Raw genomic sequence first — 56,068 nt, forward strand, 5'->3', positions numbered from 1 at the left:
CCTCCATCAATGCACACCACTACGACGGGGCGTTCAGGTTGACGGTAGGATTTTCCATTGATGGAGATAGTGCTGTTCATGATGACTCCTTTTGAATAATTCGAATGAGGCGTTTAGCGCCGTTTTTTGAGTAGCGCTACGCGCGCGTGGGACGAGAGTTTTTCCACCGTCAGAACCAGCAGGAACACCAGCAGAATGATGGTGGCGGCTTGGTCGAAGCGGAACATTTCCATGGCCGTAGCGAGTTCCGCACCAATGCCGCCGGCGCCTACCAGGCCCAGTACGACGGAGGCACGCACGGATTTTTCAAGGGCGAACAGGCTGGTATTGATAAGGCTCGGCATTGCCATCGGCAGGGCAGCGCAGACCACTATCGAAGCGCGCGGCGCGCCGATGGCGGTCAATGCTTCGGGCGCCCCGTCATCAACCTCCTCAATGGCCTCGGCAAAAAAGCGCGCGCAAAAGCCCACAGTGTCCATTACCAGTGTCAGCGTGCCGGCAAAGGTGCCCAGGCCCACGGAAGCAACGAAAAACAGTGCCCATGCCAAATCCGGAACGGTTCGGATAAAGCTCACCACGCTGCGAACGAAGGAGCGCACCAACGGATGCGGGGTGTAATTGCGCGCCATCAGCACCGCCAGGGGCAGGCTTATCAGTACGCCAAGTACAGTACCGACCAACGCCATCTGGAAGGTGACCAACACTGCCACCAGCATTGGGCTTACGCGGTCGGTGGCGGGGGGCACCATTTCTCCGGCAATCTTCGCCATGTTCGGCAAGCCGCTGAGCAGTTGCGGCAACGACAGGCCAGCTGCCGAGACTGACCAACAGAACAAGGCGATAAAACCCGCGAACAGCAAGGCTGAAAACAGTGAGGGGCGCTCGAAACGAGCGGGCAGGCTGGCCTTGGTTTTCTCACTCATACATGCCTCGCAATTGCTGAACGCTCAACTGCTGGCTCACCGCATCCAGATGCAGCTTGCTGTCGCGCAGTCCTAGTACGCGGTCGGCGTAGTGCAAGGCGTGGTCCAGGTGATGGGTGACGAAGACCAAAGTCAGGTTCTGGCTGCGCACTAACTCCGAGAACACCTGCATGACGTCCTCTCCCGCTTGTGGGTCTAGGCTGGCGACAGGCTCGTCGGCAAAGATCATTTTCGATTTTTGCATCAGTACGCGAGCAATGGCCACTCGTTGTGACTGCCCGCCCGACAGTTCGCCGGCATAGCGGCCACTCAAGTGCCCGAGATGAACTTGCTCCAGGCAATGCATGGCGTAGTCACGGTGTTCGCGCGTGGCGATGGAGTGGAACCACAAACGCGGCGTCCGCGAGTAGGCCATTGCGCCGTGCAACACATTTGTCAACACCGAAAGGCGGCTGACCAGATTGTGTTTTTGAAACACAAAGCCCACCTGCGAGCGCGCTTTGGCTAGCGGCCTCAGGCCCAGGCCAGTGACGCTCTGCCCAGCGAATTCGACGCTGCCGCTGTCTGGTTCTACAAGCCGCATGCAGCACCGTAACAGGGTGCTTTTGCCAGCGCCGTTTCCGCCCACAATGGCGACCCGCTGACCCCGGGGGACTTCAAAGGAAACATTGGACCACACGGGTGTGGCAGCGCCTTCAAACTGCTTGCTCAGGCCACATACCCGCAATGCGGTGTTCAAAATGTTCGGATGTGCCGAGGCATTCATGTCACTCACCTATGAAGTCAGAAAATTCCGGATACCCCGCAGTGCTAAACATCGAGCGCACCACGTTGTAGTCCTTGTCGGCGATAGAGGAGAGAAAGCGCATGCCCTGATAACGTTTCACTTGCTCGGGACCTTGGCTGATGCTGTTGATCAACGCTGCCGAGTTATCCACGATCGCCTTGCGTAGACTCGCAATCGTTTCGGCGGGGACATGTTCACCCGCCATCAGCAGATCGCTCGGCAAATCACCGCTGCGCGCCAGTACCCGGAAGGCATTACTTTGGTCTTGCGGCTCCTGCGCAATAAAGGTTTCGTAGTCCGAGCGCCCCATGCCCATGGCGTTCAGGTCGCCCCCTTTAAGCCCCTCCCACGCTAAGCGCAAATTGGTGCTAGTAACACTGACGTCTTTGAGCGGATCGAGGTTGGCATCGGCGAGTAACTGCATGGGGCCGAGGTAGCGCGAGGTCGAGCCGACCGGCCCCATGCCAAGGCGCTGCCCCTTGAGTTCTTGCAGAGAAAACAGCGGGCTATCGGCTCTAACCACGATCATTGAGTAGTAATTAGGTCGATATAAGCCCGCTACCACTGTGGCATTCGCACGCTTGTGCATCACCACGTACTCCGCCGGACCCGCCAGAATAAAATCTACTTTTTTAAAGCGAAGAGCTTCTAGGGCGGCAGTGCGATTGGTAACAGGCAAAAAATCAATGCTCAAGCCACTCGCACGCTCCAACTCGGCTTTAAACGGACCAAATTCGCGCTGTAGTTCTTCAAGCCCGACAAGGTCAGTGACGGCGAGCTTGACGGACTCTGCCTGCGCGACCAGAGAAGTGCCGGTAAGAGCAAGCGCCATTACGCCGGTGTACAGAAGCTTTCGAAACATGGTCGGACGTCCTTAAAAGTTTGCGGGGGGGTAGGGGCATCTTAGGTGCCATTTATTGCATATTGTTGACAATATGCAAATCTATTGGAGGTTTGGTAGGCTCTGCCACCTATCTCTAAGCTGGACGTTTTTGATGAGTTCTCTCGAAGCCATAGCCCTGCTGCGTACCCAGTCGCTTACGACGTTGGCGCATGAACGCCTTGAGCAGCGTATTGCCACCGGCGAACTAGCGCCTGGCGATCCGTTACGCGAAGCGGCAATTGCCAATGACTTGGGGATTTCCAGGGGACCGGTGCGCGAGGCATTTCGCATGCTGGAAGAGCGAGGCTTGGTGATTTTCGAGAAGAATTGCGGGGTTCGTGTGCGCCAGCTTGACTTGAGCCAGGCCGTCCAGATCTATCAGGTACGGATTTCGCTCGAAAGTCTGATTGGCGAATTGGTCACTCAAAATCTAACGCCGCAGGCTTCCACTAACATCAGCCGAGTGCTCGATAGCATGGCTGACGCTGTCCAACGAGAGGATATATCGGCCTACATTATCCTGAACTTCGAGTTTCACGATCTGCTCGCCCGGTTCACGACCAATGAAGCGCTATACGACACTTACCGTCGTTTGGTCGTGCAACTCAAGCTGTTCAGAAGCTACTCGTTGCGACACACACCGCGCTCCATACATATCTCGCTAGGCGAGCACCAGGCAATCTTCAAGGCGATAGTGGATTCAGACCCAGTATTGGCCGGTGCGCGCCTGCGCCAGCACTCGATTGACAGCCTGGAACGGCTGCACGCTTCTGTAGCGCGTTGAATTGCCCATTCAATTGATCAAATGAGGCAAGAGTCAATCGGTGTCATTCGACTTGCTGGGTGCGCTTTCATGACCGCGTGCTCAATTAACGGGGAGCGATTCAAGTTACCGCTTTCGATCCTGGCCAGGTTGCCTTTGCAATACGCATGAAATTATTGCCGTAGATCGCTTGGATATCCGCTTCTGAATAACCCAAGCGCGTTAATTGTTGTGCAACCTCACCCAGTGTCTCTGGCTGCAACTGAACATGTCCGTTCATTTGGCCATAGTGCTCAATCGGCCACCAGTCTTCCTCTTTTTCACCTTCTGGCAAATCTTTATGCTCAGGGTACAACTCGGTATCCAGGCCTATGCCAATATGGCTCGTCCCGATGCGCTCTGCCAGATAGTCGATTTGTCGAATGTAAGCGTCTATAGAAGCGGATGGGTCGCCCAAGAATATGCCTAAACCTGTCAGCCCGATCACCCCACCTTGAGCCGCACACGCGAATATTTGTTCGTCGTCGATTGTTCGCGGGTGATCAAAAACCGCTTTAACGTTGGTGTGAGAAAAAATCGCAGGGAGCTGTGAAATTTCCATAATTTCAAGACTGGCGCTTTTGCTGGCGTGCGAACAGTCAATGATAATTCCCGCTGTATTAATACCCTGTACGATCTTGCGTCCCAGGGGGGTCAATCCGGTACCTGGTCCATGGCAGCCGCCAGCGCAACTGTTGTCGCGGTTGTAGGCAAGCAACATTTGGCGAACCCCTAAGCTTGCGAACAGTGCCACCATCGCAGGATCCTGTAGCAGCATGTTTGAACCTTCGAGGTCAAAGGAGACCGCGAGCTTTCTATACTTGTGCGCCTGGTAGATATCGTCGGCGGTGGCCACCAGGACAAAGTCTTCCGGGTGATCAGCCAGCCAGCTTCTAAACCCCGCAATCGTTCGGATCACCGTTTCAAACGGGGTCATGTCCATGCCAACGTTGATCGACACATGATGGAAGCCGGCTGCTCGATACCTGTTCAGGCGGGACATATCCTGTCCGGGAACCAATGGCAAGCACGCATGGGCCTCCCATTGAATCACCGGGGTCTTGCTGACTCCTGATGGGTCAAGCTTCATCATTTAAACCCCGTCTAATCGCTTCGCTATCTATTAGTGCGCTAATGATGCCACGGCGCTTTTCGCAATCTGAGCATCCTGCACGCCTAAGCCTGTAAGGTCTGCAATGGTAATCTGCGTGTCGTCCTGTCGTCCGATGGCGTGACCGCTCAATACGCTGCCGAGTGCTACAAGGCTGCCTTTGTCGATCAGGCCGGATTTGAAGGCTCCTGAAATCTCACCGAATTGGCAGCATTGCTCTATTGAGTCCACGACAATCACATCGGCACGTGCAACCAGGCGCACATCCAGCTCTTGCTTGCCAAAACTGTCTGCGCCAATAGCAGTGATGTGTGTCCCAGGGTTGACCCATTCATTCGCGATGATGGCTTCGCGAGAGGGTGTAGCCGTGATGATTAGGTTGGAGTTGGTCGCAACGTCCTTTGCATCTTGGGTAGCAACGACATCAAAGCCTAAAGCGTCGGCAAATTCACAGTATTGTTCCAAGCCTTGCCGGTTACGCCCGTAAACCGTCAAGCGTCGACATGCCGTGACGGGCATCAGGTGTTCCAGTTGCATGCGTGCCTGGTCGCCGGTACCCACCACACCGATGCCTCTCACCTGTGAGGGCGCCATGGCCCTCGCCACGATTTGCCCCGCCAGCGCTGTACGCATTGAGGTCAGCCAGCCGCCATCCCGAAGCAAAGCGACGGGTTGCCCCGTCAAGGCCGAGAAAATCAGCGTCAACCCATCGTTACTGGAAAAACCCTTCGCAGGATTGTCGTAGAAACCTGCCGAGACCCTGACTGAAAACACCTCGTCTCCCAGCATCCAAGCCGACTTCACGCAGCAGTCACCGTTGCTGGCCGGGAACTGAAAGCTTTGAACCTGAGGTAGCTGCACCCGTCCGTTAGCATGGGCAATGAATCCTTCTGCAATCAGCGCAGCAGCGTCCCTCGGGCACAAGGCACTCATGATTTGCGCTTGGGTGTAGATATTCATCGATTGCTCCATCGGCTATTGAAAGACGGGCGTTGTGCTTACCCGGCTGACTGGCGGTTACTCGCCGCCGTTAGACGGGATATGGCGCTACAATCGGGCGCTTCAGTAAAGGCGGGCATAACCATAGCACAAAAATACAATTAGCATCCTGAAGACGTTTTGTATTTTTTCGAGGCATATTTTTACCGTGAATAAACATCTGGATAATTACATCAGCAGCGCCCAGGCGATTGCGAAGCTCCTGGATCCGCACGCCGAGGTCATTATTCATGACCTGGCCTCCGGAAAGATTGCACATATCTTCAATGTGTTCTCTCAGCGGCGGGTCGGCGACAGTTCATTGACGGATATCAACGATGGGGCATCATTCGAGGGAGATGTTGCGGGCCCTTATAGAAAGGTGAATTTTGATCGCCGACAGCTAAGGTCGGTTACAGCGGTGCTCCGAGATCCTGACGGAATTCAGATCGGGCTCTTATGCGTAAATTTTGACATCACTGTCATGAGCGGGATGGCAGAAATCGCTGCATCATTTTTAGGTTTTGAAAATACAGTTGAGAAGCCTCCGGCATTGTTTGCCACCGATTTCCAAGAGTCAGCGCACGCGATCATGGATGAATTTTTGAGGGCTCGCAGGGTGACGTTGGGGTCGCTTACTTCAGAAGAAATGGTGGCACTGATTGGTGAAATGGATAAAGGCGGAGTCTTCGCGCTGCGCAATGCAACCAACTACATCTGCGAGCTGTTATCTCTATCACGGGCTACCGTATACAAATATTTAAGGCGCTCCAGAGCAGCCGCTGCTGATTAGTACGAGTTCGCAATGCGCGTATTACCAAGCTCGCTCAGCGTTTTGACAGCTGCGTCTTTCAAGGCGCTGTTGAATGAGCGTGGTTCTGGATGCGCCAACACTATGAGGGTGTTCATCACTGCACCTTCTGCTTGCGATTTTCGGGTCTCGGATAACTTCTTTCCTCCTGAGTCTGTGCGCCCGCCTTGCTGAGATTCACTACCAACAGGCCAACAATAGTGAGGCTTGCACCCAGCAGAAATCCGACACTCGTCTGTTCTCCAAGCCATAGTGGCCACCATAGCCAAGCTGGTTGCGCTTCGCGCAACGCGCCATGCCTGGCGCACCAATAAAAAAGCCGGGCTGCCCCGGCTTTTATCAAATGCGAAGCGCTGCGCTATTAGCTGAGTTTTCGACCTAATGCTTTGAAAAATAGCTCTGACTGAAGACGCTCGCTATCAACCTGCATGGCGACTTTTTCACATATATCCTCGCTGACCGTCGCTAAATCGAGTCTTGTAGAGCGTGCGAGTACCTCAGCGCTGCAAGCCCTTTCTAAAAAATATAAATCGTCATATGCGTAATCAATTCGATTATTACATACTACAACGCCGTGATTTCCTAAGAATACTATGTCTGCTCCGGCCATTGCATTCGCAATGCGCTCTCCCTCTGAATGATCTAAAGCAAATCCGTTGTATTTTCTATCCATAACTATTCTATTATGGAATCGCATAGCATTTTGAGAAAGAGTGGTATCCAAACCACAGTTTACGGTTAAGGTAAGTGCGGATGCGTAAGGCATGTGCGAATGAAGCACACATGACTTTTTAGTAATCCTATGAATAGCTGCATGTATGAACATCGCCGTTGGTTCGATTTCATGATGCCCCGCAATTTTATTCCCGTCGCCGTCAACGATAACGATGTCATCCGCTTGAATCTCTTCCCACATCAAACCCCTGGGATTCAATAGAAACAGGTTAGGCCGATGAGGCAGTGCAATACTAAAGTGATTACAAACCCCTTCGCCGAAGCCATGATATGCCGCGGCACGAAGAGCGAGCGCTAGATCCCCCCTAAGTTGAACCACGCTACTCTCCAAAAAAATCTCTTTTCCAAGGTCTGTAGCATTTCTCATAATGCATCTCCGTTATATATTGTTGAACGACTTCCCAATGGCGCACGTAAAATGATGATCAGTTTACTGGTCCCACCATACCTATCGCCGCACTAAGATCTGAAATGGCGGTCGCCTAGCGATTTATGGGGTCTCGCGACCCCATCATTCCTGACATCCGATTCTTACAATCTACAGGGCGGCTCCACGCTGTAATTTTCGGTTACACTACAAACCAGTTTGCGTTTAGTGAAGACTTTTTAGCTCGCTGCGTTAAGTCTTTTTTTCGGGAACGGCCGAGAACTGATTTTTTTTCCCACCGCGTACTAGATAGCAGACGGCCAAGGCAAAGATAGTGATCCCACATTGGAGGAGGCTGATCTGCAGAACCGGGTCCAATGCCATGCTTACCAGGACCGCTACAATGGCCGCGATAACAATCATAGGCACCCACGGATGTCCCCATACAGCAAACTTAAGAGTCCCCTGCGACACCCATTTACTGCGCAACTTCAGCTGAGACAGACAGATCATCAGATAGACGAAGAGGAACACAGTACCGGAAGAGTTGATGAGGAACTGAAAAACCGTATCGGGCCAGAGTGCCGCAATGATGACACATCCATATCCCACCAACGTTGACGCAATGACGCCACGGACCGGAACACCCTTACGGTTAAGGGTAGCCATTGAGCGAGGAGCTTCATCGTTCGATGCCAAGATGAACAAGACACGAGAAGCCGTATAAAGACCAGCATTTAAAACTGAAAGCACAGCCACCAAAATTACCGCGGTGAGTATAGTGCCAGCTCCAGGGATGCCAATATGCTCAAGCGTAGTTACGAAAGGAGATTTACCCACTGTGATGTCGGTCCAGGGCTGCGCCACAACAATGAGGAATACAGCTAAAACATAGAAAATCATGATGCGGAAGATTACGGCGTTAGCGACTTTTCGAATATTGCGCGAAGGATTGTCTGATTCTGCTGCGGCAATAGTAGCAACTTCCATGCCAGTCATAGAAAAGATAACTACTACCACTCCTGCAAATAATGATCCAACGCCGTGAGGTAGAAAACCACCATGTTGTGTCAAATTACTTAAGCTGACGGTCGAGTTCGACTTGTCACCGAATATGAAATAAATTACAACGCCTATGAATACCAGGATAGCTACAACTTTAATGCCTGCAAACCAGTACTCAGCTTCCCCAAAGGAGCGAACAGACAGTAAGTTGAGCAAGGTCATCCCGATCATCAAGCCCAGAGCGATAACCCACACTGGAATATCAGGCAGCCACGCATTGATGATCTGGCCACCCACCACGGCCTCGAAACCAACAACAATTACCCAGAAGTACCAATACAACCAACCAGTCATGTAGGCAGCTGGACGGCCGAACGCCAAGCGGGCGTATTCTACAAAAGATCCTGTTGTAGGATGCGCTGCCGCCATTTCGCCGAGCATCCGCATCACCAATGCCACGATGATTCCTGTCAAGGCATAGGTAATGAAAGCACCAGGGCCGGTGGAAGCAATTACCGTACTCGATCCCACAAACAGACCGGCACCAAGAGCGCTCCCAAGAGCTAGCATGCTTACATGTCTAGTTTTAAGTACTCCCTTCAAGTGTGAGGGCTTATTTATAATTTCCATGGTCGTCTCCATTATATTGTTGTTTAGCGGAGGCAGTTCAAGGGGGGCAGCGAATAAGACTAGCCCCTTTAACAAGAGCCTTTTAGTTATTGCGCATGGCCCAATATCTATTTTTTTTGTATCTACTCCCTGTCTTAGAAAATTGCGTTGTGCAATAGGGGACATATAGAGGACTTTACGCGTCACAGCCCAGAGGCTGGAGTAACAGCACTGATTATGGGTGCCAAGATTGACACTTCTCTTCCGACGGCCTAGAGCCTCGTTTAGACGCTCTATAAACGCGAGCTTAGGAACGAGCCCAACCAAGCTGCTCAAACAGACTGCGAACCGAATCCAGCTTCGGGAAAACGGCGTCAGGTTGATAATCTGGAATGGGCTTACGCTTCGTGCCTCGGTCTATCCAAATACAGTGGAAGCCCATATCTCGCGCCGCTACCAGATCAAGATGGGGACTGGCGCAGATGTGAAGGACTTGGGAGCGCTCCACACCAAGCTGCTCGTGCGTGTAATCGAAAAGGCGCGGATTGGGCTTATACGCTTGAGCCTGCTGAGCGGTGATAACCCTATCAATGAGCCCTTCTAGCTGTGCGACATTTCCGGCGATGATGTCGTCGTCGGTGTTGGAGACAATGCACAGTTTGAAGCCCTGCTCCTTAAACCATCTGAGCGTCGGCACTACCTCTGCAAAAGGTGGCATGCGCCCGATTCGCTCGACAAACGCATTGGCCTCTCCTCCCTCGTAGCTGACTTCTAAATCCCTCAGGGTGCTGCGAAGTGATTCCTCGGCCACCTGCCGGAAACGCAAGAAGCATGGCTGCTGTTCCAAGCCGTGTTCGTATTCATCGTATATGCGCAGAAATTCCTCCTCACGCTGAGTAATCCCTTTTTGGCGGAGGAGCTCGCGGACGTAATCCAGCAGTCCCTCGTCCCACTGGATCAGGGTGCCGTAGCAATCGAAGGTGAGCCACTCGGGTTTTGCAAAACCTTGAAGAGACATAAAAATAGCATCCTAGACGGTTGGTAACGGTTCATCATCAATGAGCTTTTAAAGATTTGGAAATTAAATTATTCTCTAAAAATAATTTAAAAATCGGATTAATAGCCATGATCGATCTCGCCCTTTTGCAAACTTTCGTCTCTGTCGTTGATTCGGGAGGGTTCACCCGTGCAGGTGATCGAGTGAATCGCACTCAATCGACTGTCAGTCAGCAGATCAAGAAGCTGGAGGATCAGGTCGGCCGTGCGCTACTCGTTCGCCAACGGGCTTGTAGGTCGATCCAACTCACCGAAGACGGCGAGCGTCTGCTGGGCTACGCGCGGCGATTGGTAGGGCTCGCTCGGGAAGTTGGAGACATGATGAGTTGCGCTGAGAGTCGCGGCGTGGTCAGCCTTGGCGTCCCGGAGGATTTCCCGATTGATCAGCTAATCAGCCTCATCACCGGCTTCAATGAGCGGTTTCCGGGCATTAGGCTCGACATATCGAATGGTTTAAGCATCAACCTGATCTCCCAGATGGAACGCCGCGAGCTAGACTTGGCCATGGTGAAGCGCAACATGGGGGAAGGGGAAGCAGTTGCTACATGGTCGGAGAATTTAAGCTGGGTCGCTGGCGCTAACCTGCTATTGGAGCAGGAAGTCATTCCGCTAGTGGTGTATGCACCAGGATGCCTGTACAGAGAACGGGCCATCCGAGCCCTTGAGCTTGCCGGCAAGCGGTGGCGAATCGCGTTCGCATCTCCAAGCTTGACGAGCATTCAGGCCGCGGTCTCCGCCAATATTGGCCTAAGCCTGTTGCCTGGCAATGCGATACGTTCGGACCATAGGATTGTCTCTGCAGAATTGGGCCTTGGCGCCCCGCCTCCGACAGAGCTGGCATTGATAGGGGCCGGCAGAGTACTGACCAACGCTCAGAAAATCGTCGCTGATTTTCTAATTGAGCAGGTCCTGCGATCTTGAGGCAGTTACGCTACTGGACATCTACAAAGCGGTGGGGGGGAGACCTCGCTTTTCGCCATTTGCAATGAGCATTACAACCAAGGCCGTATGATCGAGCAAGTGATCAATCTTGCGGTCGAAGATGCTTTACGGGATGCATGATCGGTGCTGGTCGAGCGATTTCGCACGACAGCCTAGGTAGCTTAATCGGTTGTTCAATATACGTCGTGCTACTGGGCCATGACGGCTCCCTTTCATAGTGAGGCAAGCCGTGTAGGCTGAGTAGAGAGGGTATCCCTAGCATTGCTGAAATCGCTACGGTGCTATGGTTTCTCTCCCGTCAGAGCTAGATTTTGGACTTAGGATGCCCTGAGAAATGGGATGCAGCCTGTTCAAAACTTTGTTCTGCACGTAGATTCCATTGCACACCAGAGCGGGCTTCAATCCCAGGTTTCAGCTGCTGGTTGTCGTCACTGCGCGCTGCTAAGTGAAATCTGAGCTAGGAAGCCACTGCCGAAAGTTAGGATTTCAATCTACGACGCGTACTTTTCTGCCCTGGAAACCGAAGCCGACTTTTTCAACAGAATCGGCCAAGAACGGCCAATCTGTCCTATAAATAAATCCGTCCCCTTTTCGCACTGAGCGGTTCGTATGTGTAACGAAAATGCGAGAAAAATTTTGAGTGGTGCTTGTGGGTCTGCCGCTTCATTCGCTCTTTGGGCATAGGGCAAACGGCGTTGTAAAAATAGATTTCATCCTATGTCGCATCTTGTAGTTTACTTTTCCTCACCATCGTCAAGAGGAACAGCGTCATTCCCAGTCGGATCGTCGGCACGTGCCCTAGCCAAGCATGCTGCGAACGTCCGAATTAAGGGGCAGCCTTATCAAACGGTCGATGCCCGCCGAGGAACATGGTGATGCCGCCGATGAGGGCCGCGAGAGAGCAATACCCGATGACGGCATATATTCCGAGCCCATTGACCAGGAGCCCACCGATGACTGCGCCAACAGCGATGGCCCCCTGGGTTGTAGTCACCAGCAAAGCACCCGCACTCTCTGCATGATCGGCACCTGACTGCGTCGTCCAAATCTGCGTACCGACAGGCAAAGCCCCAAAGGCGATGCCCCAAAGCCCGACAGCAATAAAAACGATAGGGGTTAATGATCCATAAGGAAGAAATGTAAAAGTAGAAAGTGACAACAGTATCGATGACAGAAAAATAGACATTCTGACGCTACGTTCCGCGATAAATCCTCCCGCAAAGTTGCCTAGCAGCCCTCCAATACCAAACACCAGCAGCACCAGAGAAAGCTCTTTAATTTCCAGCCGCGGCACTTGCTCCAGGTATAACCGCAAGTAAGTAAACCCGGCAAAATGCCCAGAGAAGACAAACAATACGGTGATGAATCCAATCTGGATGTCGCGTCGACGTAGGAGCACCCCAAAAGTTCTGAAGCCTGCGGATGGTTGGGGGTCCATGGAAGGCATTGCAAATAGTTGAATGACGAGCGCAAGAAGGCCCAGACATGTCACCAGTAGGAAAGCGGCTCGCCAACCCCATAGGTCTCCTAAATAGGCACCCAATGATGGCGCGCAAACCGTTGCGGCGGCAATGCCACCAAATACAAGAGCGGTCGCTCTGGGAAGCAGGTGGGGGGGGACCAGTCGCATGACCAATGCGGCAGCCAAGGCCCATGTGCCCCCAAGCGAGATTCCCATTCCCACTCTGGCTAACAACAGCACTCCTACATTGGGAGCCACTGCTGCCAGCAGGTTTGCTAGCACGATCAGCAGCGTTAGGCCCCAAACAACAAAGCGTCGGTTGAGTCTGGCCGTCATTAGGACGATCAGCGGAGCCGCCAACGCGGCGACGAGAGCAGTGACAGTCACCGTCTGTCCCGCCACACCGGCGGAAATTCCCAAGTCACGGGCGATGGGTGTCAAAAGACTCGCGGGTAGAAATTCAGATGTCACCATACTGAAGACACCCAGGGCCAACGAGCCAACAGCAGCCCAAGCAGGAGAAGCGCTCGTGTCTTCACTTTCTGATGGCGCTCGCGCGGGGCCGGCGGAGTTATCTGAACAGTGCGACATGATTAAGTCCTGGATGAGTAGTGGCTGATCACGACGGTGGTCCAACGTCAGTTACTCGGCAGAACTATACTTATGGAACGTAATGAGAGAAATGCGCTATAAATCGATCGTAGCGTTCTATAAAAAGAACGCAAAGCTGCGAGTTTGTGTTGTGGATGATCTCAACGATTACTTTTACTTCACCCAGGTGGTGGCGCACGGCGGGTATGCTGCCGCTGGCCGCGCCTTGCAGATCCCAAAGTCAAAGTTGAGCCGCCGCGTTGCTCGGCTGGAAGAGCGATTTGGCGTACGCCTCATTGAGCGCACGTCGCACCGGTTTCAAGTTACTGAACTAGGCAAGGCATTCTACGATCGCTGTCGGATCATGCTGCTGGAAGCAGAAAATGCGAAGGGGATCGTCTGCAAGGCGAAATCTGTACCAGAAGGCGTCGTTCGCCTGAGCTGCCCCACCGGCCTACTGGATGTCTCCATAGGTGCTTTGCTACCCGAGTTCCTCGCGCGGTATCCGCTGGTACGACTTCATGTGCTCGCGACCAATCGTCGTGTCGACCTGGTTGAAGAGCACGTTCATGTGGCGATACGTTCGCGCAGCCGCCTAGAAGACGAGACAGAGACTGGCCTGAAAATCCGGATGCTAGGAAAGACCCGGCAAATCATCGTAGCCAGCCCATCATTGGCTGCCAAACTGGGTGTGAAGCGCGATATCAAATCGCTTGAGCAGGCGCCAACCATTGCTATGGCGGATCCGCTGGTAGCATGGGTATCGCATAAGGTCTGGAAATTTACCGGTCCTGGGAATACCGCGTTTTCTTTAGAGCATGAGCCGAGGCTGATATGTCGCAGCGTTCCGGCACTACTCGCCGCTGCACGCAGCGGCATCGGCGTTGCTGTGTTGCTGGAACAGCTGTGTGAATCGGACCTTAGGTCAGGAGAGCTGGTCCAACTTTTGCCAGACTGGCAGGTGTCCGAAGAGATTATCTACTTAGCTTTCACTGCGTCACGAGGTCTTCTTCCTGCCGTGAGGTCGCTCATCGACTTCTTGGTCGAACGGCTGGGTAGAGGTGTACAAAATGAAAGCTTTGTGAGCACGCTGTCCTCTCTGTCGCTAACGGATACGGACATCTGATCAATAGATCCTCTCTGCATTGAGGATGCGGCGGAAAGGTGTACCTGTCCCCCATGATCGACTGCTTCGATACGAAGATAATCAGTTGGTCGATCGGCACGCGTCCCGACGCCGAGCTTGTGAGCACGATGCTGGATACCGCTGACAGGAGCCTACATGGTGGCTCCCAACCAGGGGCATGACTTTTAGATCATTTATATGCTGCTGTTTGAAGGGCAGCTTCTGGCCGGTCAGCGACGGCCTGACTTCGACCGTCGCTATGCATGATCAAACCTCAGTCTGTTCCGCCATCTCCAGGGCGTCATCGACCTCAATCCCCAGATATCGAACAGTGCTCTCCAGCTTCGTATGGCCGAGCAGCAACTGAACCGCCCGTAAGTTCTTCGTCCTGCGATAGATTAGTGATGCCTTCGTACGTCTCATTGTGTGAGTGCCGTACATGGCAGGATCAAGGCCTACGGCTTTCACCCAGCCTTTGACGATACGAGCGTATTGACGAGTAGATAGATGGTCTGAGGTATGCAGCCGGCTAGGAAAAAGGCAGTCCTCGCTGCGTAACTGGGCTTGATGTATCCAGGCCACGAGAGCTGACCGTGTTTGCTCAGTGATCTCAAACTGCACTGGCCGCTGCGTTTTCTGCTGCATCACCATCGCTCGTGATGATACGTGCTCGCCATGGGCGACATCGCGCACGCGGAGCTTGGTTAAGTCGCAGGCTCGAAGCTTACTGTCGATGGCCAGATCGAAGAGAGCCAAATCCCGGGTTCTTTCCGCAATTTGAAGCCTTACTCGGATGGCCCAGATATCTCTCAGTAGGAGTGGGGCTTTCTGCCCGACTAGTTTTCCTTTGTTCCAGGGCTGATGGCTGCAGTTAGCGATGATGTTCATGACAAGTCCTCCACGTGTGGAAAGACAAGGATGGCTAATCAGAGCGACGGTCGCTAATCGGCCGATTGTGTTGAAAAAGTCGGTTTGCTCGAACCTCCCGCGTATTGACTCGTAAAAACGCCTTGTCTGCGCGCTGCTACGTGAAATCTGAGCTAGGAAGCCACTGCCGAAAGTTAGGATTTCAATCTACGACGCGTACTTTTCTGCCCTGGAAACCGAAGCCGACTTTTTCAACAGAATCGGCCAAAAGGAGCCAGTCAAAGGCGTCTAGAAAATCAGGGGCGATTCAATAAGTGATTTTCCCGAACACTGGTTCGAATCTTAAAATCGCATCGATATCGGCAAGTTTGGCAAGCCGGATTACTGCGTCCATGGCATCTTCCTTTTTTCTATCCGTGCGATGCACTCGTTGCGCTAGAACCGCTTCTCGCAAAGCATCAACCAGTGCCTGAAGCTGTACACCGGTCTGTCCGACCCATTGGGCCAGTGTTGAGCGCGGGATCGCTAAGAATGCACATCCTTACCCTGAGGATCGCTTCGCGTCACGTACCCAAGGCAGGAGCCGTATGCGGTAGTTCCGCACGTACGGATCTGAGCGGTGGGCGGCAGGTAACTGCCGTCCCTACCGCGACCACTACGGCGGCGGAGGTATTTGGGCCACGCGTTATTTGCGTTGTTCTTTCAGGCGGAGACTGCGGCGGCGTCCAGGGACACCAACACAGTGGCAGCAGCTGGTGGTAAGTGCTTGGTTCAGGAACCACAGGATGCAGTTGTAGCCAGCGTGCCTATCAGTATCATTCAGCGAGACCATCCCGACGCCATAGTCAACAAAGACAACATGGCGGCAGCGCTGGTGAGTGCGGTTATTGGCGTGCTTACTTAGCTCACTCCTCTAGCTCATCCCGCGAGTAACGGTGCATAATCTTGCGCGTAGGTGCTCAACCCGCGCGACTTGTGATATTTTCAACAAGGGATGGGGTGCTCGTAACAACGCTCTCTCGCGATGGGGTAGCAGCACACATGAAAACAAGCATCTACGTTTTTGTTACTCCCCTTGCGTACATACAGCGACAGCCTTCAAAGGTACGTGCAAGCCAACACTCAGGTTTCATGTGGATGAACTCCTAAGGTGAGAACGAGCCTTAATGCCTATAAGACAGACAATACCTAAGGTTCATGAAGTCCGACTTACCCACAGGATTCGGCGCGTACACAGGTGCAAAATGTTCTCCCCGCTTTTAAGGCAGTTGTGCGCTTTCCTCTTACTCGCTGCCTCAGGCATCTCCGTCGCCTCAGATCCGGCTATAGCGCCGATTCGGGTTGTCACTGAGGAATTGCCGCCCTACAACATGGCAGAAAACGGAGTGGTCACAGGCCTGAGTACGGAAATCGTGCAAGCAGTTATGGCCGGTCTCGGGCTCAACTCCAAGATTGAGATTCTGCCTTGGGCTCGCGCCTATGATTTAGCGCAACATTCCGACAACGTCCTGATCTATTCGATGGCAAGAACCCAAGAGCGGGAACATCTCTTCAAATGGGTCGGAGCCATCGCACCGACGAGGTGGTTTCTGTTCAGTCTGTCCGAAAGACCTATTTGGCTGAATTCACTCGACGATGCACGTCAGTATCACATCGCGACTGTCAAACAGGACGTTGGTGAGCAGTACATGATGGCCCACGGGTTCCAGGTGGGCAAAGAGTTACTGTCTAGCAGCATGTACGAGAACACTTACCGCAAGCTTAAGGTCGATCACGTTGAGCTGTGGATCTCCAATGAGCTCAACGCCATTCACCTTATGCGCAAGAATGGGGATGATCCTGAAATGACGATGGTGCGTTCACTGCCGTTACCCGAGCTATCAAGTGAAGAAGGACTGTACATGGCCTTCAGTCCAGCTACGCCAGACGCAACCGTAGAACGGTTTAGGGCAGAATTGGATCGGATCAAGCAAGATGGCACATATCACGCTATCGTCAAAAAATGGCTCCAAGGTCCTTCACCTTGAACGCATCGACTGCTGCCTCTCACGAAGGTCCCATATCGGCCAGAAGCGGACGTTTAGAACAGAGAAATAAATCTGTTCTCTTTTCCCAATGGACATCATTGCGGCGTACGCAAGGCTATCGCGTGGTGCGCGCAGCGCTCTCTACAAAAGCACCTTAGCACTTGGCGCCGCACAATTAGGCGAAGCATGGACTTCGCGTACACTAACGTTATGCCTGAGCCAATGCACTAACGAACAGCTCGTAGAGTGCTTGTGGTGGTATTGGGGGGAATACGCAACTAGCACGGTTGAAGTTACAAGCGCCAGCTGAGTGCAGCGTGAGTGCCCCACCAGTTAAAAGAAAACTGATGCTCTGGCGACTCCTGAAGTGGCTGGCATTTCTTTCTTCATCTGTTCCGGCACATGGTTGAAGGTCTAGCCTGTAGCGTGCAGGATCGGGTTGGATGGTACAGCGGTTCTTACACCCATCAACTTGATCTAGAAATTGCCTCTTTGCTAATCAGTGTCTGCGCACGCACATATTGTCCTGGCGTAACACCCATTATCCGACGGAACATGGCAATGAAAGCACTAATATTTTCGTAGCCAAGCTCAATCGCCGTTGTCGTCACTGACATCCCCTCGACCAATAGTTGAATAGCGCGCAACGTGCGCGCACGCTGTCGCCATTCAGAAAAACTAAAACCGGTTTCAGCGACCAGACGCCGGGCAAGTGTTCTAGGTGCCACACCTGACCAAGCAGCCCAATCCTCAAGTGATCTATTGTCATCAAGCTGAGCAAGTATCGCATCGGTGATACGCCTCAAGCGCGGGTCATTGGGGTGCGTCAGACCGATGGGTTCAGCGGGTGAGGTAGCAATTTCATCTAAGATGACTGCTGCAACCCGCGACTCCATTTCGTTGCGGGGTGGTTGTCCCCACGACGCAGCGCGGCTTATCGCTTCGCGCAGCAAACTGCTGACCCTAAATGTGCATGGCATTTGATGCAGGATCCCGCACTCTTGCTCCGCGATATAGACCATCGCTCCTGCAAAAGCGCCATGTGACATCATCGCGTGTGCGACACGGGGAGGTATCCAAATGGCATGGGTAGCCGGCACTACCCATGAGCCGCCGTCAGTGCTGACGGAAAGCAGGCCGGCAAGGCTTGCGATTAGTTGGCCTTTCGTATGAGTGTGGGGCGCCGTTTCGCGGATCGCCCGGTCGCGTTGCTCTATCGCCAACAGTGGCATAAGCGCGCGGTTCATGGCTGGTTTACGTTATCCAATGTCATATCCGAGGTAGCCATATCCTGAATGCCTAATGGAGAATAAGACCGGTCAGAGGAATACTCAATGTCTAAAAATCGCAAATGTTGCTTCTCTTGGATTGGCCTGATTATGCGTACCCCTCACACATTTATTTTCTGTGTTTTGGCCGTAACAGCTGGATGCGCAAGCTCACCTCCCTATTTGGCCCGTGAACCTTTAAAGGATCATTTGATGAATTCTAACCACATGGTGCATGCCGTCGATCATATTGGCTTCGCAGTCAGTTCATTGGAAGAAGCCATTCGCTTCTGGACAATTGGACTTGGGTTCACTCTTGAGCGTCAGTCGGAAATGGGCGGATCATTCATTTTGCAAGTAACCGGCACCGCCGATCCGAGCGTGCGAACGGCGATAGTCAAAGGCCCGGATGGCAGCCGAGTAGAGTTGCTGGAATATTCGCAGGGTGAACGCCACGGTATCACTCCACCTACGGCATCAGCGATTGGTTCAGCGCATTTGGCATTGAGAGTGCAGGACATATACGCCGTACTAGAACGCATTGAGCAAGCAGGCTGGAAAGCAAGAGGCAAGCCTCAAGCGATTCCCGCAGGCCCACGCAAGGGAACTCTAGTTGTATATGTGACCGGGCCAGATCAAATCACTCTGGAACTGATGCAGGCTAATGAGTAGCTTCCTGCCGAAGGCTGTTAAGCTTATTTCCCTAAAGCAATTACTTAAAGCGCTCTCCGTCGCGCATGACGTCTCATGCCAACTGGTCTCAATGGTTATCATCGGTTGGCATGTCCCCCGATAGCTTCTCCAGCAGCCTCAAATTTGACCAGTCTGAGCTGGCAATCGACGCGGCCCGCCGCGATCAAAGTTTAGTGCTTACCAGCCCTTGGTTGGTTGAAGAAGACGTACAACTAGGCTTTCTCGTACTTGTCTTTGAATCTGTACTAAAGACTGGCAAGGGCTATTATTTGGTGCAGGCCAAAGATGTGGTGCTGGGTGAAGCAGCCCAACTTTTGCGCCGGTGGCTTTGCGGCGTAGCGCAGCGAGTTCAACAAAACTGATGACTTAAGGGCGATGCTTTCTATTTAACGTGAACGGCAGGGGTCGAGAAGGTGACTTTGCCAGACGCCTTTCGCCAAGGCGCCAGGATCAGTGCAATCGCGCAATGCAACCTCACAGGTTCACCTGACGACCGGACGAAGGTGTACACCATTCTGGAGCCCCATTTATGGGGCGGCATGGTGGTGCCGCTCAACAGTTCTCGGCCATGTGCGGTCTCATTAGTCGTTATGACCTCAAAGTCGTATTTGAGCGAGTTGGTGGTTACGTCGTACTGTCCAGCTTGCCGCCGTTTTTTTATCTGGCTCAATCTGTATTGTGTATTCAGTACTCGTCGCAGGTGCTCCTGGAACGGTGCCTTCATTTCTTCGTAGATGTCCATCGTCCTTTCTTACCTGAGCGCAATTTGCCGGCGAGCCATGACAGCGTTATGGCCGGAATTGAGAGAACGGCCGCAACGATGATACCGGCAGCTAGCAACGGGGATGTACCAGAAGTCGCCAAAACCACGGGGACCTGAGAGAGTATTACGATGGCGCCTGCGGACCACTGTGAGCTTTTTAGAACGGCTCCAAGGATCACGGACAACACTAGCGCGGCGGGGTAGATGATGGTCCAGTAACTGGCCAGGTCCCAAGGCTCCTCAGCTCCTGTGATTGCTGAAACAACAGTCCAAAAAAATAGGGACACAACGCAGGTAAAAATAAATGGCATGAATAATTCCTAGACCTTCCGAGCCAGTCGGCGTTGGTCGTTATCGTAATTGTGATGGAGGGGCCAGTCTCTTGATTTTGTCCTTAACCACCTCGTGAAAAAAATGACAAATCCCCGCGATTGCAGCCATCAACATGAAGAGGGGCGCCCAACTTCCAGCAATGGCTTTTGGGTCTACGGCTTGTCCGGCGACCAAAGGCAAAATAACAATAGCCAGCTTAGGAGCGTCCAGCTTTTAGCCCATGTCGTCGGCGTGTCTGCGCCAAAATACCCGATATGAGTCTTATGACATCGGAATGATTACGCACGCCATCGCTGAGCTTACTGATCCAGGCGTTGACGAAACCGAGGAATCGCAAAATCCAGAAATCGCCTCATTTTCAGGGGCATATGCCCCGGTGACATGTGGATCAGGTTGATAGGCGCCGACGAAGGCTCATAGTTATCCAGCACAATCTCCAGCAGTCCCTCGCTGATCGCCTCCGCGACTTGGTAGTGCAATAACTGAACGACTCCAACGCCATCAATAGCGGCCTGCGCTGCTGCGTCAGCGGTCGTCACCGATAAGCGCGGGGTCATCCGCCTCGTTGATTCTGCCACGCCATGTTTTGAGTATTGAAAAGGCATAGGGGCGTCAAGTCGCACGGTTGGCAAGTTCTGCAGGTCTGCGGGACATTCAGGTCTTCCATACGCTTCCAGCAGCCTAGGACTCGCGCAAATTACAGTTCTCATGGCCCCCACCTGAGTGGCGATCATGCCGCTATCAGCGAGTGTTCCAATGCGCACTGCCATGTCCACGTGGTCGTCAACGAGGTGAGCGTTGCGATCAGAAAGCAAGAGCCGGATGTTGATTTCGGAAAACTCCCCTAAAAACGCGTTGACGATCGGCAGCACATGCAGCCGGCCGAACATGATTGGCGCAGTCAGGACCAGTTCGCCCTTGGGGGCAATGAATTCTCCGGCAGCTTCGCGTTCGGCAACCTCCAACTGCTCCAATATTCGGCGTGCAGCAGCCACATAAGCCACCCCTGCATCGGTCAACGAGAGCCTACGCGTGGTCCGAATCAATAAACGGCTACCTATCAGCGTCTCCAGGTCAGAAATTTTCCTGCTGATGGTGGGAAGAGGGATATCGGCTAGCCGCCCGGCTGCCGTCAGGCTGCCAGCATCAATCGCCGCCACGAGCAGCTTCATTGCCTCAAATCTGTCCATGGAATATTCCAATATTTGGTAGGGAGATTACCAATGTTCTCAGATTATGTTGGGTTATTGAAACGGGCAATATAGCCATATCAAGTTGGTGCGCCTGAAGCTCGACAAGCCATGAACTCACCGCCTGATAGCCCACTTATCTTTTTCATTCAGTGTCCAAGGAGTTTGCATGAGCATTAAGACTTTGTTAGCCGCCACTGCCCTTAGTGCAGCGCTCGCCAGCGCAGGAGTGGAAGCAGCCGACATTAGCCACCAAAGGGCAAGCGACGTACAACACCATTTTGTAGAGGTAAAAGGGGTCCGCATCTTCTATCGGGAAGCGGGCGACCCATCGGCGCCAACCATCGTGTTGCTTCATGGATTCCCTACCTCATCATTCATGTATCGCGACTTGATGTCGAAGCTAGCGGACCGTTACCACGTGATTGCCCCTGACTTCCCAGGTTTTGGATTCTCGGACAGCCCTGATCGGGCGAAGTACTCATACACGTTCGACAACATCGCCAAAACCATGGACGGATTTACTGAAGCGCTTGCGCTGAATCGCTACGCTCTTCAAGTGTTCGACTACGGTGCGCCTGTAGGCTGGCGGATGGCCGTCGCACACCCCGATAGAATCAGCGCAATCATCAGCCAAAACGGGAATGCTTACGTTGAAGGCCTCAGCGAGGGCTGGAACCCGATTCAACGTTACTGGAACGCTCCCACTGCCGAGAACCGCAACGCATTGCGCGAGCTGCTCAAACCAGAATCAATCAAGTGGCAATACACGCATGGCGTAGCGGACCCTGACAGTATCGCACCTGAAACATACACCTTGGATTACGCGTTCGTTTCGCGACCAGGTAACGATGAAATCCAGCTAGACCTGTTCGCAGACTATGCTACCAACGTGAAGCGCTACCCCGAGTTCCAGGCGTATTTCCGCAAATATCAGCCGCCGATGTTGGCCGTCTGGGGAAAGAACGATCCGTTTTTTCTCCCGGCAGGAGCGAACGCGTTCAAGCGTGATATTCCCAAAGCTGAGGTACATCTCTACGACACCGGGCACTTCGCACTGGAAACACACTTGAACGAGATCAGTGGCGAAATCCACCGTTTCCTAGACCGGAATGTGGTGCAGCAAAAATAAGTCCTGTCGCACTTCTGCAACGGCGGGCCGTGCGCTCGCTGTTGCTGGTCCTCTCTACTCACTCGTTAGCGTGTTGTGTGTTACGTGGCTCAATAGCGCCTAGCTTCGTAGAAACATCCGACTGACTGCTTTTGGCCGAAAGCGGCCGCCAGAGTACCTCTTACACGGTAAGCGTGATAGGAGGGGCTGACCACGATGTTGTTTCCGCCAACACTCGCCCAACCCCGATTTGCCTGCCGGAAACCTTTCGCCACAGATCCAGCCTTCCAGCCCCAACCCCTCCTGCGCTACCTTCCACCGTCGCTTCCAACCCTGCGACCGGACCTGATAATCCGAAAACAATAGGCTCACTTACTTAGGAGCTTATCAATGAGCGTTTCTGATCAGTCGTACTCTCGCAATCCTGCAACCCACACCTCCACCCACCTGAGAGGTGCCCAATGATCAACCCACCCCTCAACAAAACCCTCGGCGTTATCACCTTCTCCACCTGCGGCAAACAGCCCAACCTCCATCGCCTATTCCGCGTCAATTCCGGCGTGCCTATCCGTGACGCCCTGGAGCATGCCTCCGAGCTTCTGCACTGTTCAAAAATGCTGGCATTGGATGCAGCGATGGATACAGGTGCGGATCGTTTTGCCTGGGCAGCACATTATTTGGGCGAGATGGCGAAGGCGGTGGTGGATGATTTGGCGAATGGGATGTTGCCGAATGGGGTTGTGGAGGAGGGGGATTCGGTTGGGGTGTAGGCAGGTGGTTTGAGGGTGTTGGGGCTGGCGCAATCGCAGGCAAGCCAGCTCCCACATTTGGACTGTGTTTCAGGCTGGAAGTGGGTGGTGGAGGATGAATCCGCTGACTGCCACTTTTCTACAGACAAAAAAAAGACCTTGAATTTCAAGGTCTTTTTTTAAGATGGTGCCCCGAGGGAGAATCGAACTCCCACTTCTTTCGAAAACGGATTTTGAATCCGCCGCGTCTACCAATTCCGCCATCAGGGCTCAATGGCGGCGAAGTATAGAGATGAGATTACCGTTGGTCAATCACGTTTCATGGTCAATTTTGACTATTTCCGCTAGACTTCCCGGCCCTGCTAGACGAACCCCATCATGCGCGTTGCTGACTTTACTTTTGAGCTCCCTGATTCGCTGATCGCTCGCCACCCGTTGGCCGAGCGTCGCGCCAGTCGACTGCTGACCCTGGACGGGCCGAGCGGTGCCCTCGCACACCGTCAATTCACTGATTTGCTTGAGCATTTGCGCCCGGGCGATTTGATGGTGTTCAACAATACCCGGGTGATTCCGGCGCGGCTTTTTGGCCAGAAAGCCTCCGGCGGCAAGCTGGAAATTCTGGTGGAAAGGGTGCTGGACAGTCATCGTGTGCTGGCCCATGTGCGCTCCAGCAAGTCGCCGAAACCGGGGTCGAGCATCCTCATCGATGGCGGTGGCGAGGCCGAGATGGTTGCGCGCCATGATGCGTTGTTCGAGCTCAGGTTTGCCGAAGAGGTGTTGCCGCTGCTGGAGCGCGTCGGGCATATGCCGTTGCCTCCTTATATAGACCGCCCCGACGAAGACGCGGACCGCGAGCGCTATCAGACGGTGTATTCCCAGCGCCTCGGCGCGGTGGCTGCGCCGACGGCCGGGCTGCATTTCGACCAGCCGCTGCTGGATGCGATTGCCGCCAAGGGCGTCGAAAGCGCCTATGTGACCCTGCACGTGGGGGCCGGGACGTTTCAGCCGGTGCGTGTGGAGAACATCGAAGACCATCATATGCACAGCGAGTGGCTGGAAGTCAGCCAGGACGTGGTGGACGCGGTCAACGCGTGCAAGGCGCGCGGCGGGCGGGTAGTTGCGGTGGGCACCACCAGCGTGCGCTCGCTTGAGAGTGCGGCGCGCGATGGCGTGCTCAAGCCGTTCAGTGGCGACACCGATATCTTTATTTTCCCGGGCCGGCCGTTTCATGTGGTCGATTGCCTGGTCACCAATTTCCATTTGCCGGAATCCACGCTGTTGATGCTGGTGTCGGCCTTTGCCGGTTACCCGGAAACCATGGCGGCTTATCAAGCCGCCATCGCCAACGAGTACCGCTTTTTCAGCTACGGTGATGCGATGTTTATCACCCGCAACCCGGCGCCGCGCGGCCCAGAGGAACAACTATGAGTCGTATGTCGTTTGAATTATTGGCCACCGACGGCAAAGCCCGTCGTGGTCGCGTGACCTTCCCGCGCGGCACCGTGGAGACCCCGGCGTTCATGCCGGTGGGTACCTACGGCACCGTCAAGGGCATGCTGCCGCGTGACATCGTCGCCACCGGCGCCGAGATCATCCTCGGCAATACCTTCCACCTGTGGCTGCGCCCGGGCACGGAAGTGATCAAGAAGCATGGCGACCTGCATGACTTCATGAAGTGGCAGGGCCCGATCCTCACCGACTCCGGTGGTTTCCAGGTGTTCAGCCTGGGCGCCATGCGCAAGATCAAGGAGGAGGGCGTAACCTTCGCCTCGCCGGTGGACGGTTCCAAGGTGTTCATGGGCCCGGAAGAATCGATGCAGGTACAGCGCGACCTGGGCTCCGACATCGTGATGATTTTTGACGAGTGCACGCCGTACCCGGCTGACGAAGACGTCGCGCGCGTCTCCATGGAGCTGTCGTTGCGCTGGGCCCAGCGTTCGAAGAACGCCCACGGCGACAACACGGCGGCGCTGTTCGGCATTGTTCAGGGCGGCATGCACGAAAGCCTGCGCAAGCGCTCGCTGGAAGGCCTCGACAAGATCGGCTTTGACGGCCTGGCCATCGGCGGTCTGTCGGTGGGCGAGCCCAAGCACGAGATGATCAAGGTGCTCGACTACCTGCCGGGCCTGATGCCCGCAGACAAACCTCGTTACCTTATGGGCGTTGGCAAACCGGAAGATCTCGTAGAGGGTGTGCGCCGCGGTGTGGACATGTTCGATTGCGTGATGCCAACCCGTAATGCCCGCAATGGGCATCTGTTCATCGATACAGGCGTGCTGAAGATCCGTAACGCGTTCCATCGCCATGATGATTCGCCGCTCGATCCGACCTGCGATTGCTATACCTGCCAGAACTTCTCCCGTGCTTATCTGCACCATCTGGACAAGTGTGGGGAAATGCTGGGTAGCATGTTGAATACCATCCACAATTTGCGTCATTACCAAGTCCTGATGGCTGGTTTGCGCGAGGCTATTCAACAGGGTACATTGGCCGCCTTCGTCGATGCCTTCTATGCCAAGCGCGGGCTCCCTGTGCCGCCCTTGGACTGAGTTTCCCGACCCTAAGATTCACTATTTGCAACTGGAGTGCTAAATGAGCTTTTTTATCTCTAACGCCATGGCTGACGCCGCTGCGCCTGCTGCTGCCGGCCCGATGGGCGGTGGTTTCGAGTGGATTTTCCTGGTCGGCTTCCTGGTCATCTTCTACCTGATGATCTGGCGTCCACAGGCCAAGCGCGCCAAAGAGCAGAAGAACCTGCTGGGCAGCCTGCAGAAAGGCGACGAAGTTGTGACCACTGGCGGTATCGCCGGCAAGATCACCAAGGTTTCCGATGCTTTCGTGGTTCTGGAAGTCTCCGACACCGTAGAAATGAAGTTCCAGAAGGGCGCCATCGCCGCCACGCTGCCAAAAGGCACGCTCAAAGCGATCTAAGTAACAACCTTTACCAATCGACGGGGCGCGCAAGGCGCCCCGCGTTATAAGCGGGCGGCGTGATGCTGAACAAATACCCTCTGTGGAAATACGTACTGATCCTGGCGGTGCTGGCGATCGGTTTTATTTATTCCGCTCCCAATCTCTATCCTGATGACCCGGCGATCCAGATTTCTGGTGCCAGCACTTCGCTGCAGGTCAATCAGGCTGATCTGGACCGTGCGAGCAAAGCGCTCACCGACGCGGGCATCCAGGTTAAAGCGGCAACCTTGGCAGCTGGTTCCAAAGGCGGCTTGTTGCGCCTGACCAAGCAAGAAGACCAATTGCCGGCCAAGGATGTTGTACGCAAGGCTATGGGTGACGACTACGTTGTCGCGCTCAACCTGGCACAGACCACGCCACAATGGCTGCGCAGCATTGGCGCGCACCCGATGAAGCTGGGTCTGGACTTGTCCGGTGGTGTGCACTTCCTTCTGGAAGTCGACATGGACAAGGCCCTCGACGCACGCCTGAAAGTCTATGAAGGCGATGTGAAGAGCCTGCTGCGCAAAGAGAAACTGCGTTATCGCAGCCTGCCGCAGCTCAACGGTGCCATCCAGCTGGGCTTCTCTGATGAAGCGTCCCGCGAACAGGCCCGTGCGCTGATCCGCAAGAACTTCAACGATTTCGACATCGTACCGGCCGACCTCAACGGTCAGGCTGTACTGCGTCTGGCGATGAGCCCGGCCAAGATCGCGGAAATCCGTGAATATTCCATCAAGCAGAACTTGACCACGGTGCGTAACCGCGTCAACGAGCTGGGTGTGGCCGAGCCGATCGTGCAGCGCCAGGGCGCCAACCGCATCGTGGTTGAACTGCCGGGTGTGCAGGACACCGCTGAAGCCAAGCGTATCCTGGGTAAGACCGCCAACCTGGAATTCCGCCTCGCGGCTGAGCCGGGTGCTACCCGCGCGACTTCCGAAGAGTTCGAGTTCCGTGAAGGCAACCGTCCTCCAGCCTTGATCGAGCGTGGCTTGATCATCACTGGCGACCAGGTGACCGATGCCAAGGCCGGTTTCGGCGAGCACGGTACCCCTGAAGTGAACATCCGCCTGGATGGCCACGGCGGCGAACTGATGAGCCGCGCCACGCGCAGCAACGTCGGCCGCAGCATGGCGGTGATCTTCATCGAACAGCGCCCGGTGACCACCTACACCAAGCAGATGGTCAACGGCGTCGAGAAAGACGTGCCGGTACAGACCTTCAAGGAAGAGAAGAAGATCATCAGCCTGGCGACCATCCAGTCGCCGCTGGGTGCGCAATTTCGCATCACGGGCCTGAACGGTCAGGGTGAATCTTCCGAACTGGCCCTGCTGTTGCGTGCCGGTGGTTTGGCGGCGCCGATGTACTTCGCTGAAGAACGTACCATCGGCCCGAGCCTGGGTGCCGACAACATCACCAAGGGTGTCGATGCGGCGCTGTGGGGCATGTTGTTCGTGTCGCTGTTCATCATCGCCATCTACCGCTTCTTCGGCGTCATCGCCACTGTGGCCCTGGCGGGCAACATGGTGATGCTGCTGGCATTGATGTCATTGCTGGGCGCAACCCTGACCCTGCCGGGTATCGCCGGTATCGTCCTTACCATGGGTATGGCGGTGGACGCCAACGTGCTGATCTTCTCGCGGATCCGTGAAGAGATCGCCGCGGGCATGACCGTACAGCGTGCAATCAACGAAGGCTTCGGCCGGGCATTTACCGCGATTCTCGACTCCAACCTGACCACCTTGCTGGTCGGCGGGATTCTCTTTGCTATGGGCACCGGCCCCGTCAAAGGTTTTGCGGTAACCATGTCCCTCGGTATCTTTACCTCGATGTTCACGGCCATTCTGGTGACCCGCGCAATGGTCAACCTGATCTTTGGCGGACGTGACTTCAAGAAGTTGTGGATTTAAGGGGCTGCCATGTTACGTACAATCAACTTCATGGGCGTTCGCAACATTGCGTTCGGCGCCACTGTGCTCCTTACCGTTCTGGCGTTGTTCAGCTGGTTCCATAAGGGCCTGAACTACGGTCTGGACTTCACCGGCGGTACGCTCATCGAGCTGACCTACGAGAAGCCGGCCGACGTTACCCTGGTGCGCAACGAGCTGGTCAAGGCCGGCTACCACGAAGCCGTGGTGCAGAACTTCGGCGCGACCACCGACCTGCTGGTGCGCATGCCTGGCGAAGACCCGCAACTGGGTCACCAGGTGGCCGAGGCCTTGCAGAAGGTCGGCGGCGACAACCCGGCGTCGGTTAAGCGTGTCGAGTTCGTCGGCCCGCAAGTCGGTGAAGAGCTGCGCGACCAGGGCGGCCTCGGCATGCTGATGGCGCTGGTCGGCATCATGATCTACCTGGCCTTTCGCTTTCAGTGGAAGTTCGGGGTCGGCGCCATTGTGTCGCTGATCCACGACGTGATCGTGACCGTGGGTATCCTGGCGTACTTCCAGATCACCTTCGACCTGACCGTATTGGCGGCCGTGCTGGCGATCATTGGTTACTCCCTCAACGACACCATTGTGGTGTTCGACCGGGTTCGCGAGAACTTCCGCGTACTGCGCAAAGCGACGTTGATCGAGAACATCAACATCTCCACTACCCAGACCTTGCTGCGGACCATGGCGACGTCGATCTCCACCTTGCTGGCGATCGCTGCGCTGATGATCTTCGGGGGCGACAACCTGTGGGGCTTCTCCCTGGCGCTGTTCATTGGCGTGCTGGCGGGTACCTACTCGTCGATCTACATCGCCAACGTGGTGCTGATCTGGCTGAACCTCAACAGCGAAGACTTGATCCCTCCGGCCGCCACCGGCAAGGAGGTCGACGACCGTCCTTGATGGGCAGGCGTTGATTTGCTGTTACAAAGAAGGCACGAGATTGAACTCGTGCCTTTTTTTTCGCTCCAAGGCTGGGTATAGCGCGGATCTTTCGGTCCGCTTGTGATGGTCAGGAGGTTCAACGTGAACAAGTCGTTGCTGGTTGGTGCGGTATTGGGTGCTGTCGGTGTGACTGCCGGGGGCGCTGTTGCCACCTACAGCCTGGTAAAAAGCGGCCCTGAGTATGCGCAAGTGCTGGCGGTGCAGCCGGTAAAAACCCAGATTAAAACCCCGCGTGAGGTCTGCAAGGATGTCACCGTGACCCGGCAGCGTCCGGTGCAGGATCAGCATCAAATCGCCGGTACCGTCGTAGGCGCCCTGGCAGGTGGCCTGCTAGGCAACCAGATCGGTGGCGGTAACGGCAAGAAGCTGGCAACGGTAGCCGGTGCGGTCGGTGGCGGTTATGCGGGTAACAAGGTTCAGGAAGGTATGCAGAACCGCGATACCTACACCACTACCCAGACTCGCTGTAACACTGTGAACGACATCAGCGACAAGGTTGTGGGCTACGACGTTCGTTACAACCTGGATGGCAAGGAAGGTACCGTGCGTATGGAGCGTGATCCAGGCGGCCAGATTCCAGTCGACAAGGAAGGGCGTTTGATCCTGGGTCAGAACCAGCAATAATCTCAAGCCTATTGCGATTCAAAATGTGGGAGCGGGCTTGCTCGCGAAGGCGTACCGTCAGTCACCAAAGTTATCGACTGATCCACCGCATTCGCGAGCAAGCCCGCTCCCACATTTGGTATGTGTTGTAGTTGAAAATGCGGCATCGCCCAAATCCCAGGCATAAAAAAAGCACCCCCTCAGGGGTGCTTTTTTATGCCTGCTCGCTTAACGCTTCAGCGAAGCCGGCAAATGCGGCTGGATCGCCGTCAATACTGCCTTGAAGCATTTGGTGTTGCCGGCAACCACGTGGCCTTTCTCAAGGAAGTCATGACCACCGGTAAAGTCGCTCACCAAGCCGCCCGCTTCCTGGATCAGCAGGGCGCCTGCAGCCATGTCCCACTCGGACAGGCCCGACTCCCAGAATGCATCAAAACGGCCGGCGGCCACATAAGCCAGGTCCAGGCTCGCAGCGCCGGCGCGACGGATGCCGGCGGTCTGGCCAACCAGGGCGCGGAACATGCCTAGGTAGTTTTCCAGGTTGTCCATCTGGTCGTCACGGAACGGGAAGCCGGTGCCCAGTAGGGCGCCGTCCAGGCTGGTGCGGCCGCTCACGCGCAAACGACGGCCATTGAGCTGGGCGCCACGGCCACGGCTGGCGGTGAATTCTTCCTGGCGGACCGGGTCCAGCACGACGGCGTGTTCCAGGCGACCACGGTATTTGCACGCGATGCTCACGGCAAAGTGCGGGATGCCGCGCAGGAAGTTGGTGGTGCCGTCCAGTGGGTCGATGATCCACAGGTAGTCTTCGCCTTCGCCGCTGCCTTTGTGCAGCCCGGTTTCTTCGCCGAGAATGCCGTGGGTAGGGTAGGCCTTGCGCAGGGCGTCGATGATTTTCTGTTCGGCGGCGCGATCCACCTCGGATACATAATCCTTGGCGTCTTTTTCGTCGACCTTGATGGTATCCAGGCGCTCGATGGAGCGGAAGATCAATTCACTGGCGCTGCGGGCGGCGCGCAGCGCGATATTCAGCATGGGCTGCATGGATAGGTCACCTAAGGTTGTTAAAGAAAGCCGAGCAGTTTAGCAGAAACTTTCTTCAGGTGAAGGACGACGTTAGCTTTCATGGCATAACCTTGGGCTGTTCTGTAAGATTTGCTCCCCTTTCCCGTGTCCGAGAGCGCCTCCCTTGCTGCAAAACATTCGTGTCGTCCTGGTCAATACCAGCCACCCCGGCAACATCGGCGGGGTGGCGCGTGCCATGAAAAACATGGGGCTGACGCGCCTGGTGCTGGTCGAGCCGCGCCTGTTCCCGCACCATGAGGCCGACGCCCGCGCGTCCGGCGCCAATGACCTCCTGGAAAAAGCCCAGGTCGTCGCCACCCTGGAAGACGCCTTGGTCGGCTGCAACCTGGTGCTGGGCACCAGCGCCCGCGACCGCCGCATCCCCTGGCCATTGCTGGACCCGCGTGAGTGCGGCACCAAGGTGGTGGAAGAGGCCGCCGGCGGTGCTGAAATCGCCCTGGTGTTCGGTCGTGAAGACTCCGGCCTGACCAATGAAGAGCTGCAGCGATGTCATTATCACGTGCACATTCCATCGGACCCTGAATTCAGTTCGCTGAACCTCGGGGCAGCGGTGCAGGTGCTGACCTACGAAGTGCGCATGGCCTGGCTGGCCGCCGAAGGCCAGCCGAGCAAGATGGAGAAGGATGAAGTCGCGTCGACCAAAAGTGGCGAGCTGGCCACGATGGACGAGCTGGAGCGGTTCTATGAGCACCTGGAACAAACCCTGGTGGCCATTGAATTCCTCGATCCTGAAAAGCCACGGCACTTGATGGCGCGCCTGCGCCGGCTGTACGGACGCAGCTCGGTCAGCCGGGCAGAAATGAATATATTGCGTGGCATCCTCACGGAAACCCAGAAAGCGGCCCGTGGCGAGCTGCTTAAGCGGAAGGATTAAAAATGTTCGAGCGTTTGCGAGAAGATATCCAAAGTGTTTTCCACCGTGATCCGGCGGCGCGCAACGCCTTTGAAGTGCTGACCTGCTACCCGGGCATGCATGCGATCTGGATTCACCGGCTGTCCGGCGCGTTGTGGGGCATGGGCTGGAAGTGGTTGGCGCGCGTGGTGTCGAACTTCGGTCGCTGGTTGACCGGCATCGAGATTCACCCGGGTGCCAAGGTGGGGCGTCGTTTCTTCATCGACCATGGCATGGGCATCGTGATCGGCGAGACCGCCGAGATCGGCGATGACGTGACCCTGTACCAAGGCGTGACTCTGGGTGGCACCAGCTGGAACAAAGGCAAGCGTCACCCAACCCTGGGCGATGGCGTGGTGGTGGGGGCGGGCGCCAAGGTGCTTGGGCCGTTCACGGTCGGCGCCGGCGCCAAGGTCGGCTCCAACGCCGTGGTGACCAAGGCTGTGCCGCCGGGCGCGACGGTGGTGGGGATTCCCGGCCGGATCATTGTCAAGCCGGAAGTCGGCGACGAGCAGGAAGCCAAGCGCAAGGCGATGGCCGAGAAGATCGGTTTCGATGCCTATGGCGTCAGCGAAGACATGCCCGACCCAGTCGCACGCGCCATCGGCCAATTGCTCGACCACCTGCAGGCGGTGGACGGCAAGCTGGACGGCATGTGCGGCGCGCTGAAGGACCTGGGTAGTCCGTACTGTGCGAAAGAGCTGCCTGAGCTGCGCGAAGAAGACTTCGCCGAGATCAAGGACGAAGCTGCCACCAAGGCCAGCTAAGTTCTCGTAGCCACCACAAAACCCCTGTGGGAGCGGGCTTGCTCGCGAATGCGGCGTGTCAGTGCCAGATGAATTGACTGGCACACCGCATTCGCGAGCAAGCCCGCTCCCACATTTTGATCTCCATGGGTTCCGCAATTCCGGCGTAGTCCGGTTCCCGCTGTTCGTCCCCACCCTACCCTGCTATGATTCGCGCGCCCTTTTTACGGGTAATCCTGACTAAAGTACTAGGTCTTATAGTTGACTTAAATACTCGGGAATCGCATACTTGCTCCCATTCTGAAACACCTTGGTACTTGTCCATGAGACTGACTACAAAAGGCCGATACGCGGTGACTGCCATGCTCGACCTGGCCTTGCACGCGCAAACTGGGCCGGTGTCCCTGGCCGATATCTCCGAGCGCCAAGGCATTTCCCTGTCGTACCTGGAGCAGCTGTTCGCCAAATTGCGCCGCAGCAACCTGGTTTCCAGCGTGAGAGGCCCAGGTGGCGGCTATCAATTGTCCCGCGACATGCAGGGCATACAGGTAGCCCAGGTGATCGACGCGGTCAACGAATCCGTCGATGCCACCAAGTGCCAGGGCCTGGGTGACTGCCACGCCGGCGACACCTGCCTCACGCACCACTTGTGGTGTGACTTGAGCCTGCAGATCCATGAGTTTTTGAGTGGTATCAGCTTGGCTGATCTTGTGACTCGCCGTGAGGTGCAAGAAGTAGCCCAGCGTCAGGACCAGCGCCGTTGCAACACCAAGGCGCCGCGTCTGGACAAGATCGAAGCGTCCGCCGTCGAGTGACAGCCGCAGAGCTAACGGCGCGCCAGCCAGCCTGATTTAGGAGAAAGTCCATGAAATTGCCGATTTACCTTGATTACTCTGCGACCACCCCGGTTGATCCGCGTGTCGCGCAAAAAATGAGCGAATGCCTGCTGGTTGACGGAAACTTCGGCAACCCGGCCTCCCGCTCCCACGTATTCGGCTGGAAAGCCGAGGAAGCGGTCGAGAACGCACGTCGCCAGGTCGCCGACCTGGTGGGCGCCGACCCGCGCGAAATCGTCTGGACCTCCGGTGCCACCGAGTCCGACAACCTGGCGATCAAGGGCGCGGCGCACTTCTACGCGACCAAAGGCAAACACCTGATCACCACCAAGATTGAGCACAAGGCTGTCCTCGACACCATGCGCCAACTGGAGCGTGAAGGTTTCGAGGTCACCTACCTCGAGCCAACCACCGACGGTATCGTCACCCCGGCCATGATCGAAGCCGCGCTGCGTGAAGACACCATCCTGGTTTCCGTGATCCACGTGAACAACGAAATCGGCACCATCAACGACATCGAAGCGATTGGCGAATTGACCCGCTCCAAGGGCATTCTGCTGCACGTCGACGCCGCTCAGTCCACCGGCAAGGTCGAGATCGACCTGTCCAAGCTGAAAGTCGACCTGATGTCGTTCTCTGCCCACAAGACCTACGGCCCTAAAGGCATCGGCGCCCTCTACGTAAGCCGCAAGCCGCGCGTACGTATCGAGGCCACCATGCACGGCGGCGGTCACGAGCGCGGCATGCGTTCGGGCACCCTGGCGACCCACCAGATCGTCGGCATGGGCGAAGCCTTCCGTGTAGCCAAGGAAGACATGGCTGCCGAAAACGTACGCATCAAGGCCTTGAGCGACCGCTTCTACAAGCAGGTCGAAAATCTTGAAGAGCTGTACATCAACGGCAGCATGACCGCCCGCGTACCGCACAACCTGAATTTGAGCTTCAACTACGTCGAAGGCGAGTCGCTGATCATGGCGCTCAAGGACTTGGCGGTTTCGTCCGGTTCGGCCTGCACCTCGGCCTCCCTTGAGCCTTCGTACGTATTGCGCGCCCTGGGCCGCAACGACGAACTGGCGCACAGCTCGATCCGCTTTACGTTCGGCCGCTTCACCACCGAAGAACAAGTCGACTACGCCGCGCAGAAAGTCTGCGAAGCCGTCAACAAGCTGCGCGTCCTGTCGCCCCTGTGGGACATGTACAAAGACGGCGTCGACATTTCCAAGATCGAGTGGGCGGCACACTAACTATAGAAGCCGCCACCCCAGCTCTGTAGCAACGTGGCGGAAAACGCAGGCGTTTCTACAGGGTTCCAGAGCGGCCCTGATGAGTGAGGATTCAATACCATGGCTTACAGCGAAAAGGTCATCGACCACTACGAAAACCCGCGCAACGTCGGCAAGATGAACGCGGAAGATCCTGATGTCGGCACCGGCATGGTCGGCGCTCCGGCGTGCGGCGATGTGATGCGCCTGCAGATCAAGGTCAACGACGCTGGCGTTATCGAAGACGCCAAGTTCAAGACCTACGGCTGCGGTTCGGCCATCGCCTCCAGCTCCCTGGCGACCGAATGGATGAAAGGCAAGACTCTGGATGAGGCTGTCACCATCAGCAACACCCAGCTGGCCGAAGAACTGGCCTTGCCGCCAGTGAAAATCCACTGCTCGGTGCTCGCGGAAGACGCCATCAAGGCGGCCGTTCGCGACTACAAGCAGAAGAAAGGCTTGATCTAAGTATTTGGCGACGAGTAAGGAGTCAACGATGGCTATCAGCATGACAGAAGCGGCAGCGCAGCACATTCGCCGCTCCCTGAATGGGCGCGGTAAAGGTGAGGGGATTCGTCTGGGTGTTCGCACCACGGGCTGTTCCGGCCTTGCCTACGTGCTGGAGTTTGTCGACGAGGTGGTTGCGGAAGACCAGGTGTTCGAAAGTCACGGCGAAAAGGTGATCATCGACCCGAAAAGCCTGACCTACTTGGACGGCACCGAGCTCGATTTCGTCAAGGAAGGGTTGAACGAAGGCTTCAAGTTCAACAACCCCAACGTCCGCGGTGAATGTGGCTGCGGCGAAAGCTTCAACATCTGAGGCTTCTCGTGGGTACTCCTTGTCATTTCGCTTTATTCGAGCTGCAGCCGAGCTTTCGCCTGGACCTCGAGCAGCTTGCCACGCGCTATCGAGAATTGGCGCGTGGCGTGCATCCGGACCGCTTCGCTGACGCTTCCGAGCGTGAGCAACGCTTGGCGCTGGAGCAATCGGCCAGCCTCAACGAAGCCTATCAGACGCTCAAAAGCCCCCCGAAACGCGCACGTTATTTGCTGGCGATGAAGGGCGGTGAGTTGCCGATGGAAGTCACCGTGCATGACCCGGACTTCCTGATGCAGCAGATGCAGTGGCGCGAAGAACTCGAAGACTTGCAGGACCAGGCCGATGTGGCTGGCGTTGCAGTCTTCAAGCGTCGTCTGAAAGCGGCCCAGGAAGAACTCAACGAAAGCTTCGCAGCCTGTTGGGATGATGCAGCGCAACGCGAGCAGGCCGAACGCCTGATGCGGCGCATGCAGTTCCTCGACAAGCTCACCTACGAAGTGCGCCAGCTAGAAGAGCGCCTCGACGATTAACCCAGTGTGCTGCCCGTGATGCACGCCTGATAGACAGATAAGACCTGATTACCATGGCTCTACTGCAAATCGCCGAACCCGGCCAAAGCCCTCAACCGCACCAGCGTCGCCTGGCGGTCGGGATTGACCTGGGCACCACCAATTCACTGGTTGCCGCCGTGCGCAGCGGCCTGTCCGAGCCGCTGCCCGACGCCAACGGCCAGGTGATCCTGCCGTCCGCCGTGCGCTATCACGCTGACCGCACCGAAGTCGGCGAGTCGGCCAAGCTGGCGGCGTCTACCGATCCGCTCAACACCGTGCTGTCGGTCAAGCGCTTGATGGGTCGTGGTCTGTCCGATGTCAAGCAATTGGGCGACCAGCTGCCGTACCGCTTTGTCGGTGGCGAATCCCATATGCCGTTCATCGACACCGTCCAGGGCGCGAAAAGCCCGGTGGAAGTGTCGGCCGATATCCTCAAGGTGCTGCGCCAGCGTGCGGAAACCACCTTGGGTGGCGAACTGGTGGGGGCGGTGATCACCGTTCCGGCGTATTTCGATGATGCGCAGCGCCAAGCCACCAAGGACGCGGCGAAACTCGCCGGCCTGAACGTGCTGCGCCTGCTCAACGAACCTACCGCGGCTGCGGTGGCTTACGGTCTGGACCAGCATGCCGAAGGCCTGGTTGCCATTTATGACCTGGGCGGCGGCACCTTTGACATTTCGATCCTGCGCCTGACCGGCGGCGTTTTCGAAGTGCTGGCCACCGGTGGCGACAGCGCCCTGGGCGGTGACGACTTTGACCATGCCATTGCGAGCTGGATCATCAGCAGCGCCGGCTTGTCCGCCGACCTGGACCCGGGCGCGCAGCGCAACCTGCTGCAAACCGCCTGCGCCGCCAAGGAAGCGCTGACGGACGTCGCCAGTGTAGAAGTTTCCTACGGTAGCTGGTCGGCCCAGCTGACGCGCGAAGCCTTTGACGCGTTGATCGAGCCCATGGTCGCCCGCAGCCTCAAGGCCTGCCGCCGCGCCGTGCGAGATTCCGGTATCGAGCTGGAAGACGTCGGTGCCGTGGTCATGGTCGGCGGTTCCACCCGCGTTCCACGCGTGCGTGACGCCGTCGCCGAAGCCTTTGGTCGCCAGCCGTTGACTGAAATCGACCCGGACCAGGTCGTCGCCATTGGCGCAGCGATCCAGGCCGACACCCTGGCCGGCAACAAGCGCGATGGCGGCGAACTGCTGCTGCTCGATGTGATTCCGTTGTCCCTGGGGTTGGAAACCATGGGCGGCCTGATGGAGAAGGTGATTCCGCGCAACACCACCATTCCCGTCGCCCGTGCCCAGGACTTCACCACTTACAAAGATGGCCAGACGGCCATGATGATCCATGTGCTGCAAGGCGAGCGCGAGCTGATCAGCGACTGCCGCTCCCTGGCGCGCTTCGAGCTGCGCGGTATCCCGGCGATGGTAGCCGGTGCGGCGAAGATCCGCGTGACCTTCCAGGTCGATGCCGATGGTTTGCTCAGCGTCGCTGCGCGCGAGCTGGCCTCCGGCGTCGAAGCCAGCATCCAGGTCAAGCCGTCCTACGGCCTCACCGACGGCGAAATCGCCAAGATGCTCAAGGACTCGTTCCAATACGCCGGCGACGACAAGGTTGCCCGCGTGCTGCGTGAGCAGCAAGTGGATGCCCAGCGCCTGCTCGAAGCGGTGCAGGGCGCCCTTGAGGCTGACGGCGAGCGTTTGCTGGATGCCGAGGAACGCATGGTCATCGACCTGCAGATGCAGGAATTGGCCGAATTGATGAAAGGCACCGATGGTTACGCCATCGAGCAGCAGACCAAGCGTCTGTCGCAAGTGACCGATGCCTTTGCCGCCCGTCGTATGGACCAGTCGGTAAAAGCCGCCCTGGCGGGGCGCAACCTGAATGAACTTGAGGATTAACTGATGCCGCAGATCATTTTTCTGCCACACGCCGAGCATTGCCCGGACGGTATGGTCGTGGAGGCTGAGACCGGCAAGTCCATCCTGGAAGTGGCCCACGACAACCACATCGAAATTGAAAGCGCCTGCGGCGGTGTGTGCGCTTGCACCACGTGCCACTGCATTATTCGCGAGGGCTTCAACAGCCTGGAAGAGGCTGATGAGCTGGAAGAAGACTTCCTTGACCGCGCCTGGGGCCTGGAAGCGACTTCGCGTCTAAGCTGTCAGGCAAAGGTCGGGACGGAAGACATCACCGTCGAAATTCCGAAATATTCGCTCAACCATGCAGCCGAAGCGCCGCATTGATTCAAGGAACTGTCATGAGCCTGAAATGGGTTGATGTACAAGAAATCGCTATACAACTTGCAGAGGCTCATCCTGAGGTCAATCCTCTTACGGTGAACTTCGTCAAGCTGCGCAACCTCGTCATGGAGCTGCCGGACTTCGACGACATTCCTGACCGGGGTGGCGAGAAGGTTCTGGAGGCGATTCAGGGCCTGTGGATCGAAGAAGCAGACTGAGCCGCCTTTACGCAGTTAGGCAATACCTGATAACCCGCGTATAATTCGCGGGTTTAATTTTTCGTAAATTACCGTTTCTGGAGTTACACCATGGCTGTTCAACGTACTTTCTCCATCATCAAGCCTGACGCTGTTGCAAAAAACGTCATCGGCGAGATCACCACTCGTTTCGAAAAAGCCGGCCTGAAGGTTGTAGCTTCGAAACTCAAGCAACTGTCCAAAGCCGAAGCTGAAGGCTTCTACGCTGAGCACAGCGCTCGTGGTTTCTTCGGCGACCTGGTTGCCTTCATGATCTCCGGTCCTGTTGTTGTCCAGGTATTGGAAGGCGAAAACGCGATCGCGCTGAACCGCGAACTGATGGGTGCTACCAACCCTAAAGAAGCGGCTGCCGGCACCATCCGTGCTGACTTCGCCGAGTCCATCGACGCCAACGCTGTTCACGGTTCGGACTCCGAAGCCGCTGCTGCCCGCGAAATCTCGTACTTTTTCGCTGCTACTGAAGTAACCGCTCGCTAAGCATCGGCTTAAAGAGTGAGGGTGAATCCATGACGACATCGACTGTAAAAACCAACCTGCTGGGGCTGACTCAGCCGGAAATGGAGAAATTCTTCGACTCAATCGGGGAGAAGCGTTTCCGTGCCGGTCAGGTAATGAAATGGATTCACCACTTTGGCGTCGACGATTTCGACGCCATGACGAACGTCAGCAAGGCCCTGCGCGACAAGCTCAAGGCCATTGCCGAGGTCCGTGGTCCCGAAGTGGTCAGCGAGGACATCTCCACCGACGGCACCCGCAAATGGGTGGTGCGCGTGGCGTCCGGCAGCTGCGTCGAGACCGTCTACATTCCCCAGGGCAAGCGCGGCACCTTGTGCGTTTCGTCCCAGGCAGGCTGTGCCCTGGACTGCAGTTTCTGCTCCACCGGCAAGCAAGGCTTCAATAGCAATCTCACCGCCGCCGAAGTGATCGGCCAGGTGTGGATTGCCAACAAATCCTTTGGCAGCGTCCCGGCAACCGTCGACCGTGCCATCACCAACGTGGTGATGATGGGCATGGGTGAGCCGCTGCTGAACTTCGACAACGTCATTGCGGCCATGCACCTGATGATGGACGACCTGGGCTACGGCATCTCCAAGCGCCGTGTGACCCTGTCGACCTCCGGCGTGGTACCGATGATCGATGAGCTGGCCAAGCACATCGACGTCTCGCTGGCCTTGTCGCTGCACGCACCGAATGACGCATTGCGTAACCAATTGGTGCCGATCAACAAGAAGTATCCGCTTAAGATGCTGCTCGAGTCTTGCCAGCGTTATATGGCGACCTTGGGCGAAAAGCGTGTCTTGACCATTGAGTACACCATGCTCAAGGACGTCAACGACAAGGTCGAGCATGCGGTCGAGATGATCGAGTTGCTCAAGAACACCCCGTGCAAGATCAACCTGATTCCGTTCAACCCGTTTCCGCATTCTGGCTACGAGCGGCCGAGCAACAACGCCATTCGCCGTTTCCAGGATCAACTGCACCAGGCCGGCTACAACGTCACCGTGCGCACCACCCGTGGTGAAGACATCGATGCCGCCTGTGGTCAATTGGTAGGGCAGGTGATGGACCGCACCCGCCGCAGCGAGCGTTATATCGCCGGGCGCGAACTGAACGCCGCCGACGATTTGCCGCTGATTGCTGTAAATCGAATCTGAGAGAGGACCTCTATGCCCTTGCGCCTTGCGCTGCTTTTGCTTGTTACCGGTCTCGCGGCCGGTTGTGTTTCATCGGGCCATGACAGCCCGTTGCACACCGGTAAAGGCCGTGAAGAGGCGCGCGTTGCCTATGTGCAACTCGGTTTGGGTTACCTGCAGCAAGGCATGAGCGAGCAGGCCAAGGTGCCGTTGAAGAAAGCCCTTGAGCTGGACGGCGACGATGCCGACGCCAATGGTGCACTGGCCCTGGTGTTCCAGGCCCAGGCCGAGCCAGCACTGGCTGAACAGTATTTCCTCAAGGCCCTGGCCGCACGCCCTGGCGACCCGCGGCTGCTGAACAACTACGGCAGCTTCCTGTTCGCGCAGAAACGCTATGACCAGGCCGCCCTTTATTTCCAGCAGGCCAGCACCGATACCCTCTACCCTGAGCGTTCGCGGGTGTTCGAGAACCTTGGGGTGACCTCGATCCACCTGGGCCAGCGCGACAGTGCCCGCCAGCAGCTGGAAAAAGCCCTGCATTTGAACGGTCGCCAGCCTCGGGCATTGCTCGAAATGGCTGAGTTGTCCTACGAAGACAGGCATTATGTGCCGGCACGTGACTATTACGAGCGTTTTAGCCTGCTCAGTGGGCAAAATGCACGTAGTCTATTGCTCGGTGTGCGCCTGGCGACGGTTCATGAAGAACGCGACACGGCCGCACGTTTTGGCCAGCAACTCGAACGACTCTATCCCGGTACGCCGGAATATCAGCAATACCTGTCGGAGCAATGATGAAAGCGGCGCACCCGGAAGTTGTAGCAGCTAATCGCGTAAACCCAGGCGACACCTTGCGTCAGGCCCGCGAGAGCAATGGTTGGTCGCTGGCGGAAGTGGCCCTCAAGCTCAATTTGACCACCACGTCCCTGGGCAACCTGGAAGCCGGCGCGTTCGATAAGCTGCCTGGGCACACCTTCGCCCGCGGCTATATCCGCGCCTACGCCAAATTGCTGGGTATCGATCAGGCCATCCTGGTCCAGCAGTTCGACCAGTTCACCGGCACCGACTCCCAAGGCAGCAATGTGCATGGCCTGGGGCGCATTGAAGAGCCAACGCGGGTTTCCCACACCATTTTGCGAATCGTCAGCCTGTTGCTGCTGATCGCCGTGATCGGTGGCGGTTTCGTCTGGTGGCAGGACCAGGCGTCCCAGCGCACCAAGGACATGACCAGCAACGCCATGGAGCACGTCGAGGTCGAAAGCGCCGACGGCACCACTCAGATTCATCCGCTGGACGAGCCGGAAGACCAGGCGGTCGCCGAAAGCCAGGCCGCGCCTGAAGCGCCGGTCGCCAGCGAGCAGCCGGCTCCGGAGACCGCACCTGCCGCGACCGCTGCAGTTCCGGCTCCCGCCGCGCCAGCTGCGCCGGCCCACACTCCAACCGCCCAGGCCCACGTACCGGCCGCTCCAGCGCAGGCGCCAGCGGCAGCCACGCCAGCCGCCCCCGCGATTTCGCCGCCGACCACCCCAGCGTTGATCGCCGGTGATGGCCGCGTACAGATCACCTTCGTCGCTGATTGCTGGATGCAACTCACCGACGGCAACGGCAAAGTGCTGTTCAGCGGTCTGAAGCGTAAGGGAGATACGCTTGAGCAGGGCGGCAAGCCTCCTTTGACGCTGCGTCTGGGCTTTGCCCGTGGCGCGCAAGTGGCCTATAACGGCCAGCCTGTGGACGTGGCGCCGTTCACCAGCGGCGAGACCGCTCGAATCAAGTTGGGACAATAGTCATGCACGGCGAATCTCCAATCAAACGTCGCGTATCGCGCAAGATCTGGGTCGGCTCGGTGCCGGTGGGTGGCGATGCCCCCATCGCGGTGCAGAGCATGACCAACAGCGACACCAACGACGTCGCCGCCACCGTTGCCCAGATCAACCGTCTGGAAGCGGCAGGCGTGGACATCGTGCGCGTGTCGGTGCCGGACATGGACGCGGCCGAAGCCTTCGGTCGCATCAAGCAACTGGTCAAGGTGCCGTTGGTTGCCGACATTCACTTCGACTACAAGATCGCGTTGCGCGTGGCCGAACTGGGTGTGGACTGCCTGCGCATCAACCCAGGCAACATCGGCCGCGAAGACCGTGTGCGCGCGGTGGTGGACGCGGCCCGTGATCGTGGCATTCCAATCCGCATCGGCGTCAACGCCGGTTCCCTGGAAAAAGACCTGCAAAAGAAATACGGCGAGCCTACTCCCGCGGCGTTGGTTGAATCGGCGCTGCGCCACGTCGAGCACCTGGAACGCCTGAATTTCCAGGACTTCAAGGTCAGCGTAAAGGCCTCCGATGTGTTCATGGCGGTAGAAGCCTACCGCCTGCTGGCCAAGGAAATCGTGCAGCCGTTGCACCTGGGTATCACTGAAGCCGGCGGTTTACGCTCAGGCACAGTGAAATCTGCGGTGGGTCTCGGTATGCTGCTCGCCGAAGGGATTGGCGATACTATCCGCATCTCCCTGGCGGCTGACCCGGTTGAGGAAGTGAAAGTCGGCTACGACATTCTCAAATCCCTGCGTTTGCGTTCCCGTGGTATCAATTTCATTGCCTGCCCGAGCTGCTCGCGGCAGAACTTCGACGTGGTGAAAACCATGAACGACCTGGAATTGCGCCTCGAAGACCTGCTGGTGCCGCTGGACGTTGCAGTGATCGGTTGCGTGGTGAACGGGCCGGGTGAAGCCAAGGAGGCCCATGTGGGCCTGACCGGCGGTACGCCCAACCTGATCTACATCGACGGCAAGCCGGCGCAGAAGTTAACGAATGACAATCTGGTGGATCAGCTCGAAAAACTGATCCGCCAGAAAGCGGCCGAAAAGGTCGCGGCTGACGCAGCGCTGATCGCGCGCGGCTAAGAACGAATTTAAGGATTTGATGTGAGCAAGTCTCTGCAAGCCATTCGCGGCATGAACGACATCCTGCCGGAGCAGACGCCACTGTGGCGCTACTTCGAAAGCACGGTCGCGCGCCTGCTGGATAACTACGGTTACAAGCAGATCCGCATGCCGATCGTCGAATTCACCGAGCTGTTCAAGCGCTCCATCGGTGAAGTGACCGACATCGTCGAAAAAGAGATGTACACCTTTGAAGACCGCAATGGCGACTCCCTGACCCTGCGTCCGGAAGGCACCGCCGCATGCGTTCGCGCTGTACTGGAGCATGGCATCACGGGTGGCGGCCAAACCCAGAAACTGTGGTACATCGGCCCGATGTTCCGCCACGAGCGTCCGCAGAAAGGCCGTTATCGCCAATTCCACCAGATCGGTTGCGAAGTGTTCAACCTGGACGGTCCGGACATCGACGCCGAGCTGATCGTGCTGACCTGGCGCCTGTGGGGCCAGTTGGGCATCCGCGACGCGGTCAAGCTTGAGCTCAACAGCCTGGGCACCAGTGAGTCCCGTGGCCGCTACCGGGTCGCGCTGGTCGAGTACCTGTCTGCCCACCTGGACAAGTTGGACGAAGACAGCCAGCGCCGCCTGAAGACCAACCCGCTGCGCGTGCTTGATACCAAAAATGCCGACACCCAGGCGGTGCTGGTCGACGCGCCGAAAATGGCCGACTACCTGGACGACGAATCCCGCACGCACTTCGAGGGCCTCAAGGCTCGTCTGGATGCGGCTGGTATTCCCTACGTCATCAATCCAAAGCTGGTGCGCGGCCTCGACTACTACAGCAAAACCGTGTTCGAGTGGGTCACCGACAAGCTCGGCGCCCAGGGCACCGTGTGTGCCGGTGGGCGCTACGACGGCCTGGTCGAGCAGATGGGCGGCAAGCCGACGACCGGTGTAGGTTTCGCCATGGGTATCGAGCGGTTGATCCTGCTGCTTGAGACCCTGGAGCAGGTCCCTGAAGAAATTTCCCGTCAGGTGGACGTGTACCTTTGCGCCTTTGGCGAGGCTGCCGAACTGGCAGCCCTGGCCTTGAGCGAAAAAGTGCGTGACCAACTGCCGAACCTGCGCCTGCAGGTGAACGCCGGCGCCGGCAGCTTCAAGAGCCAGTTCAAGAAGGCCGACAAGAGCGGCGCGCTGTATGCGCTGATCCTCGGCGAGGACGAGCTGGCCCAGCAAGTGATAGGTTTCAAACCCCTGCGTGGCCAGGGCGAGCAACAGAACATTGCCTTTGATGCGCTCGCTGCGCACTTGGCCACCTGCGTCGTGCAGGGTTGAAGCTGTCGAACAGCCGAATTTAGCGATTAAGGAGTACTGGGGTGTCGAGTTCTGATGATGATCAACTGGCCGAGTTCAAGGACTGGTGGCAGCGTAACGGCAAGCCCCTGGTCACAGGCGGTCTGCTGGCTTTAGTGGTGGTGTTCGGCTGGCAAGCCTGGACCAAGTATCAGGCCAACCAGTCCCAGGGCGCCTCGATCGTTTATCAGCAATTGCTGGAAACCACGCTGACGCCGGATGGCAAACCGGACCCCGCGCAGGTTGCGGACCTGGCCGGCAAGCTGAAGAACGAATTCGGCGGTAGCACCTACGCCCAATACGGTAGCCTGTTCGTCGCGAAAGTCGCGGTCGATACCGGCAAGCTGGACGATGCCGCCGCAGAGCTGAAGGCCATCGCCGACAAGCCGACCAACCCGACCCTGGGTGAAATCGCACGTCAGCGCCTGGCTCAGGTACTGGCGGCACAGAACAAGGCCGACGAAGCACTCAAACTGCTCGACGGCGATGCTGACAAGGCATTTGTAGCCACTCGCGAAGAGCTCAAGGGTGACCTGTTGGTCCAATTGGGTCGTACCGACGAAGCCAATGCTGCGTACCAAAAAGCCAAGGCGGCGCTGTCTGATGAAGCGGCGGTCGGTGGCTTACAAATCAAGCTGGACGACCTGGCCAAAGGGGATGCGTGACGTGATCCGGTGGAAACATGCAGCATTGCTGGCTCTGGCCGTTCTGGCCGCGGGTTGCAGCAGCAACAGTAAAAAAGAACTGCCGCCTGCGGAGCTGACCAGCTTCAAGGAAGAAGTGGTCCTGCAAAAGCAGTGGAGCCGCTCCATCGGTGACGGTCAGGGCGAGACGTACAATATGTTGGTGCCGGCAATTGACGGCGACAACATTGTGGCCGCTGATGTCACCGGCGTGGTGACCTCCATGGACCGCATGAACGGCGACGTGAAGTGGTCCAAGGATCTCGATCTGCCTGTGTCCGGCGCCGTAGGCGTGGGTTATGGCATGGTGATGCTCGGCACGCTCAAGGGCGAAGTCGTGGCCCTGGATTCCAGCACCGGTGAAGAGAAATGGCGCGCTCGCGTGACCAGTGAAGTGCTCGCACCGCCTGCCACCAACGGCGATATCGTCGTGGTACAAACCCAGGATGACCGCGTGATCGGCCTGGACGCCAGCACTGGCGAACAGCGCTGGTTGTACGACAGCACCCCGGCGGTGCTGACGTTGCGCGGTACCAGTGGTCCGATTGTGACCAACAATCTGGCCGTTGCAGGCCTGTCGACCGGTAAAGTGGTCGCCCTGGATACCCGCAACGGCGTGCCGGCCTGGGAGACCCGTGTGGCCATCCCGCAAGGCCGTTCCGAGCTGGATCGCGTCGTGGACATCGATGGCGGCTTGCTGCTGTCCGGTGAAACCCTCTACGTCGCTACCTACCAGGGCCGTGTGGCGGCACTGGACCTGCAGAGCGGTCGCGTTAACTGGCAGCGTGATGCTTCCAGCTACGCCGGTGTCGCCCAAGGTTTTGGCAGCGTCTATGTGAGCCTGGCATCCGGCACTGTCGAAAGTGTCGACGAGCGTTCCACCACTGCATTGTGGAGCAACGATTCCCTGGCTCGCCGCCAACTATCGGCACCGGAAGTGTTTTCCAGCTACGTGGCCGTGGGTGACTTCGAAGGCTACCTGCACCTGCTGAGCCAGGTGGACGGTCGCTTTGTCGGTCGCGAGCGTATCGACAGCGACGGCCTGCGTGCGCGTCCGCTGGTGGTGGGTAACATGCTGTATGTGTATGGCAACAGCGGCAAGCTGGAAGCCCTGACCATCAAGTAACAACCCTGCTTGGGGTAACACCCAGGCGGCCCTGCTTCGGCAGGGCATGCGGCATCTGACGATGCTGCCCCGAGCACCAGCCGCTGCCCTGCAGCGGCTTTTGTATTTTCTGAAATAACGAAGTGGAGAGCCGCATGGTTCCCGTAATCGCCCTGGTGGGCCGACCTAACGTCGGCAAGTCCACCTTGTTCAACCGCCTGACCAGGACTCGCGACGCCATCGTCGGCGACTTGTCCGGTCTGACCCGTGATCGCCAATACGGTGAGGCAAAGTGGCAAGGGCGCTCCTACATTATTGTCGACACCGGTGGTATTTCCGGTGACGAACATGGCATGGACGAAAAAATGGCCGAGCAGTCGCTGCTGGCCATTGAAGAAGCCGATGTCGTGTTGTTCCTGGTGGACGCCCGTGCGGGCTACACCGCCGCCGACCAGATGATTGGCGAGCATTTGCGCAAGCGCAACAAGCGTTCCTACCTGGTCGCGAACAAGATCGACAACATCGATCCTGAGGCGGCCCGCGCCGAATTCAGCCCGATGGGCCTGGGCGACGCGATCCCGGTTGCCGGCGCCCACGGTCGCGGCATCACGCAGATGCTGGAAATTGCCCTCAGCACCTTTCCCAAGGATGACGATGAGGAAGAAGAGGGTGAGGAAGAGATCGTCGCCGAAGGTGAGGAAGCCAAGCGCATTCCTGGCCCGAGCGAAAAAGACGGTATCAAGATCGCCATCATCGGCCGTCCTAACGTCGGCAAGTCGACCCTGGTCAACCGTATGCTCGGTGAAGACCGGGTAATCGTCTATGACGAACCCGGCACCACCCGCGACAGCATCTACATCCCGTTCGAGCGCAACGACGAGAAGTACACGCTGATCGACACCGCCGGTGTGCGCAAGCGCGGCAAGATCCACGAAGAAGTTGAAAAATTCTCCGTGGTCAAAACCCTGCAAGCGATCAAAGACGCCAACGTGGTGATCTTCGTGATGGACGCCCGCGAAGGCGTGGTGGACCACGACCTGAACCTGCTGGGCTTCGCCCTGGAAGCCGGTCGGGCCCTGGTAATCGCGATCAACAAGTGGGACGGCATGACGCCGAGCGAGCGCGATTTCGTCAAGATCGAGCTGCAGCGTCGCCTGTTCTTCGTCGAGTTCGCCGATATCCACTTCATCTCGGCGCTGCACGGCACCGGCGTGGGCAACCTCTACGCCTCCGTACAGAACTCGTTCAAGTCCGCGGTCACGCGCTGGCCGACCAACCGCCTCACCCAGATCCTGGAAGACGCGGTGGGCGAGCACGCGCCGCCGATGGTCAACAACCGCCGGATCAAATTGCGTTACGCCCACCTGGGTGGTGCCAACCCGCCGATTATCGTGATCCACGGTAACCAGATCGAGAAGGTGCCCAAGTCCTATGTGCGCTACCTGGAAAACACCTACCGCCGTGTCTTGAAACTGGTCGGCACGCCGATCCGCATCGAGTTCAAGGGCGGCGAGAACCCGTACGAAGGTAACAAGAACAGCCTTACCGACCGCCAGGTCAACAAAAAGCGCCGGATGATGACGCATCACAAGAAAGCCGACAAAAAGCGCCGCGACAAGCGCTGATATCGACTTGCCAAAAAAGGGCTCATTGCGAGCCCTTTTTTGTGCGCGATGGTTTGCGCCTTGACCCGATGCAGCAGGCAGCTTAAAACTTGGGCCTCATCTGCAGGGGCCTTTCATGATCACCAGCAAGCTGCCGAACGTCGGCACGACCATTTTCACCAGCATGTCGCAGTTGGCGGCCGAAACCGGCGCAATCAACCTGTCCCAGGGTTTCCCCGACTTCAATGGCCCTCAAGATTTGCTCGACGCCGTGGGTCGACACGTTGCCAGCGGCCATAACCAATACGCACCGATGAGCGGTTTGCCCGCGCTGCGCCAGCAGGTGGCGGCGAAGATTGCCCGCAGCTACGGTGTCAGCGTCGATGCCGACCTTGAAGTCACCATCACGCCCGGCGCCACCCAGGGCATTTTCTGCGCGATCCAGGCTGTGGTCCGCAACGGTGACGAAGTGATCATTTTCGACCCTTGCTACGACAGCTACGCGCCCTCGGTAGAGCTGGCTGGTGGGCGCTGCGTGCATGTGCAACTGGACTTGCAGGATTTCAGCCTGGATTTTGAGCGCATCAAGGCCGCGCTGTCGCCACGCACGCGCATGATTGTGCTCAATAGCCCGCACAATCCCAGCGGCGCGCTGGTCAGCCGTGAGGAATTGGACCAACTGGCCGAGCTGATTCGCGGGCGCGATATTTATCTGCTCAGCGATGAAGTGTATGAACACCTGGTGTTCGACGATGTGCCCCACGTCAGCGTACTGGCCCATGAGGAGCTGTACCCGCGTGCGTTCGTGGTCAGTTCGTTCGGCAAGACTTATCACGTCACCGGTTGGAAGACTGGCTATGTAGTTGCGCCGCCGGCCTTCACGGCCGAGCTGCGCAAAGTGCATCAATACGTCAGTTTCTGTGGCGTGACGCCGTTGCAGTACGCGCTGGCCGACTTCATGGCCGAGCACCCGCAGCATGTGGTTGCGCTGCCGGCGTTCTACCAGGCCAAGCGCGACCTGTTCTGCCAGTTGCTGGCGCCGTCGCGGTTCAACTTCAGCCCATCGGCGGGGACTTACTTTCAGCTGGTGGATTATTCCAGGATTCGTCCGGACCTGGATGATGTCGCCATGTCCGAATGGATGACGCGCGAGCACGGCGTGGCGTCAATTCCCATCTCGGTGTTCTACCGCAACCCACCCCAAGGCCAGCGCCTGGTGCGCCTGTGCTTTGCCAAACGCGAGGACACGCTGCGACAGGCAGCCGAAAAACTATGCGTGATTTGACCGCTTTGCCCAACCTGAATATCGCCCTGGTGCAGACCACCCTGGCCTGGCACGACCGCCAGGCTAACCTCGACCATTTCGAGCGGCTGCTGGAGCAGGCCAGGGGCGCCGATCTGATCGTGCTGCCCGAGATGTTCACCACCGGCTTTTCCATGGAGTCGGCCAGCCTCGCCGAGCCAGAGAACGGTCCCACCCATCACTGGCTCCAGGCCCAGGCGGCGAAGTACAACGCGGTGATCACCGGCAGCGTGATCATCCAGGCCGCTGACGGCAGCCACCGCAATCGCTTGCTGTGGGCGCGTCCCGATGGCGAAGTGTTGCATTACGACAAGCGCCACCTGTTCCGCATGGCGGGCGAGCATGACCACTACACCCCCGGCAAGCGCCAGGTGCAGTTCGAATTGAAGGGCTGGCGTATCCGTCCGTTGATTTGCTACGACCTGCGCTTCCCGGTGTGGAGTCGCGATGCCCAGGATACCGACTTGTTGCTGTATACCGCCAACTGGCCGGGTGCGCGGCGGTTGCACTGGAACCGCTTATTGCCGGCGCGGGCCATCGAGAATTTGTGTTATGTGGCGGCGGTGAATCGGGTCGGCACGGATGGGAAGGGATTCGCTTATACCGGCGACAGCCAAGTGCTGGATTTTCAGGGTGAGACCTTGCTGAGCGCGGGGGAGGCGGATGGGGTGTTTCTGGTGAGCCTGGATGCGGGCGAATTGGCGGCGTATCGCGCCAAGTTCCCGGCGAACCTGGATGCCGATAGCTTTCAGTTTGTCTGACAGACCGCTTTCGCGAGCAAGCCAGCTCCCACATTCGACCGTGTTTATCCTGTAGGAATACGGTCAAAATGTGGGAGCGGGCTTGCTCGCGAAGAGGCCCGCCCAGCCAACAAAAAAAGGCCCCTGAGTTCTCACCCAGAGGCCTTTCCACATTTGAGCAGCCCGTTACGCCGCTTTCGCTTCCTGTTGGCTCAACGAGCGGTTCAGCGCACTGAACAGCGCCTTGAAGCTCGCGGTCGTGATGTTTTCATCGATACCCACGCCATGCACCGGACGCTCGCCATTCACGCGCAACTCGATGTACGCCGCCGCTTTAGCGTTGGTACCCGCACCAATCGCATGTTCGTTGTAATCCATGATCTCCACACCAATCGGCAAGCCCGCCACCAATGCTTCCAGCGCGCCGTTGCCTTTGCCTTTCCAGTGCAGGTTGGTTTCGCCCTGGCCCTTGCCCGAGACTTCCACCTCGACAAAGCTGTTGCCGTTCTCTTCCTGCAAGCGGTGGCTGACCAGCGCGTACGGGGTGTTGGCTTGCAGGTACTCACGCTGCAGCAAGGCGTAGATCTGCGGCGCGGTCATTTCAAGGCCGACGCGGTCGGTTTCGGCCTGCACCACCTGGCTGAATTCGATCTGCATACGGCGCGGCAAGCTGATGTCGTATTCCTGCTCCAGCAGGTAGGCAATGCCGCCCTTGCCCGACTGGCTGTTCACGCGGATCACCGCTTCGTAGCTGCGGCCGATGTCGGCGGGGTCGATCGGCAGGTACGGTACTTCCCACAGTGCATCGTCTTTCTGCTGGGAGAAGCCCTTGCGGATCGCGTCCTGGTGAGAGCCGGAGAACGCGGTGTGCACCAGGTCGCCGACATACGGGTGACGTGGGTGCACCTGGATCTGGTTGCACTCCTCGACGACCTTGCGCACGCCGTCGATGTCGGAGAAGTCCAGCTGTGGGTCGAGGCCCTGGGTGTACATGTTCAAGGCCACGGTGACCAGGTCGACGTTACCGGTACGCTCGCCGTTGCCGAACAGGCAGCCTTCGACGCGGTCGGCGCCGGCCATCAGGCCCAGCTCGGTAGCGGCCACGCCGGTGCCACGGTCGTTGTGGGTGTGCAGGCTGATGATCACGCTGTCACGCCGGTTGATATGGCGACCGAACCACTCGATCTGGTCGGCATAGATATTCGGCGTGGCGCACTCCACGGTGGCCGGCAGGTTGAGGATCATCTTGTGCTCGGGCGTCGGGTTCCACACCTCGATCACCGCATCGCAGACTTCCTTGGCGAACTCCAGCTCAGTGGCACTGAAGGTCTCGGGGGAATATTCGAAGGTCCACTGGGTTTCCGGCTGCTGCGCGGCATATTTGACGAACAGCTTGGCGGCGTTGACCGCGATGGCCTTGATGCCGTCCTTGTCCTGGTTGAACACAATGCGGCGGAACGACGGCGAAGTGGCATTGTACAAATGCACGATGGCTTTCTTGGCGCCGCGCAGGGATTCGAAGGTGCGCGCAATCAAGTCTTCACGGCCCTGGGTCAGCACCTGGATGGTGGTGTCCTCGGGGATGTGGTTGTCTTCGATCAGGGTGCGCACGAAGTCGAAATCGGTTTGCGACGCGGCCGGGAACGAGGCTTCGATTTCCTTGACGCCCACAGCCACCAGCGTCTTCCAGAAGCGCAGCTTTTTCGCCGCGTCCATCGGCTCGATCAGCGACTGGTTGCCATCACGCAGGTCGGAACTGCACCAGATCGGCGCGGTGGTGATGGTTTTCGAAGGCCAGGTGCGGTCCGGGATATCAATGGTCGGAAACGCGCGGTACTTCGAAGACGGGTCTTTGAGCATGCTCATCGGGAAATCCTTTGTTGTAGGGGCCGAGAAAAGGCGGCCTGCCGTAGAACTGTTTTTGGGATGTTTTTGCAAGACGAGGCAGATCGATTCAGCCTGGCAGTCGTGCGCTGACGAGGCACAGGCTGCGGTGCTGGCGGAGCTGAATGAGGGTGTGAGAGGTTTTCATAAGCTCAACCCTAACCGCCGGGGTGAAAGATGGCAAGCAGTCGGAAAAAATTGAGATAAGTTCTTCTATTAGTGTAGAAGTCGAGATTTTGTTGCCGAAAAGCTGAGTTTTCTATGCTTTGTTTGCGTTGCGTTTATCAGCTGCGCAATCGAGGTGACTGGCCTGGCGCTATCGCAGGCAAGCCAGCTCCCACACTTGCAATGCGCTCACCTGTGGGAGCCGGGCTTGCCCGCGATGAGCATAGGTATCTACACATCTTTGTAGTGAGCGGGCTTGGCGAATCGTCGCACCGCCCGCGCTGGGCTGCGAAGCGGCCCCAATAAGGACACCGTAGTGTTCCAGATGAAACCAGATCGTCTGGTTTGGGGCGGCTTCGCAGCCCAGCGCGGGACAAGCCCGCTCACTACAGGGAGATTTCTTAGCCTTTGAAAGTTGTGTAGATACCTATGCCGCGATGAGGCCCGTCGCCTCGCCCTTTATATCAAGGCTGGAACGCGCCAATAAAGATCGCCGGATCAACCCGCGCATCGTTCAGGCTGACATTCCAATGCATGTGCGGCCCTGTCGCGCGGCCCGTCGAGCCGACCTTGCCCACCACTGCGCCGCGCGCCAGTTGCTGGCCCACTTTCACGTCGATCGTCGACATGTGACAGAACATGCTGATAAAGCCCTGGCCGTGGTCGACAAATACCGTGTTGCCATTGAAGAAATAGTTGCCCACCAGAATCACTTTACCGTTCGCCGGGGTCTTGATCGGCGTGCCGGCGGGCACGGCGAAGTCCAGGCCCGAATGGGGATTACGCTCTTCACCGTTGAAGAACCGTCGCACGCCAAACTTGCTCGACAGCGGCCCGTTCACCGGTTTGTCGAGCACCAGGTTGCTCGGCAGGTTCGGGCTGAAACTGCGGTAGGCCTTGATCTGCACCGCCAGCTCCGCCTCGATGCGCTTGAGCTGCGCCGGCTCGGGGTTCACCTGGCTTTTGTTTTTCAGGGTGATGCGTTGCTCCGGGTACTTTTTGTAACCGACGATAAACGGCAAGGTACGCCCACCGCTACTAATGCGCTCGTTGCCCGGCTTGACCGTCAATGGGATGCCGACGATCGCCAGCCAGGTGTCCGCCTCCTTCACCACCAGCACGGGCTTGCCCTGATAGGTGGCTTTGGGCGCCGCTGCCGCAGGCCCTAGTTCAACCACGGCCACGCCACCCGGCACCGGTTTGTTCAAGGTGCGGGTGATGTAGCTGTCGGCGTGGGCGTTGAAGGCAAGGCAAAACAACATCAGCAGGCTAAAGAAACGTGGCATCAATCAATCCAATAACGAAAGGGTGACAGGTGTCAGGTGGTTGTCTTCCACCCGCACTTGCAATTGGCCTTCACCGAGGCGCGCGGTCAGGCGCTGGCCGGTGTGGGTTTGCGCTGCATTGCGAATCGCCTGGCCGCGCTCGTCCAGCAAGATGCTGTACCCACGGCCCAAGGTTGCCAGCGGGCTGACCACGTGCAGCGTCTGCACCTGGCTTTGCAGTTGCAGGCGCCGCGCCTTGAGGCCTTCGCGCATGGCACGGGGCAGGCGTTCGGCGAGGCTGTCCAGACGCTGGCGCAGCAGGGCCAGTTGACGGCCCGGATGTTGCCCGGCGAGGCGGGTCTCCAGGCGGATCAGGCGTTCGCGACGGGTGTTGAGGCCACGCTCGAACGCGCGGCGCAGGCGCATGTCCAGGTCGTCCAGACGCTGGGCCTGCTGGCGCAGACGTTCGCCAGGATGACGCAGGCGCCGGGCCATGCCTTCCAGGCGCAGGCGGTCGTGGCGCAGGCGGTTGCGCATCAGCATCACCAGGCGGCGGTGCAGGTTCTCGACTTGGCGCACCAGGTGGCTGGCGTCCGGTGCCAGCAATTCAGCGGCGGCGGAGGGGGTAGGGGCGCGCACGTCCGCCACGAAGTCGCTGATGGACACATCGGTTTCATGCCCGACGGCGCTGACGATGGGCGTGACGCAGGCGTCCACCGCGCGTGCCACCGCCTCTTCGTTGAAGCACCAGAGGTCTTCCAGCGAACCGCCGCCACGGGCCAGGATCAGCGCGTCGAAGCCGCGGGCGTCGGCGAGTTTCAGCGCACGGACGATCTGCGTGATGGCTTCGCGACCTTGCACGGCGGTGGGGATCAGCGTCAGTTCGATGTTGGGCGCGCGGCGGCGGAACACGCTGATGATGTCGCGGATCACCGCGCCGGTCGGCGAACTGATAATGCCAATGCGCCGAGGATGCGCCGGCAGCGGCACCTTGCGCTCGACGCTGAACAGGCCTTCGGCGCTGAGCTTTTCCTTCAACGCATCGAAAGCCAGGCGCAACGCACCGTCACCGGCCGGCTCCACGGTGTCGAGGATCAGTTGGTAATCGCCACGGCCTTCGAACAGCGAGACCTTGCCGCGCACTTTTACCGCCAGGCCGTCCTTCAACGCCTGGCGTACCCGCGCGGCATTGTTGCGAAACAGTGCACAACGCACCTGCGCGCCGCTGTCCTTGAGGGTGAAATACACGTGGCCGGAAGCCGGGCGGGCGAGGTTGGAGATCTCGCCTTCGACCCAGATATTGGTGAACACGTCTTCCAGCAACACCCGCGCGCGGCCGTTGAGCTGGCTGACAGTCAGGACTTCGCGGTCCAGGCCCAGTCGGGCAAAAGGATCTTTAATCATGGTCGGCAGTTTATAGGCATTCGTGCAAGGTTTGACAGAACTGCTCCACCAGCGCGCTAGGCGCCTGCGCGCAGGCCAGGGCCACGGTGCTGAGGCAGTCCGGGTCGGCCAGGGGCAAAAAGTGCAGGTTGATCGGGGCGATGTCCCGCATGGATTTTGGTAACAAGGCAATACCGAAGCCGGCCTGGATCAGCTGCAGCTGGGTGGTCTTGCGTGACATCACCCGCGCGGCCTTGGGAAAAAATCCCGCGCGCATGCACAACTCGGCTGACAGATAACTCAGGCCGCCGCGCTGAGGATGAGGAATGGAAATAAACGCCTCGTCCTTGAGCTGCGCCAACTCCACCGGCGTATGGCTGCCCACCAAGGGATGGTTGGGTGGCACCGCCAGCCATAACGGCTCGCTGTACAAAGGCACCACACGCACGCCGTCACGCTGGCGCAACACGGGCAGGCGCAGCAGCCCAACGTCCAGGCGGCCGTCGGCGATGTCTTCCAACTGCGCTTCGGAGGACAGCTTGGCGATATCCATCGACACCCCAGGGCTGCGCTCCAGCCAAGTGCTAATACCTTGCAGCAACGGGCCGCTCATCGGCACCGTGCTCGAATGGCTCAGGCGCAGCGTGCCCCGTTCGCCGTTGCCCACTTGGGTCGCCATTTCACCCGCCCTGAGCAACTCACTCAGCAGGTTGCGTGCTCGCGGATAGAACGCTTCGCCCGCCGCCGTGAGCCGGGGTTGGCGCGCGGTGCGTTCGAACAGTGCGGTCTGCAGTTGGGTTTCCATGGCCTTGATCTGCCGACTCAAGGCCGATTGCGCCACGAACAGGCGTTCGGCGGCGGCACTGAAGCTGCCGCTGTCGACGATTTCAACGAAGTAACGCAGTTGGCGGGTGGAAATCACGCGTCATGCCTTTTCAAGATAGGTCGAGGGCTTTGAAGATATTAGTCGCATCCCTCGCCAATGGCTAAAGTGAAACGCTCTCGAATAAGGAATTGCCCATGAGCCCGGTTGAGCTGATGAGTCAGTGGTCGTTTGGCGGTGTGGACTGGCTGATTATCGGCCTGGGCATTGTCGTGGCGTACATCGTGTTTGGCATCGCCGGCTTCGGTACGGCGTTGGTGGCGGGGCCGGTCCTGATCCTGTTCATGCCACTGTCGAAAATCATCCCGCTGCTGGTGTTGCTGGATTTTGTGGCGGCGTTCGGCAATCTGCTGCAATCGCGGTGGGACGTGAACAAAGCGGAACTGCTGCGATTACTGCCGTGCATGGCCATAGGCTGCACATTAGGCGTGGTGTTCCTGCTCAACCTGCATTCGGACCTGTTGCTGTTGCTGATGGGCCTGTTTATCAGCGCCTACGCGATCTACAGCCTGGCGGTAAAGGCGCGGCCAGCGCAGTTGGCGGCGGGCTGGTCGATTCCCATGGGCACGGTCGGCGGCTTGTTTGGCGCGTTGTTCGGCAGCGGCGGGTTTTTATATGCGCTCTACCTGAATAGCCGCTTGCCCAAGGACGCGGCGCGGGCCACCCAGAGTGCGCTGATCAGTTGCAGCACGGTGGTGCGCTTGAGCCTGTTCCTTATCGCCGGGGTGTATGCGGATCTGCCCTTGTTGATGCTGGCGGTTTGTCTGTTGCCGGCGATGGCGCTGGGGGTGTGGTGCGGGCGCGGGCTGACGATGCGGATGTCCCGTGAGGCGTTTGTAAGGGTGGTAACCTGGTTGGTGTTGGCGAGCGGGATTGCGCTGATCGGGCGG

At 57.5% G+C, this 56,068-nt stretch carries 56 protein-coding genes, 1 tRNA gene and 1 pseudogene (2 of these 58 running past the window's edge); 37 read left to right on the forward strand and 21 right to left on the reverse strand.

Annotated elements, in window-relative coordinates:
- The 4 genes in view from phnA to H0Z09_RS15010 are tightly spaced (at most 33 nt apart) and all read right to left on the reverse strand, a layout consistent with a single transcriptional unit that may run on beyond the window.
- A protein-coding gene (gene phnA, locus H0Z09_RS14995; protein ID WP_186691260.1) for a phosphonoacetate hydrolase crosses the window boundary here: on the reverse strand, nt 1-80 show its 5' portion. 1,171 nt of this gene lie to the left of the window's left edge; only the first 80 of its 1,251 coding nucleotides appear in the window; its start codon is at nt 78-80; the stop codon falls past the left edge of the window.
- Nucleotides 81-113: 33 nt separating this feature from the next.
- Nucleotides 114-923, reverse strand: a complete 810-nt coding sequence (gene phnE / locus H0Z09_RS15000; protein ID WP_186691261.1) for a phosphonate ABC transporter, permease protein PhnE — start codon at nt 921-923, stop codon at nt 114-116.
- Nucleotides 916-1,689 carry an ATP-binding cassette domain-containing protein gene (locus tag H0Z09_RS15005; RefSeq protein WP_186691262.1) on the reverse strand — a complete coding sequence of 258 codons (774 nt, stop codon included), beginning with the start codon at nt 1,687-1,689 and terminating at the stop codon, nt 916-918. Before H0Z09_RS15005 ends, phnE begins: the two co-directional genes overlap by 8 nt.
- 1 nt (nt 1,690) lies before the next feature.
- The gene (locus H0Z09_RS15010; RefSeq protein ID WP_186691263.1) at nt 1,691-2,572 is read right to left on the reverse strand and encodes a PhnD/SsuA/transferrin family substrate-binding protein; all 882 of its coding nucleotides are present in this window, start codon (nt 2,570-2,572) and stop codon (nt 1,691-1,693) included.
- A gap of 133 nt (nt 2,573-2,705) precedes the next feature.
- Between H0Z09_RS15010 and H0Z09_RS15015 the strand changes: the two genes are divergently transcribed.
- A complete protein-coding gene (locus H0Z09_RS15015) occupies nt 2,706-3,377 on the forward strand; it encodes an FCD domain-containing protein (RefSeq protein ID WP_186691264.1) in 672 nt (223 codons plus the stop codon).
- A 100-nt stretch (nt 3,378-3,477) separates the two neighbouring features.
- On the opposite strand, the gene H0Z09_RS15020 is transcribed toward H0Z09_RS15015, so the two are convergent.
- Entirely contained in the window at nt 3,478-4,488 is a 1,011-nt protein-coding gene (locus H0Z09_RS15020) for a membrane dipeptidase (RefSeq protein ID WP_238340251.1), read from the reverse strand.
- Between the two features lie 30 nt (nt 4,489-4,518).
- Nucleotides 4,519-5,466 (reverse strand): ornithine cyclodeaminase family protein, encoded by a 948-nt coding sequence (locus H0Z09_RS15025; RefSeq protein ID WP_186691265.1) that lies wholly within the window; start codon nt 5,464-5,466, stop codon nt 4,519-4,521.
- 187 nt (nt 5,467-5,653) lie between these two features.
- On the opposite strand from H0Z09_RS15025, the gene H0Z09_RS15030 reads away from it, so the two are divergent.
- Nucleotides 5,654-6,277, forward strand: a complete 624-nt coding sequence (locus H0Z09_RS15030) for a PAS domain-containing protein (RefSeq protein ID WP_186691266.1) — start codon at nt 5,654-5,656, stop codon at nt 6,275-6,277.
- 379 nt (nt 6,278-6,656) lie between these two features.
- On the opposite strand, the gene H0Z09_RS15040 is transcribed toward H0Z09_RS15030, so the two are convergent.
- The 3 genes from H0Z09_RS15040 to H0Z09_RS15050 form a co-directional block, all read right to left on the reverse strand.
- Complete coding sequence (locus H0Z09_RS15040) at nt 6,657-7,397, reverse strand: aldolase (RefSeq protein WP_189672173.1); 741 nt, start codon at nt 7,395-7,397, stop codon at nt 6,657-6,659.
- A 252-nt stretch (nt 7,398-7,649) separates the two neighbouring features.
- Nucleotides 7,650-9,032, reverse strand: coding sequence for an amino acid permease (locus H0Z09_RS15045; protein WP_186691268.1), 1,383 nt, complete (start codon nt 9,030-9,032; stop codon nt 7,650-7,652).
- 286 nt (nt 9,033-9,318) lie between these two features.
- Nucleotides 9,319-10,029, reverse strand: a complete 711-nt coding sequence (locus H0Z09_RS15050; protein ID WP_186691269.1) for a haloacid dehalogenase type II — start codon at nt 10,027-10,029, stop codon at nt 9,319-9,321.
- A 56-nt stretch (nt 10,030-10,085) separates the two neighbouring features.
- On the opposite strand from H0Z09_RS15050, the gene H0Z09_RS15055 reads away from it, so the two are divergent.
- The gene (locus H0Z09_RS15055) at nt 10,086-10,988 is read left to right on the forward strand and encodes a LysR family transcriptional regulator (RefSeq protein WP_238340252.1); all 903 of its coding nucleotides are present in this window, start codon (nt 10,086-10,088) and stop codon (nt 10,986-10,988) included.
- 847 nt (nt 10,989-11,835) lie between these two features.
- On the opposite strand, the gene H0Z09_RS15060 is transcribed toward H0Z09_RS15055, so the two are convergent.
- Nucleotides 11,836-13,062, reverse strand: a complete 1,227-nt coding sequence (locus tag H0Z09_RS15060; protein ID WP_186691270.1) for an MFS transporter — start codon at nt 13,060-13,062, stop codon at nt 11,836-11,838.
- A gap of 91 nt (nt 13,063-13,153) precedes the next feature.
- Here H0Z09_RS15060 and H0Z09_RS15065 point away from each other — a divergent pair, with 91 nt between their 5' ends.
- Nucleotides 13,154-14,188: a LysR substrate-binding domain-containing protein gene (locus tag H0Z09_RS15065; RefSeq protein ID WP_189672174.1), complete on the forward strand. Its 1,035-nt coding sequence runs from the start codon at nt 13,154-13,156 to the stop codon at nt 14,186-14,188.
- Nucleotides 14,189-14,455: 267 nt separating this feature from the next.
- Here H0Z09_RS15065 and H0Z09_RS15070 read toward each other — a convergent pair whose 3' ends face one another.
- Both H0Z09_RS15070 and H0Z09_RS15075 read right to left on the reverse strand, forming a co-directional pair.
- Nucleotides 14,456-15,076 carry a tyrosine-type recombinase/integrase gene (locus H0Z09_RS15070; protein ID WP_186691271.1) on the reverse strand — a complete coding sequence of 207 codons (621 nt, stop codon included), beginning with the start codon at nt 15,074-15,076 and terminating at the stop codon, nt 14,456-14,458.
- Nucleotides 15,077-15,479: 403 nt separating this feature from the next.
- Nucleotides 15,480-15,596, reverse strand: a pseudogene (locus H0Z09_RS15075) (transposase); the annotation flags it as partial.
- A 703-nt stretch (nt 15,597-16,299) separates the two neighbouring features.
- Between H0Z09_RS15075 and H0Z09_RS15085 the strand changes: the two are divergent.
- On the forward strand, nt 16,300-17,082 hold the full coding sequence (locus tag H0Z09_RS15085; protein WP_186691272.1) for a transporter substrate-binding domain-containing protein: 783 nt from the start codon (nt 16,300-16,302) through the stop codon (nt 17,080-17,082).
- Between the two features lie 467 nt (nt 17,083-17,549).
- Here H0Z09_RS15085 and H0Z09_RS15090 read toward each other — a convergent pair whose 3' ends face one another.
- Nucleotides 17,550-18,329: a helix-turn-helix transcriptional regulator gene (locus H0Z09_RS15090; RefSeq protein WP_238340253.1), complete on the reverse strand. Its 780-nt coding sequence runs from the start codon at nt 18,327-18,329 to the stop codon at nt 17,550-17,552.
- An 87-nt stretch (nt 18,330-18,416) separates the two neighbouring features.
- On the opposite strand from H0Z09_RS15090, the gene H0Z09_RS15095 reads away from it, so the two are divergent.
- Together H0Z09_RS15095 and H0Z09_RS15100 are read left to right on the forward strand one after the other, a co-directional pair.
- Nucleotides 18,417-19,022, forward strand: coding sequence for a VOC family protein (locus tag H0Z09_RS15095; protein WP_236373601.1), 606 nt, complete (start codon nt 18,417-18,419; stop codon nt 19,020-19,022).
- Nucleotides 19,023-19,087: 65 nt separating this feature from the next.
- Entirely contained in the window at nt 19,088-19,405 is a 318-nt protein-coding gene (locus tag H0Z09_RS15100) for a hypothetical protein (protein ID WP_186691273.1), read from the forward strand.
- 20 nt (nt 19,406-19,425) lie between these two features.
- Here H0Z09_RS15100 and H0Z09_RS15105 read toward each other — a convergent pair whose 3' ends face one another.
- Nucleotides 19,426-19,785: a hypothetical protein gene (locus tag H0Z09_RS15105; RefSeq protein WP_186691274.1), complete on the reverse strand. Its 360-nt coding sequence runs from the start codon at nt 19,783-19,785 to the stop codon at nt 19,426-19,428.
- Between the two features lie 653 nt (nt 19,786-20,438).
- Complete coding sequence (locus tag H0Z09_RS15110; protein WP_017530052.1) at nt 20,439-21,329, reverse strand: LysR family transcriptional regulator; 891 nt, start codon at nt 21,327-21,329, stop codon at nt 20,439-20,441.
- Nucleotides 21,330-21,498: 169 nt separating this feature from the next.
- Here H0Z09_RS15110 and H0Z09_RS15115 point away from each other — a divergent pair, with 169 nt between their 5' ends.
- Together H0Z09_RS15115 and H0Z09_RS15120 are read left to right on the forward strand one after the other, a co-directional pair.
- Nucleotides 21,499-22,461: an alpha/beta hydrolase gene (locus H0Z09_RS15115; protein WP_017530053.1), complete on the forward strand. Its 963-nt coding sequence runs from the start codon at nt 21,499-21,501 to the stop codon at nt 22,459-22,461.
- Between the two features lie 440 nt (nt 22,462-22,901).
- Nucleotides 22,902-23,210, forward strand: coding sequence for a DUF3077 domain-containing protein (locus tag H0Z09_RS15120; protein ID WP_186691275.1), 309 nt, complete (start codon nt 22,902-22,904; stop codon nt 23,208-23,210).
- Nucleotides 23,211-23,374: 164 nt separating this feature from the next.
- Here H0Z09_RS15120 and H0Z09_RS15125 read toward each other — a convergent pair.
- Nucleotides 23,375-23,459 (reverse strand) — tRNA-Leu (locus H0Z09_RS15125).
- A 108-nt stretch (nt 23,460-23,567) separates the two neighbouring features.
- On the opposite strand from H0Z09_RS15125, the gene queA reads away from it, so the two are divergent.
- The 6 genes from queA to H0Z09_RS15155 all read left to right on the forward strand — a co-directional run bounded on the left by queA (nt 23,568) and on the right by H0Z09_RS15155 (nt 29,641).
- Nucleotides 23,568-24,617, forward strand: coding sequence for a tRNA preQ1(34) S-adenosylmethionine ribosyltransferase-isomerase QueA (queA, locus tag H0Z09_RS15130; protein ID WP_065935087.1), 1,050 nt, complete (start codon nt 23,568-23,570; stop codon nt 24,615-24,617).
- Between the two features lie 5 nt (nt 24,618-24,622).
- A complete protein-coding gene (gene tgt / locus H0Z09_RS15135) occupies nt 24,623-25,738 on the forward strand; it encodes a tRNA guanosine(34) transglycosylase Tgt (RefSeq protein WP_162276164.1) in 1,116 nt (371 codons plus the stop codon).
- Between the two features lie 43 nt (nt 25,739-25,781).
- The gene (gene yajC / locus H0Z09_RS15140; protein ID WP_003175975.1) at nt 25,782-26,120 is read left to right on the forward strand and encodes a preprotein translocase subunit YajC; all 339 of its coding nucleotides are present in this window, start codon (nt 25,782-25,784) and stop codon (nt 26,118-26,120) included.
- A 62-nt stretch (nt 26,121-26,182) separates the two neighbouring features.
- Complete coding sequence (gene secD, locus H0Z09_RS15145; RefSeq protein ID WP_057723968.1) at nt 26,183-28,051, forward strand: protein translocase subunit SecD; 1,869 nt, start codon at nt 26,183-26,185, stop codon at nt 28,049-28,051.
- Between the two features lie 9 nt (nt 28,052-28,060).
- The gene (secF, locus tag H0Z09_RS15150; protein WP_186691276.1) at nt 28,061-28,975 is read left to right on the forward strand and encodes a protein translocase subunit SecF; all 915 of its coding nucleotides are present in this window, start codon (nt 28,061-28,063) and stop codon (nt 28,973-28,975) included.
- A gap of 123 nt (nt 28,976-29,098) precedes the next feature.
- A complete protein-coding gene (locus H0Z09_RS15155; RefSeq protein WP_005791197.1) occupies nt 29,099-29,641 on the forward strand; it encodes a glycine zipper 2TM domain-containing protein in 543 nt (180 codons plus the stop codon).
- 207 nt (nt 29,642-29,848) lie between these two features.
- Here H0Z09_RS15155 and suhB read toward each other — a convergent pair whose 3' ends face one another.
- On the reverse strand, nt 29,849-30,664 hold the full coding sequence (gene suhB, locus H0Z09_RS15160) for an inositol-phosphate phosphatase (RefSeq protein ID WP_003175971.1): 816 nt from the start codon (nt 30,662-30,664) through the stop codon (nt 29,849-29,851).
- A gap of 145 nt (nt 30,665-30,809) precedes the next feature.
- Here suhB and trmJ point away from each other — a divergent pair, with 145 nt between their 5' ends.
- The 21 genes from trmJ (at nt 30,810) to H0Z09_RS15265 (ending at nt 49,619) form a co-directional block, all read left to right on the forward strand.
- Nucleotides 30,810-31,580 carry a tRNA (cytosine(32)/uridine(32)-2'-O)-methyltransferase TrmJ gene (gene trmJ / locus H0Z09_RS15165; RefSeq protein ID WP_057723966.1) on the forward strand — a complete coding sequence of 257 codons (771 nt, stop codon included), beginning with the start codon at nt 30,810-30,812 and terminating at the stop codon, nt 31,578-31,580.
- Between the two features lie 2 nt (nt 31,581-31,582).
- Nucleotides 31,583-32,365, forward strand: a complete 783-nt coding sequence (cysE, locus tag H0Z09_RS15170; RefSeq protein WP_076949879.1) for a serine O-acetyltransferase — start codon at nt 31,583-31,585, stop codon at nt 32,363-32,365.
- Between the two features lie 302 nt (nt 32,366-32,667).
- Nucleotides 32,668-33,159, forward strand: a complete 492-nt coding sequence (iscR, locus tag H0Z09_RS15175; RefSeq protein ID WP_003194020.1) for a Fe-S cluster assembly transcriptional regulator IscR — start codon at nt 32,668-32,670, stop codon at nt 33,157-33,159.
- Nucleotides 33,160-33,209: 50 nt separating this feature from the next.
- Complete coding sequence (locus H0Z09_RS15180; protein WP_065951249.1) at nt 33,210-34,424, forward strand: IscS subfamily cysteine desulfurase; 1,215 nt, start codon at nt 33,210-33,212, stop codon at nt 34,422-34,424.
- A 99-nt stretch (nt 34,425-34,523) separates the two neighbouring features.
- On the forward strand, nt 34,524-34,910 hold the full coding sequence (iscU, locus tag H0Z09_RS15185; RefSeq protein ID WP_003175965.1) for a Fe-S cluster assembly scaffold IscU: 387 nt from the start codon (nt 34,524-34,526) through the stop codon (nt 34,908-34,910).
- Between the two features lie 28 nt (nt 34,911-34,938).
- Nucleotides 34,939-35,262, forward strand: coding sequence for an iron-sulfur cluster assembly protein IscA (gene iscA / locus H0Z09_RS15190; protein WP_003175963.1), 324 nt, complete (start codon nt 34,939-34,941; stop codon nt 35,260-35,262).
- Between the two features lie 8 nt (nt 35,263-35,270).
- The gene (gene hscB, locus H0Z09_RS15195) at nt 35,271-35,792 is read left to right on the forward strand and encodes a co-chaperone HscB (RefSeq protein ID WP_057723963.1); all 522 of its coding nucleotides are present in this window, start codon (nt 35,271-35,273) and stop codon (nt 35,790-35,792) included.
- 53 nt (nt 35,793-35,845) lie between these two features.
- Complete coding sequence (hscA, locus tag H0Z09_RS15200; protein WP_057723962.1) at nt 35,846-37,708, forward strand: Fe-S protein assembly chaperone HscA; 1,863 nt, start codon at nt 35,846-35,848, stop codon at nt 37,706-37,708.
- Between the two features lie 3 nt (nt 37,709-37,711).
- A complete protein-coding gene (gene fdx, locus H0Z09_RS15205; RefSeq protein ID WP_057723961.1) occupies nt 37,712-38,053 on the forward strand; it encodes an ISC system 2Fe-2S type ferredoxin in 342 nt (113 codons plus the stop codon).
- Nucleotides 38,054-38,067: 14 nt separating this feature from the next.
- Nucleotides 38,068-38,268, forward strand: a complete 201-nt coding sequence (gene iscX, locus H0Z09_RS15210; RefSeq protein WP_003238461.1) for a Fe-S cluster assembly protein IscX — start codon at nt 38,068-38,070, stop codon at nt 38,266-38,268.
- 90 nt (nt 38,269-38,358) lie between these two features.
- Nucleotides 38,359-38,784, forward strand: coding sequence for a nucleoside-diphosphate kinase (gene ndk, locus H0Z09_RS15215; RefSeq protein ID WP_003175956.1), 426 nt, complete (start codon nt 38,359-38,361; stop codon nt 38,782-38,784).
- Between the two features lie 29 nt (nt 38,785-38,813).
- Nucleotides 38,814-39,962: a 23S rRNA (adenine(2503)-C(2))-methyltransferase RlmN gene (gene rlmN, locus H0Z09_RS15220; RefSeq protein WP_057723960.1), complete on the forward strand. Its 1,149-nt coding sequence runs from the start codon at nt 38,814-38,816 to the stop codon at nt 39,960-39,962.
- A gap of 12 nt (nt 39,963-39,974) precedes the next feature.
- Nucleotides 39,975-40,733: a type IV pilus biogenesis/stability protein PilW gene (gene pilW, locus H0Z09_RS15225; RefSeq protein WP_186691277.1), complete on the forward strand. Its 759-nt coding sequence runs from the start codon at nt 39,975-39,977 to the stop codon at nt 40,731-40,733.
- Nucleotides 40,733-41,722, forward strand: a complete 990-nt coding sequence (locus H0Z09_RS15230; protein ID WP_186691278.1) for a RodZ family helix-turn-helix domain-containing protein — start codon at nt 40,733-40,735, stop codon at nt 41,720-41,722. The genes pilW and H0Z09_RS15230 overlap by 1 nt, the downstream gene beginning before the upstream one ends.
- A 2-nt stretch (nt 41,723-41,724) precedes the next feature.
- Nucleotides 41,725-42,834, forward strand: a complete 1,110-nt coding sequence (gene ispG, locus H0Z09_RS15235) for a flavodoxin-dependent (E)-4-hydroxy-3-methylbut-2-enyl-diphosphate synthase (RefSeq protein ID WP_057723957.1) — start codon at nt 41,725-41,727, stop codon at nt 42,832-42,834.
- A 21-nt stretch (nt 42,835-42,855) separates the two neighbouring features.
- Entirely contained in the window at nt 42,856-44,145 is a 1,290-nt protein-coding gene (gene hisS / locus H0Z09_RS15240; RefSeq protein ID WP_186691279.1) for a histidine--tRNA ligase, read from the forward strand.
- 41 nt (nt 44,146-44,186) lie between these two features.
- On the forward strand, nt 44,187-44,828 hold the full coding sequence (locus H0Z09_RS15245) for a YfgM family protein (RefSeq protein WP_076949872.1): 642 nt from the start codon (nt 44,187-44,189) through the stop codon (nt 44,826-44,828).
- Nucleotides 44,821-45,972, forward strand: a complete 1,152-nt coding sequence (gene bamB / locus H0Z09_RS15250) for an outer membrane protein assembly factor BamB (protein ID WP_186691280.1) — start codon at nt 44,821-44,823, stop codon at nt 45,970-45,972. The genes H0Z09_RS15245 and bamB overlap by 8 nt, the downstream gene beginning before the upstream one ends.
- Before the next feature lie 134 nt (nt 45,973-46,106).
- Nucleotides 46,107-47,576: a ribosome biogenesis GTPase Der gene (gene der / locus H0Z09_RS15255; RefSeq protein ID WP_076949869.1), complete on the forward strand. Its 1,470-nt coding sequence runs from the start codon at nt 46,107-46,109 to the stop codon at nt 47,574-47,576.
- Between the two features lie 115 nt (nt 47,577-47,691).
- The gene (locus H0Z09_RS15260) at nt 47,692-48,840 is read left to right on the forward strand and encodes a pyridoxal phosphate-dependent aminotransferase (RefSeq protein WP_186691281.1); all 1,149 of its coding nucleotides are present in this window, start codon (nt 47,692-47,694) and stop codon (nt 48,838-48,840) included.
- On the forward strand, nt 48,828-49,619 hold the full coding sequence (locus H0Z09_RS15265) for an amidohydrolase (protein ID WP_186691282.1): 792 nt from the start codon (nt 48,828-48,830) through the stop codon (nt 49,617-49,619). The genes H0Z09_RS15260 and H0Z09_RS15265 overlap by 13 nt, the downstream gene beginning before the upstream one ends.
- A gap of 165 nt (nt 49,620-49,784) precedes the next feature.
- On the opposite strand, the gene leuA is transcribed toward H0Z09_RS15265, so the two are convergent.
- The 4 genes from leuA to H0Z09_RS15285 all read right to left on the reverse strand — a co-directional run bounded on the left by leuA (nt 49,785) and on the right by H0Z09_RS15285 (nt 55,217).
- On the reverse strand, nt 49,785-51,464 hold the full coding sequence (gene leuA / locus H0Z09_RS15270; RefSeq protein WP_076949866.1) for a 2-isopropylmalate synthase: 1,680 nt from the start codon (nt 51,462-51,464) through the stop codon (nt 49,785-49,787).
- Between the two features lie 647 nt (nt 51,465-52,111).
- Nucleotides 52,112-52,933 carry a M23 family metallopeptidase gene (locus tag H0Z09_RS15275; protein WP_186691283.1) on the reverse strand — a complete coding sequence of 274 codons (822 nt, stop codon included), beginning with the start codon at nt 52,931-52,933 and terminating at the stop codon, nt 52,112-52,114.
- Nucleotides 52,934-52,936: 3 nt separating this feature from the next.
- On the reverse strand, nt 52,937-54,316 hold the full coding sequence (gene xseA / locus H0Z09_RS15280; RefSeq protein WP_186691284.1) for an exodeoxyribonuclease VII large subunit: 1,380 nt from the start codon (nt 54,314-54,316) through the stop codon (nt 52,937-52,939).
- Between the two features lie 10 nt (nt 54,317-54,326).
- Nucleotides 54,327-55,217, reverse strand: a complete 891-nt coding sequence (locus H0Z09_RS15285; RefSeq protein ID WP_186691285.1) for a LysR substrate-binding domain-containing protein — start codon at nt 55,215-55,217, stop codon at nt 54,327-54,329.
- 98 nt (nt 55,218-55,315) lie between these two features.
- Here H0Z09_RS15285 and H0Z09_RS15290 point away from each other — a divergent pair, with 98 nt between their 5' ends.
- A protein-coding gene (locus H0Z09_RS15290) for a sulfite exporter TauE/SafE family protein (protein ID WP_186691286.1) crosses the window boundary here: on the forward strand, nt 55,316-56,068 show its 5' portion. 15 nt of this gene lie beyond the right edge of the window; only the first 753 of its 768 coding nucleotides appear in the window; it begins with the start codon at nt 55,316-55,318; the stop codon falls past the right edge of the window.

Source organism: Pseudomonas sp. SWRI18 (assembly GCF_014268345.1).
In the GTDB taxonomy this organism is placed as follows: Bacteria; Pseudomonadota; Gammaproteobacteria; order Pseudomonadales; family Pseudomonadaceae; genus Aquipseudomonas; species Aquipseudomonas cedrina.

Excerpts from the sequence above, each read along its gene's own strand:
- H0Z09_RS15085 (WP_186691272.1), top strand. The coding sequence starts at position 16,300 with ATGTTCTCCCCGCTTTTAAGGCAGTTGTGCGCTTTCCTCTTACTCGCT.
- bamB (WP_186691280.1), top strand. The coding sequence starts at position 44,821 with ATGCGTGACGTGATCCGGTGGAAACATGCAGCATTGCTGGCTCTGGCC.
- H0Z09_RS15115 (WP_017530053.1), top strand. The coding sequence starts at position 21,499 with ATGAGCATTAAGACTTTGTTAGCCGCCACTGCCCTTAGTGCAGCGCTC.
- H0Z09_RS15100 (WP_186691273.1), top strand. The coding sequence starts at position 19,088 with ATGACGTCTCATGCCAACTGGTCTCAATGGTTATCATCGGTTGGCATG.
- H0Z09_RS15025 (WP_186691265.1), bottom strand. The coding sequence starts at position 5,466 with ATGAATATCTACACCCAAGCGCAAATCATGAGTGCCTTGTGCCCGAGG.
- H0Z09_RS15090 (WP_238340253.1), bottom strand. The coding sequence starts at position 18,329 with ATGAACCGCGCGCTTATGCCACTGTTGGCGATAGAGCAACGCGACCGG.
- H0Z09_RS15105 (WP_186691274.1), bottom strand. The coding sequence starts at position 19,785 with ATGGACATCTACGAAGAAATGAAGGCACCGTTCCAGGAGCACCTGCGA.
- H0Z09_RS15015 (WP_186691264.1), top strand. The coding sequence starts at position 2,706 with ATGAGTTCTCTCGAAGCCATAGCCCTGCTGCGTACCCAGTCGCTTACG.
- hscA (WP_057723962.1), top strand. The coding sequence starts at position 35,846 with ATGGCTCTACTGCAAATCGCCGAACCCGGCCAAAGCCCTCAACCGCAC.
- H0Z09_RS15060 (WP_186691270.1), bottom strand. The coding sequence starts at position 13,062 with ATGTCGCACTGTTCAGATAACTCCGCCGGCCCCGCGCGAGCGCCATCA.
- H0Z09_RS15050 (WP_186691269.1), bottom strand. The coding sequence starts at position 10,029 with ATGTCTCTTCAAGGTTTTGCAAAACCCGAGTGGCTCACCTTCGATTGC.
- suhB (WP_003175971.1), bottom strand. The coding sequence starts at position 30,664 with ATGCAGCCCATGCTGAATATCGCGCTGCGCGCCGCCCGCAGCGCCAGT.
- fdx (WP_057723961.1), top strand. The coding sequence starts at position 37,712 with ATGCCGCAGATCATTTTTCTGCCACACGCCGAGCATTGCCCGGACGGT.
- H0Z09_RS15045 (WP_186691268.1), bottom strand. The coding sequence starts at position 9,032 with ATGGAAATTATAAATAAGCCCTCACACTTGAAGGGAGTACTTAAAACT.
- der (WP_076949869.1), top strand. The coding sequence starts at position 46,107 with ATGGTTCCCGTAATCGCCCTGGTGGGCCGACCTAACGTCGGCAAGTCC.
- H0Z09_RS15110 (WP_017530052.1), bottom strand. The coding sequence starts at position 21,329 with ATGGACAGATTTGAGGCAATGAAGCTGCTCGTGGCGGCGATTGATGCT.
- H0Z09_RS15065 (WP_189672174.1), top strand. The coding sequence starts at position 13,154 with ATGCGCTATAAATCGATCGTAGCGTTCTATAAAAAGAACGCAAAGCTG.
- H0Z09_RS15230 (WP_186691278.1), top strand. The coding sequence starts at position 40,733 with ATGAAAGCGGCGCACCCGGAAGTTGTAGCAGCTAATCGCGTAAACCCA.
- iscU (WP_003175965.1), top strand. The coding sequence starts at position 34,524 with ATGGCTTACAGCGAAAAGGTCATCGACCACTACGAAAACCCGCGCAAC.
- phnE (WP_186691261.1), bottom strand. The coding sequence starts at position 923 with ATGAGTGAGAAAACCAAGGCCAGCCTGCCCGCTCGTTTCGAGCGCCCC.
- H0Z09_RS15265 (WP_186691282.1), top strand. The coding sequence starts at position 48,828 with ATGCGTGATTTGACCGCTTTGCCCAACCTGAATATCGCCCTGGTGCAG.
- secD (WP_057723968.1), top strand. The coding sequence starts at position 26,183 with ATGCTGAACAAATACCCTCTGTGGAAATACGTACTGATCCTGGCGGTG.
- tgt (WP_162276164.1), top strand. The coding sequence starts at position 24,623 with ATGTCGTTTGAATTATTGGCCACCGACGGCAAAGCCCGTCGTGGTCGC.
- H0Z09_RS15040 (WP_189672173.1), bottom strand. The coding sequence starts at position 7,397 with ATGAGAAATGCTACAGACCTTGGAAAAGAGATTTTTTTGGAGAGTAGC.
- pilW (WP_186691277.1), top strand. The coding sequence starts at position 39,975 with ATGCCCTTGCGCCTTGCGCTGCTTTTGCTTGTTACCGGTCTCGCGGCC.
- H0Z09_RS15260 (WP_186691281.1), top strand. The coding sequence starts at position 47,692 with ATGATCACCAGCAAGCTGCCGAACGTCGGCACGACCATTTTCACCAGC.
- ispG (WP_057723957.1), top strand. The coding sequence starts at position 41,725 with ATGCACGGCGAATCTCCAATCAAACGTCGCGTATCGCGCAAGATCTGG.
- iscR (WP_003194020.1), top strand. The coding sequence starts at position 32,668 with ATGAGACTGACTACAAAAGGCCGATACGCGGTGACTGCCATGCTCGAC.
- H0Z09_RS15275 (WP_186691283.1), bottom strand. The coding sequence starts at position 52,933 with ATGCCACGTTTCTTTAGCCTGCTGATGTTGTTTTGCCTTGCCTTCAAC.
- H0Z09_RS15070 (WP_186691271.1), bottom strand. The coding sequence starts at position 15,076 with ATGAACATCATCGCTAACTGCAGCCATCAGCCCTGGAACAAAGGAAAA.
- xseA (WP_186691284.1), bottom strand. The coding sequence starts at position 54,316 with ATGATTAAAGATCCTTTTGCCCGACTGGGCCTGGACCGCGAAGTCCTG.
- H0Z09_RS15095 (WP_236373601.1), top strand. The coding sequence starts at position 18,417 with ATGTCTAAAAATCGCAAATGTTGCTTCTCTTGGATTGGCCTGATTATG.
- H0Z09_RS15020 (WP_238340251.1), bottom strand. The coding sequence starts at position 4,488 with ATGATGAAGCTTGACCCATCAGGAGTCAGCAAGACCCCGGTGATTCAA.
- H0Z09_RS15005 (WP_186691262.1), bottom strand. The coding sequence starts at position 1,689 with ATGAATGCCTCGGCACATCCGAACATTTTGAACACCGCATTGCGGGTA.
- leuA (WP_076949866.1), bottom strand. The coding sequence starts at position 51,464 with ATGAGCATGCTCAAAGACCCGTCTTCGAAGTACCGCGCGTTTCCGACC.
- H0Z09_RS15180 (WP_065951249.1), top strand. The coding sequence starts at position 33,210 with ATGAAATTGCCGATTTACCTTGATTACTCTGCGACCACCCCGGTTGAT.
- yajC (WP_003175975.1), top strand. The coding sequence starts at position 25,782 with ATGAGCTTTTTTATCTCTAACGCCATGGCTGACGCCGCTGCGCCTGCT.
- H0Z09_RS15010 (WP_186691263.1), bottom strand. The coding sequence starts at position 2,572 with ATGTTTCGAAAGCTTCTGTACACCGGCGTAATGGCGCTTGCTCTTACC.
- H0Z09_RS15120 (WP_186691275.1), top strand. The coding sequence starts at position 22,902 with ATGATCAACCCACCCCTCAACAAAACCCTCGGCGTTATCACCTTCTCC.
- iscX (WP_003238461.1), top strand. The coding sequence starts at position 38,068 with ATGAGCCTGAAATGGGTTGATGTACAAGAAATCGCTATACAACTTGCA.
- iscA (WP_003175963.1), top strand. The coding sequence starts at position 34,939 with ATGGCTATCAGCATGACAGAAGCGGCAGCGCAGCACATTCGCCGCTCC.
- rlmN (WP_057723960.1), top strand. The coding sequence starts at position 38,814 with ATGACGACATCGACTGTAAAAACCAACCTGCTGGGGCTGACTCAGCCG.
- queA (WP_065935087.1), top strand. The coding sequence starts at position 23,568 with ATGCGCGTTGCTGACTTTACTTTTGAGCTCCCTGATTCGCTGATCGCT.
- cysE (WP_076949879.1), top strand. The coding sequence starts at position 31,583 with ATGTTCGAGCGTTTGCGAGAAGATATCCAAAGTGTTTTCCACCGTGAT.
- secF (WP_186691276.1), top strand. The coding sequence starts at position 28,061 with ATGTTACGTACAATCAACTTCATGGGCGTTCGCAACATTGCGTTCGGC.
- ndk (WP_003175956.1), top strand. The coding sequence starts at position 38,359 with ATGGCTGTTCAACGTACTTTCTCCATCATCAAGCCTGACGCTGTTGCA.